Annotated in this window: 58 protein-coding genes (2 of these 58 only partly in view); 31 read left to right on the top strand and 27 right to left on the bottom strand. The window is 52.1% G+C overall.

The features are described 5' to 3' along the window. The 7 genes from EE896_RS07920 to EE896_RS07890 form a co-directional block, all read right to left on the bottom strand. Positions 1-1,007: the 5' portion of a beta-glucoside-specific PTS transporter subunit IIABC gene (locus EE896_RS07920; protein ID WP_008925384.1), read on the bottom strand. The gene continues 907 nt to the left of window position 1, outside the view; 1,007 of the gene's 1,914 nt are visible here — the first part of the coding sequence; it begins with the start codon at positions 1,005-1,007; its stop codon lies off the left edge, out of view. 245 nt (positions 1,008-1,252) lie between these two features. After that, positions 1,253-2,041: a phosphate starvation-inducible protein PhoH gene (gene phoH, locus EE896_RS07915; protein WP_003852284.1), complete on the bottom strand. Its 789-nt coding sequence runs from the start codon at positions 2,039-2,041 to the stop codon at positions 1,253-1,255. 572 nt (positions 2,042-2,613) lie between these two features. Beyond that, positions 2,614-3,891, bottom strand: a complete 1,278-nt coding sequence (gene efeB / locus EE896_RS07910) for an iron uptake transporter deferrochelatase/peroxidase subunit (protein WP_140915497.1) — start codon at positions 3,889-3,891, stop codon at positions 2,614-2,616. A 2-nt stretch (positions 3,892-3,893) separates the two neighbouring features. Beyond that, a complete protein-coding gene (efeO, locus tag EE896_RS07905; RefSeq protein WP_003852286.1) occupies positions 3,894-5,009 on the bottom strand; it encodes an iron uptake system protein EfeO in 1,116 nt (371 codons plus the stop codon). Between the two features lie 55 nt (positions 5,010-5,064). Then, positions 5,065-5,889 carry an iron uptake transporter permease EfeU gene (efeU, locus tag EE896_RS07900; RefSeq protein WP_039660010.1) on the bottom strand — a complete coding sequence of 275 codons (825 nt, stop codon included), beginning with the start codon at positions 5,887-5,889 and terminating at the stop codon, positions 5,065-5,067. 190 nt (positions 5,890-6,079) lie between these two features. Next, positions 6,080-7,564 carry a sodium/proline symporter PutP gene (putP, locus tag EE896_RS07895; RefSeq protein ID WP_033762713.1) on the bottom strand — a complete coding sequence of 495 codons (1,485 nt, stop codon included), beginning with the start codon at positions 7,562-7,564 and terminating at the stop codon, positions 6,080-6,082. A gap of 15 nt (positions 7,565-7,579) precedes the next feature. Continuing rightward, positions 7,580-7,897, bottom strand: coding sequence for a hypothetical protein (locus tag EE896_RS07890; RefSeq protein WP_128755129.1), 318 nt, complete (start codon positions 7,895-7,897; stop codon positions 7,580-7,582). Between the two features lie 116 nt (positions 7,898-8,013). On the opposite strand from EE896_RS07890, the gene putA reads away from it, so the two are divergent. Further along, on the top strand, positions 8,014-11,961 hold the full coding sequence (gene putA / locus EE896_RS07885; protein WP_140915498.1) for a trifunctional transcriptional regulator/proline dehydrogenase/L-glutamate gamma-semialdehyde dehydrogenase: 3,948 nt from the start codon (positions 8,014-8,016) through the stop codon (positions 11,959-11,961). Positions 11,962-13,737: 1,776 nt separating this feature from the next. On the opposite strand, the gene EE896_RS07880 is transcribed toward putA, so the two are convergent. From EE896_RS07880 to EE896_RS07840, 9 genes are all read right to left on the bottom strand, one after another. Beyond that, a complete protein-coding gene (locus tag EE896_RS07880; RefSeq protein WP_008926847.1) occupies positions 13,738-14,814 on the bottom strand; it encodes an acyltransferase family protein in 1,077 nt (358 codons plus the stop codon). Positions 14,815-15,276: 462 nt separating this feature from the next. Continuing rightward, positions 15,277-16,029 (bottom strand): L-cystine ABC transporter ATP-binding protein TcyN, encoded by a 753-nt coding sequence (gene tcyN, locus EE896_RS07875; protein ID WP_003854542.1) that lies wholly within the window; start codon positions 16,027-16,029, stop codon positions 15,277-15,279. Next, positions 16,026-16,694 (bottom strand): cystine ABC transporter permease, encoded by a 669-nt coding sequence (tcyL, locus tag EE896_RS07870; RefSeq protein WP_003854540.1) that lies wholly within the window; start codon positions 16,692-16,694, stop codon positions 16,026-16,028. The genes tcyN and tcyL overlap by 4 nt, the downstream gene beginning before the upstream one ends. Continuing rightward, complete coding sequence (gene tcyJ, locus EE896_RS07865) at positions 16,694-17,494, bottom strand: cystine ABC transporter substrate-binding protein (RefSeq protein ID WP_033743520.1); 801 nt, start codon at positions 17,492-17,494, stop codon at positions 16,694-16,696. Before tcyJ ends, tcyL begins: the two co-directional genes overlap by 1 nt. Before the next feature lie 113 nt (positions 17,495-17,607). After that, positions 17,608-18,594: a D-cysteine desulfhydrase gene (locus EE896_RS07860; protein ID WP_039660002.1), complete on the bottom strand. Its 987-nt coding sequence runs from the start codon at positions 18,592-18,594 to the stop codon at positions 17,608-17,610. 217 nt (positions 18,595-18,811) lie between these two features. After that, complete coding sequence (gene fliZ, locus EE896_RS07855; protein ID WP_008926851.1) at positions 18,812-19,315, bottom strand: flagella biosynthesis regulatory protein FliZ; 504 nt, start codon at positions 19,313-19,315, stop codon at positions 18,812-18,814. A gap of 50 nt (positions 19,316-19,365) precedes the next feature. Continuing rightward, a complete protein-coding gene (locus EE896_RS07850) occupies positions 19,366-20,088 on the bottom strand; it encodes an RNA polymerase sigma factor FliA (protein ID WP_003854529.1) in 723 nt (240 codons plus the stop codon). A gap of 144 nt (positions 20,089-20,232) precedes the next feature. Further along, a complete protein-coding gene (locus tag EE896_RS07845) occupies positions 20,233-21,201 on the bottom strand; it encodes an HNH endonuclease signature motif containing protein (protein WP_140033307.1) in 969 nt (322 codons plus the stop codon). 255 nt (positions 21,202-21,456) lie between these two features. Then, positions 21,457-22,785, bottom strand: a complete 1,329-nt coding sequence (locus EE896_RS07840; RefSeq protein WP_140915403.1) for a FliC/FljB family flagellin — start codon at positions 22,783-22,785, stop codon at positions 21,457-21,459. 336 nt (positions 22,786-23,121) lie between these two features. Between EE896_RS07840 and fliD the strand changes: the two genes are divergently transcribed. The 4 genes from fliD to amyA all read left to right on the top strand — a co-directional run bounded on the left by fliD (position 23,122) and on the right by amyA (position 26,904). Next, positions 23,122-24,540 carry a flagellar filament capping protein FliD gene (gene fliD, locus EE896_RS07835; RefSeq protein ID WP_140915404.1) on the top strand — a complete coding sequence of 473 codons (1,419 nt, stop codon included), beginning with the start codon at positions 23,122-23,124 and terminating at the stop codon, positions 24,538-24,540. A gap of 8 nt (positions 24,541-24,548) precedes the next feature. Then, on the top strand, positions 24,549-24,956 hold the full coding sequence (fliS, locus tag EE896_RS07830) for a flagellar export chaperone FliS (RefSeq protein ID WP_039659990.1): 408 nt from the start codon (positions 24,549-24,551) through the stop codon (positions 24,954-24,956). Continuing rightward, positions 24,956-25,321, top strand: a complete 366-nt coding sequence (fliT, locus tag EE896_RS07825) for a flagella biosynthesis regulatory protein FliT (protein ID WP_039659989.1) — start codon at positions 24,956-24,958, stop codon at positions 25,319-25,321. Before fliS ends, fliT begins: the two co-directional genes overlap by 1 nt. A gap of 101 nt (positions 25,322-25,422) precedes the next feature. Next, the gene (gene amyA, locus EE896_RS07820) at positions 25,423-26,904 is read left to right on the top strand and encodes an alpha-amylase (protein ID WP_039659987.1); all 1,482 of its coding nucleotides are present in this window, start codon (positions 25,423-25,425) and stop codon (positions 26,902-26,904) included. 104 nt (positions 26,905-27,008) lie between these two features. On the opposite strand, the gene yedD is transcribed toward amyA, so the two are convergent. After that, complete coding sequence (yedD, locus tag EE896_RS07815) at positions 27,009-27,482, bottom strand: lipoprotein YedD (protein ID WP_140915405.1); 474 nt, start codon at positions 27,480-27,482, stop codon at positions 27,009-27,011. Positions 27,483-27,735: 253 nt separating this feature from the next. On the opposite strand from yedD, the gene EE896_RS07810 reads away from it, so the two are divergent. Then, positions 27,736-28,059 carry a DUF6388 family protein gene (locus EE896_RS07810; RefSeq protein WP_140915406.1) on the top strand — a complete coding sequence of 108 codons (324 nt, stop codon included), beginning with the start codon at positions 27,736-27,738 and terminating at the stop codon, positions 28,057-28,059. Between the two features lie 195 nt (positions 28,060-28,254). Here the strand turns inward: EE896_RS07810 and iraP are convergent, their stop codons facing one another. Next, the gene (gene iraP / locus EE896_RS07805; protein WP_003854510.1) at positions 28,255-28,554 is read right to left on the bottom strand and encodes an anti-adapter protein IraP; all 300 of its coding nucleotides are present in this window, start codon (positions 28,552-28,554) and stop codon (positions 28,255-28,257) included. 175 nt (positions 28,555-28,729) lie between these two features. On the opposite strand from iraP, the gene EE896_RS07800 reads away from it, so the two are divergent. Further along, a complete protein-coding gene (locus EE896_RS07800) occupies positions 28,730-28,969 on the top strand; it encodes a DinI-like family protein (protein ID WP_003854508.1) in 240 nt (79 codons plus the stop codon). Positions 28,970-29,007: 38 nt separating this feature from the next. Here the strand turns inward: EE896_RS07800 and EE896_RS07795 are convergent, their stop codons facing one another. The 3 genes from EE896_RS07795 to EE896_RS07785 all read right to left on the bottom strand — a co-directional run bounded on the left by EE896_RS07795 (position 29,008) and on the right by EE896_RS07785 (position 30,137). Next, on the bottom strand, positions 29,008-29,274 hold the full coding sequence (locus EE896_RS07795; protein WP_003854505.1) for a hypothetical protein: 267 nt from the start codon (positions 29,272-29,274) through the stop codon (positions 29,008-29,010). Between the two features lie 151 nt (positions 29,275-29,425). Beyond that, positions 29,426-29,767 (bottom strand): hypothetical protein, encoded by a 342-nt coding sequence (locus EE896_RS07790; RefSeq protein WP_033763175.1) that lies wholly within the window; start codon positions 29,765-29,767, stop codon positions 29,426-29,428. Next, positions 29,754-30,137: a hypothetical protein gene (locus tag EE896_RS07785; RefSeq protein ID WP_008926860.1), complete on the bottom strand. Its 384-nt coding sequence runs from the start codon at positions 30,135-30,137 to the stop codon at positions 29,754-29,756. The genes EE896_RS07790 and EE896_RS07785 overlap by 14 nt, the downstream gene beginning before the upstream one ends. Before the next feature lie 136 nt (positions 30,138-30,273). On the opposite strand from EE896_RS07785, the gene EE896_RS07780 reads away from it, so the two are divergent. Then, positions 30,274-30,906, top strand: coding sequence for a helix-turn-helix domain-containing protein (locus tag EE896_RS07780; RefSeq protein WP_140915407.1), 633 nt, complete (start codon positions 30,274-30,276; stop codon positions 30,904-30,906). 64 nt (positions 30,907-30,970) lie between these two features. Here the strand turns inward: EE896_RS07780 and EE896_RS07775 are convergent, their stop codons facing one another. Further along, positions 30,971-31,219 carry a hypothetical protein gene (locus EE896_RS07775; RefSeq protein WP_003854495.1) on the bottom strand — a complete coding sequence of 83 codons (249 nt, stop codon included), beginning with the start codon at positions 31,217-31,219 and terminating at the stop codon, positions 30,971-30,973. 317 nt (positions 31,220-31,536) lie between these two features. Between EE896_RS07775 and EE896_RS07770 the strand changes: the two genes are divergently transcribed. Continuing rightward, on the top strand, positions 31,537-31,737 hold the full coding sequence (locus EE896_RS07770; protein ID WP_003854493.1) for a hypothetical protein: 201 nt from the start codon (positions 31,537-31,539) through the stop codon (positions 31,735-31,737). Positions 31,738-31,775: 38 nt separating this feature from the next. Here the strand turns inward: EE896_RS07770 and EE896_RS07765 are convergent, their stop codons facing one another. After that, positions 31,776-32,663: a glycosyltransferase family 17 protein gene (locus tag EE896_RS07765; protein WP_140915408.1), complete on the bottom strand. Its 888-nt coding sequence runs from the start codon at positions 32,661-32,663 to the stop codon at positions 31,776-31,778. A gap of 345 nt (positions 32,664-33,008) precedes the next feature. Here EE896_RS07765 and EE896_RS22565 point away from each other — a divergent pair, with 345 nt between their 5' ends. Further along, positions 33,009-33,161 (top strand): hypothetical protein, encoded by a 153-nt coding sequence (locus EE896_RS22565; protein WP_238329305.1) that lies wholly within the window; start codon positions 33,009-33,011, stop codon positions 33,159-33,161. Between the two features lie 182 nt (positions 33,162-33,343). Here the strand turns inward: EE896_RS22565 and EE896_RS07750 are convergent, their stop codons facing one another. Beyond that, on the bottom strand, positions 33,344-33,685 hold the full coding sequence (locus EE896_RS07750) for a hypothetical protein (protein ID WP_140033299.1): 342 nt from the start codon (positions 33,683-33,685) through the stop codon (positions 33,344-33,346). A gap of 732 nt (positions 33,686-34,417) precedes the next feature. On the opposite strand from EE896_RS07750, the gene EE896_RS07745 reads away from it, so the two are divergent. The 3 genes from EE896_RS07745 to EE896_RS07735 all read left to right on the top strand — a co-directional run bounded on the left by EE896_RS07745 (position 34,418) and on the right by EE896_RS07735 (position 39,257). Beyond that, positions 34,418-35,848 (top strand): DUF2142 domain-containing protein, encoded by a 1,431-nt coding sequence (locus EE896_RS07745; protein WP_140033298.1) that lies wholly within the window; start codon positions 34,418-34,420, stop codon positions 35,846-35,848. Positions 35,849-37,163: 1,315 nt separating this feature from the next. Further along, the gene (locus tag EE896_RS07740) at positions 37,164-38,597 is read left to right on the top strand and encodes a hypothetical protein (RefSeq protein WP_153574558.1); all 1,434 of its coding nucleotides are present in this window, start codon (positions 37,164-37,166) and stop codon (positions 38,595-38,597) included. Positions 38,598-38,666: 69 nt separating this feature from the next. After that, a complete protein-coding gene (locus EE896_RS07735; protein WP_238343233.1) occupies positions 38,667-39,257 on the top strand; it encodes a site-specific integrase in 591 nt (196 codons plus the stop codon). 31 nt (positions 39,258-39,288) lie between these two features. Here EE896_RS07735 and fliE read toward each other — a convergent pair whose 3' ends face one another. Continuing rightward, positions 39,289-39,600: a flagellar hook-basal body complex protein FliE gene (gene fliE, locus EE896_RS07730; RefSeq protein ID WP_003854485.1), complete on the bottom strand. Its 312-nt coding sequence runs from the start codon at positions 39,598-39,600 to the stop codon at positions 39,289-39,291. Positions 39,601-39,831: 231 nt separating this feature from the next. Between fliE and fliF the strand changes: the two genes are divergently transcribed. The 15 genes from fliF (at position 39,832) to EE896_RS07655 (ending at position 53,683) form a co-directional block, all read left to right on the top strand. Next, the gene (gene fliF / locus EE896_RS07725) at positions 39,832-41,553 is read left to right on the top strand and encodes a flagellar basal-body MS-ring/collar protein FliF (protein ID WP_003854484.1); all 1,722 of its coding nucleotides are present in this window, start codon (positions 39,832-39,834) and stop codon (positions 41,551-41,553) included. Then, positions 41,550-42,542, top strand: a complete 993-nt coding sequence (gene fliG / locus EE896_RS07720; RefSeq protein WP_003854483.1) for a flagellar motor switch protein FliG — start codon at positions 41,550-41,552, stop codon at positions 42,540-42,542. The genes fliF and fliG overlap by 4 nt, the downstream gene beginning before the upstream one ends. After that, entirely contained in the window at positions 42,535-43,233 is a 699-nt protein-coding gene (fliH, locus tag EE896_RS07715; RefSeq protein ID WP_003854482.1) for a flagellar assembly protein FliH, read from the top strand. The genes fliG and fliH overlap by 8 nt, the downstream gene beginning before the upstream one ends. Beyond that, positions 43,233-44,594 carry a flagellar protein export ATPase FliI gene (gene fliI, locus EE896_RS07710; protein ID WP_003854480.1) on the top strand — a complete coding sequence of 454 codons (1,362 nt, stop codon included), beginning with the start codon at positions 43,233-43,235 and terminating at the stop codon, positions 44,592-44,594. Before fliH ends, fliI begins: the two co-directional genes overlap by 1 nt. Positions 44,595-44,622: 28 nt before the next feature. Then, entirely contained in the window at positions 44,623-45,066 is a 444-nt protein-coding gene (gene fliJ, locus EE896_RS07705; protein WP_003854478.1) for a flagellar export protein FliJ, read from the top strand. Next, the gene (locus EE896_RS07700) at positions 45,063-46,328 is read left to right on the top strand and encodes a flagellar hook-length control protein FliK (RefSeq protein WP_140915491.1); all 1,266 of its coding nucleotides are present in this window, start codon (positions 45,063-45,065) and stop codon (positions 46,326-46,328) included. Before fliJ ends, EE896_RS07700 begins: the two co-directional genes overlap by 4 nt. Before the next feature lie 128 nt (positions 46,329-46,456). Beyond that, positions 46,457-46,942: a flagellar basal body-associated protein FliL gene (fliL, locus tag EE896_RS07695; RefSeq protein WP_003854474.1), complete on the top strand. Its 486-nt coding sequence runs from the start codon at positions 46,457-46,459 to the stop codon at positions 46,940-46,942. Between the two features lie 4 nt (positions 46,943-46,946). Then, entirely contained in the window at positions 46,947-47,954 is a 1,008-nt protein-coding gene (fliM, locus tag EE896_RS07690) for a flagellar motor switch protein FliM (RefSeq protein WP_003854473.1), read from the top strand. Then, positions 47,947-48,354 carry a flagellar motor switch protein FliN gene (fliN, locus tag EE896_RS07685; protein WP_003854471.1) on the top strand — a complete coding sequence of 136 codons (408 nt, stop codon included), beginning with the start codon at positions 47,947-47,949 and terminating at the stop codon, positions 48,352-48,354. The genes fliM and fliN overlap by 8 nt, the downstream gene beginning before the upstream one ends. Before the next feature lie 10 nt (positions 48,355-48,364). Next, a complete protein-coding gene (gene fliO / locus EE896_RS07680) occupies positions 48,365-48,763 on the top strand; it encodes a flagellar biosynthetic protein FliO (RefSeq protein WP_140915492.1) in 399 nt (132 codons plus the stop codon). Continuing rightward, positions 48,763-49,494: a flagellar type III secretion system pore protein FliP gene (fliP, locus tag EE896_RS07675; RefSeq protein WP_140915496.1), complete on the top strand. Its 732-nt coding sequence runs from the start codon at positions 48,763-48,765 to the stop codon at positions 49,492-49,494. The genes fliO and fliP overlap by 1 nt, the downstream gene beginning before the upstream one ends. A gap of 26 nt (positions 49,495-49,520) precedes the next feature. Continuing rightward, positions 49,521-49,790 carry a flagellar biosynthesis protein FliQ gene (gene fliQ, locus EE896_RS07670; RefSeq protein ID WP_003854466.1) on the top strand — a complete coding sequence of 90 codons (270 nt, stop codon included), beginning with the start codon at positions 49,521-49,523 and terminating at the stop codon, positions 49,788-49,790. Next, complete coding sequence (gene fliR / locus EE896_RS07665; RefSeq protein ID WP_003854464.1) at positions 49,790-50,575, top strand: flagellar biosynthetic protein FliR; 786 nt, start codon at positions 49,790-49,792, stop codon at positions 50,573-50,575. The genes fliQ and fliR overlap by 1 nt, the downstream gene beginning before the upstream one ends. A 624-nt stretch (positions 50,576-51,199) precedes the next feature. Then, the gene (gene rcsA, locus EE896_RS07660; RefSeq protein WP_008926881.1) at positions 51,200-51,835 is read left to right on the top strand and encodes a transcriptional regulator RcsA; all 636 of its coding nucleotides are present in this window, start codon (positions 51,200-51,202) and stop codon (positions 51,833-51,835) included. A 141-nt stretch (positions 51,836-51,976) separates the two neighbouring features. After that, positions 51,977-53,683, top strand: coding sequence for a methyl-accepting chemotaxis protein (locus EE896_RS07655; protein WP_003854460.1), 1,707 nt, complete (start codon positions 51,977-51,979; stop codon positions 53,681-53,683). Positions 53,684-53,790: 107 nt separating this feature from the next. Here the strand turns inward: EE896_RS07655 and dsrB are convergent, their stop codons facing one another. Together dsrB and EE896_RS07645 are read right to left on the bottom strand one after the other, a co-directional pair. Further along, the gene (gene dsrB / locus EE896_RS07650) at positions 53,791-53,985 is read right to left on the bottom strand and encodes a protein DsrB (protein WP_003854458.1); all 195 of its coding nucleotides are present in this window, start codon (positions 53,983-53,985) and stop codon (positions 53,791-53,793) included. Between the two features lie 62 nt (positions 53,986-54,047). Further along, on the bottom strand, positions 54,048-54,206 hold the full coding sequence (locus EE896_RS07645; RefSeq protein ID WP_003854456.1) for a YqaE/Pmp3 family membrane protein: 159 nt from the start codon (positions 54,204-54,206) through the stop codon (positions 54,048-54,050). Between the two features lie 316 nt (positions 54,207-54,522). Between EE896_RS07645 and EE896_RS07640 the strand changes: the two genes are divergently transcribed. From EE896_RS07640 to EE896_RS07630, 3 genes are all read left to right on the top strand, one after another. Then, a complete protein-coding gene (locus tag EE896_RS07640; protein WP_003854453.1) occupies positions 54,523-54,741 on the top strand; it encodes a DUF2525 domain-containing protein in 219 nt (72 codons plus the stop codon). Positions 54,742-55,108: 367 nt separating this feature from the next. Continuing rightward, a complete protein-coding gene (locus EE896_RS07635) occupies positions 55,109-55,900 on the top strand; it encodes a mannosyl-3-phosphoglycerate phosphatase-related protein (RefSeq protein WP_140915493.1) in 792 nt (263 codons plus the stop codon). Positions 55,901-55,930: 30 nt separating this feature from the next. Continuing rightward, positions 55,931-56,636, top strand: the 5' portion of a protein-coding gene (locus tag EE896_RS07630; RefSeq protein WP_003854447.1) for a glycosyltransferase family protein. It continues 515 nt past the right edge of the window; the window shows 706 of its 1,221 coding nt (coding positions 1-706); it begins with the start codon at positions 55,931-55,933; its stop codon lies beyond the right edge, outside the window.

Below are 56,636 nucleotides of genomic sequence, written 5' to 3'. Positions count from 1 at the left end.
TGACCGATAACCGCGATAGTCTGATAAGCCTGGAAGGAGTCATGACCCTGCGTATCGAAGTTCGCCATAATGACGGGCGTAATACCCCAATGAACGCCAAAAATAACGATTATCTGCCAGATGCCTCCAATTACCGCGGCGGCCAGCATGGGCGCAGCATGGAACAATGCGTTATAGCCATTTGCTACCGCCAAAGCCGCCCATGTGGTAATCGGACCAATAACGATCAGAGTCAGCGGCACAATCACCACAAAGCAGATTAATGGGGTAAAAAGCGGACTGATGACCTCTGGTAACCACCTGACTACACGATGTTCAAGCCAGGAGAGTGCCCAAACCAGAAACAAGGGAGGTAAAACTGAAGAGGTATAAACTGTTTCAGAAAGCGGGAAGAAAAGGAAATTGATGCTTTCTCCCCCGGCAATGCGCGCTGCCAGCGAAGTCCAGTCCGGACTAATTAACGCACAACAACACAGGACAGCAATAAACGGGTTACATTTAAAATGCCGTGCGGCCGTAATCGCGATAAATACGGGCAAAAAAGCAAACGGCGTCCAGGACATGAAGTTGAGTACAGCAAATGTACCGGTTGTTTTAATATCAACATTAATCAAACCCAGAACAATCAGCAGTCCCTGAAGGATACCTGCCGCTGCAAGAATATAAACAATAGGCGCAAATACCGCCGACATCGTGGCAATGACCGCATCCAGTTTGCGTGTTTTTCCCAGCTGTTTCGGTGTTCCTGTCTCTTTAACCAGGCCGGACATTGCATTAAACACATCGGCGACATGGGTACCGATCACAACCTGAAACTGCCCGCCACTCTCAACTACGGCAATGACACCTGACAGACGTTGCACGTTACGCTTCGCCTCAGCGGGCGTTTTAACAAGCACCAGCCTTAAACGCGTGGCGCAGCGGGTAAAACTTTGGATATTCTCTTGCCCACCAACTTCATGAAGAATATCGCTTGCTAACTTATTGTAATCCCTGATGCCTGTCATATTTTTTCCCTTTCATTGTCACTGACTACACCGTCTGAAAAAGTGAAAATATTTGCATGGCAATCTGGAAACCTGCCATGCAACCGGTTTCACGGTATCCTGCGAGATATTTCATGCAACCGGTTTCATGGGAAAATGAGAGTGAAATCACTTATTAGATGAGAATGAATTCTGTTGAGGGATTGCCTGAAAAGAAAACCCGGCCGAAGCCGGGTTTGGGCGCTACACTTCTACTCAATCAAACGCTAGCTATACGCGTGCAGGGTGCGCTGACACAGCGCAGAACGCACACAATCCTCTTTGCCAAAGCGCACAATGCCAACCATCTCGTCCTCTTCAAAACGCGCCAGCGCGTCCGCGAGACCGGAAGGCACCCCAGCGGGCAAGTCGCACTGGGTAATATCGCCGTTAACAATGACTGTGACGTTTTCGCCCAGTCGGGTCAGGAACATTTTCATCTGCGCGGCGGTCACGTTCTGCGCCTCATCCAGAATCACCACAGCATTTTCAAAAGTGCGGCCTCGCATGTAGGCGAAAGGCGCAATCTCTACCTTGGCAATTTCCGGACGCAGACAATATTGCATAAATGATGCGCCAAGACGTTTAACCAGAATGTCATAAACCGGGCGGAAATAAGGGGCGAATTTCTCAGAAATATCACCGGGCAGGAAACCCAGATCCTCATCTGCCTGTAGTACCGGGCGCGTAACGATAATCCTGTCGATATCCTTATTAATCAGGGCCTCAGCTGCTTTCGCAGCACTGATCCAGGTTTTACCGCATCCGGCTTCACCGGTTGCGAAGATCAGCTGTTTCGTTCCTATGGCATTAAGATAGTGCGCCTGAGCTTCATTACGGGCCTCAATCGGTAACCGGTCACGCGTATCACGCGCCATGCCAATTGCATCCAGTCCGCTCATATGCACCAGCGAAGTGACCGACTCTTCTTCGCGCTGACGATGACTGCGAGAGTCACTGCGAAGCACTCTTCTTGCTTCACGACGCGCTTTGATCACTGCTTTCTGTCTTCCCATAGTGGCACCTTTCAGTTGGTTTCATTTCCCGCGCGAGGTCGTTGACCCGTTGCGATTACGTGAACGCTTTAGAGGTTTCAGTTGGCTTCCTTTAGAGCCATGACAGGACAGGATAATGGGTATGCAGCAACACACTGACGTGGCTGAACACCGGATAAAACAGGATGCGATAAGACAAAAGAAATGGTTGAAGGAAGGGAGAAATAACGAGGCAGAATTGCCCTCGCGGTCAGGCGCAATTTATTTAGTGACAGTGACTTTCCATTAAAGACTCGACCCATTCGCGAACTCCAGTGTGATACATCAACACATACGATTACGCCTGTTTAATAAATTGCACCATTTTGTTGGGCCTTTGCAACAGTAATTTTACCTGCTGGCAAAGGAATTGCTAATCGCGGGTAAGTATTTCTTTTAAGGCAAAATGTAAAATCTCTACATTTCAGTCAATTACCATATTTTATAAACACCCGGCACCCGGTAAATCTCAGTAAAAACTTAGCCAATAATACCTGAAAGTGGTAAACCGCGGGCGGCATGAGACAGGCCCGCCCGCGTTGTTCAAAAATTAATCAAGTCTCCAGTAGCGACTGTCCTAAATAATGGCTGGCGTCGGCAACTCCGGGTAAAGCGAAAAAGTAACCACCGCCAAAAGGACGGATATATTCTTCCAGCGCTTCACCGTTGAGACGCTGCTGCACCGTGAGAAAACCACGCTCCAGATCGTGCTGGTAGCAGACGAACAATAATCCCATCTCAAGCTGCCCGGATGCAGAGATACCCGCAGAGTAGCTGTAGCCACGTCGCAGCATCAGGCTACTGGCGGTCTCAGGTGTGCGGGGGTTCGCAAGACGAATGTGCGCATCCAGTGCAATGACCTCACCATCCGGATCACGCGCGTAATCCGGCACGTCATGTTCATGCTGCATGCCCAGTGGCGCGCCGCTCAGCTTCTCGCGACCAAAGATAGTCTGCTGCTCACCCAGTGGGGTGCGGTCCCACATTTCAACGTGAAAGCGAATAAGTCGTACTGCCTGATAGCTGCCATTGCGCGCCCAGACAGGCTCATCCTGATCGGCGGTCACCCACAGCAACTGGTTCATAAGAGCAGGATTGTGCGTATCCGGGTTGGCGGTGCCATCTTTAAAACCCAGCAGATTGATCGGCGTCTCCTGCCCCTGACTGCGTGCCGCGTGGTCCGAGATAAAACCTTCGCGTCGCCAGCGTACACCCAGCAGGTCAGGCGTATGCTTGATGATGTCACGCAGAGCATGAATCACCGTATCCTGCGTGTTAGTACAAATCTGCAGCAGCAGATCGCCATGACACTGACTGGCATCAAGCGAATCATTGGGGAAGCGCGTCATCGGCTGCAATTTTTTCGGCTTGTGAGGCGCTAAACCGAAGCGTTCATCAAACAGCGAATGGCCGACCGACACAGTAATTGTCAGATTATCAGGCGCGATAGTCGCCCCAAGAATGCCGGAATCCATTGGCGGCAGTTGCGGATTAGTCACCGCAGGTGCCGGCCCTCCCGTGGTGAGAAAGGCGATACGCTGGGTCAGTAGCTGGAACAGACGCTTCAGCTCCGCTTTATCACTACTGAGCAGATCAAATGCCACCAGCATCATCGATGCCTGCTGGGGCGTCGTGATGCCCGCCTGATGTGGACCGTAAAACGGCTGCCTCTGCTGTCGCGCCTGCGGCGTTACCGTACCCGGCGAAAAGCTGTCCGCAGCAGCGGCGTGGAACGGACAACCGCCGCCGATCGCCGCCGCGCCGCCCAGCAGACCCAAACCTTTCAGTAAACGACGACGCGCAGGCTGCGCGTCATCTTCCTTACGACTCATGATTAATCCAGACCCAAAGTGCCACGAAGTAACGAAAGATCTTCCGCCAGCGCGGTGATCGGTCCTTTCAGCGCGTTACGGTCGGCGCTGGTCAGTTTCTCATAGGATTCAAAACCGGTTTTGGTGCGGTACTTGCTCAGGATTGCATCGACTTTTTTGAAGTTAGCGTCAACCTTAGCCTGCAACTGCGGGTTCGCTTTGCTCACCATCGGGCGTAGCAGCTCAACAATTTTCTGCGCGCCATCAATGTTGGCCTGGAAGTCCCACAGGTCGGTACGACTGTAGCGATCTTCCTCACCGGAGATTTTGCTGGAGGCCACTTCTTCAATCAGACCGGCCGCGCCGCCAACCACTTTAGCTGGCGGGAAGGCCAGTTCGCTGATGCGCACCTGCAAATCTTTCACATCTTTATTCAGCTTATCCGCGTAGTCCGCCATGCCTTTGGTGCTGTTATCCGCAAACAGGGCTTTTTCCAGACGGTGGAAACCGGTGAACTTAGGATCGGCTGCCTTCTTCTCGTAGTCATCTTCACGGGCATCAATGCTGCCGTCGAGATCGGAGAAAAGCTCAGCAATCGGCTCAATGCGCTCATAATACTGACGGGTCGGCGCAAACAGCGTTTTGGCTTTTTCCACATCACCCGCTTTAACAGCGTCAGTAAACGCCTGGGTGTTACTGACCAGCTGATTCACCTGATCCGTCACATACGCTTTATAGGCGGTGATCGGGCCTTCTAACTGCATACGCGCGGACGTGGTGCTTTTCGCCGTGCCCTCGCCCGCCTCAACAATCAGCTTGCCTTTAGGATTGCTCAGCAGACCACAGGTCATCTCATATTCGCCTGCTTCCAGATTGGCGGTCAGCTTCTGACTGAAGCCTGGCGCGATGTTCTCACGCTCTTCAACCACCAGCACGCCCTTTAGGATTTCCCACTCCAGCGCTTTCTGGCTGTTGTTTTTGATCAGGAACTGAGTCTTGCCGGCCTTGACCGTTAAGCTCATCGGCTCACACTGCTTGTCGTTGACACTAACGGTGACCTGAGGAACCGCTGCCGCAGCCGAAGCGGAGATCGCCAGCAGAGGAAGCAGCAGTGCCTTGCGGCGGAAACGCATTGTCATCTCGATATTCCCTGTTAAGTTGCCGGCGCGGCGGGCGCGCCTGTTAAATGTCTGATTACACCGTGGCCGACGCAGCAGGACGCGCAGGCATAAAGAACAAAATTAGCGCCGGGATCAGGTAGACGAAGTAAACGGTCACTTCACTCACGCTTGGGGCCTCCTGATATCCCAGAATCCCTTCCAGCAAAGTGCCGAACAGCGAATGGGTCGATAAAGTATTACTGAGGTCGAACGCCACATCCTGAAAGCGATTCCAGAGGCCTGCTTCGTGGAACGCACGAATTGCCCCCGCCGCCAGGCCCGCCGCAACAAATAAAATGAACACGCTGGTCCAGCGGAAAAAGTGCGCCATATTCAGGCGGATACCGCCCCAGTAGAGCAGCATGCCCAGCACCACCGCCGTTGCCAGCCCCAGCACCGCGCCAATCGGCGGCGCATAACCGACATCCTGAGTAAAGGCGGCCAGCAGGAAGAAGACAGACTCCAGCCCTTCACGTGCCACGGCCAGAAATACCATCAGCACCAGCGCCAGACCGCCACGGCCGGAGCGGTGCAGCGCCTGATCGACCGCCTGCTCAAGCTCGACCCGGATATTGCGTGCCACTTTGCGCATCCAGAACACCATTGAGGTGAGGATGACGACCGCAATCAGCGCCACAATACCTTCAAACAGCTCCTGCTCTTTTTGCGGGAATTCACCGGTGGTGGCATTGATGAACAGACCCAGGCCCAGACAGAGTGCAGCGGCGATAAACACGCCCGCCCACATCGCCGGGAACCATTGGGTGCGCTGGGTGCGTTTGAGGTAGCTGGCTATCAGGCTGACTATCAGCGCGGCTTCAAGCCCTTCACGCAGCATGATGAGAAAAGGAACAAACATCGCCAACCTCTTGAATGTTAAGCAGCGTCAATAAATAGTAAAATCAGGTAAAGTGTAAACGATACCGATTATCATTATCGCTGCGAAAAAAACAAGTTACTGGTGGAGATAATTTCATCTTTGGGTGATTTATCTTTGTAACAAAAAGGCCCGCCCCTTCCGGGACAGGCCTTGAGGATTAACGCTTCGCTTATTTGGTCTGGAACTCTGCTTCTGCAGCGACAAAGCGCTGTTGCGCTTCTGCTGAAGGTTCACGTCCCATCAGGCTGAAGACCACGATCGCGATGCTGGCAAAGATGAAGCCTGGGATGATTTCATACAGTCCCAGCCAGCCATACTGTTTCCACACCAGCACGGTCAGCGCACCGATAATCATGCCCGCCAGCGCACCGTTGCGGTTCATGCGCTTCCAGCAGACGCCAAACAGCACGACCGGACCAAACGCAGCACCGAAGCCCGCCCAGGCGTAGCTCACCAGGCCCAGCACGCGGTTTTCCGGATTAGACGCCAGGGCAATGGCAATCAGTGCCACCAGCAGCACCATCAGACGCCCTACCCACACCAGCTCTTTCTGGCTGGCATTTTTACGCAGAAAACCTTTGTAGAGATCTTCAGTCAGGGCACTGGAGCAGACCAGCAGCTGACAGCTCAGCGTTGACATCACGGCGGCCAGAATCGCTGACAGCAGAATTCCCGCAATCCATGGGTTGAACAGAATACGCGCCAGCTCAATAAAGACGCGCTCAGCATTATCATTAACGCCCGTTGCCAGCGTCGGGTTGTTCTGGAAGTAGGCGATACCAAAGAAGCCCACCGCCACAGCGCCCGCCAGACAGAGCACCATCCACGTCATACCGATGCGACGTGCGGTACGGATTGAGCGATGTGAATCTGCCGCCATAAAACGCGCCAGGATATGCGGCTGCCCGAAGTAACCCAGACCCCAGCCAAGCAGCGAGATGACCGCCACGAAGTTCAGCCCCTTGAGCATGTCGAGATTTTCCAGGCTTTTCGCTTCAATCACTGCCATGGAATCAGACCAGCCGCCGACCGCGATAATCACAAACACCGGCGTCAGGATGAGCGCAAAAATCATCAGGCTCGCCTGAACGGTATCGGTCCAGCTTACCGCCAGGAACCCACCCACCAGCGTATAGAGGATAGTCGCCGCTGCACCCGCCCACAGGGCAGTTTCATAGCTCATACCAAAGGTGCTTTCAAACAGACGCGCACCGGCCACCACGCCCGAGGCGCAATAGATAGTAAAGAACACCAGGATCACAAGAGCAGAAATGACACGCAGGATTTTACTGTGGTCTTCAAAGCGGCTGGTGAAGAAGTCCGGCAACGTCAGCGCGTTGTCATGATGCTCGGTCTGGACCCGCAGGCGACCCGCCACGATTTTCCAGTTCAGCCAGGCACCGATGGTCAGGCCAATTGCAATCCAGCTTTCAGAGATACCGGAGATGAAAATGGCACCGGGTAATCCCATCAGCAGCCAGCCGCTCATATCGGAGGCACCGGCAGAGAGTGCCGTGACCACGCTACCCAGGCTGCGGCCACCGAGGATGTAATCATCGAAGTTTTTGGTTGAGCGCCAGGCTATAAAACCAATCAACACCATCCCAAGAATATAAATCACAAAGGTCACCAGCATTGGTGTACTTACACTCATCTGTCTCTCCACTTATTATTTGATATCCCAGAGAAATCGCCAGCTACCCGCCAGCCGGAACGGGGCAAAGCGGGCCGATTTTTTCGTCAGGGCGTCAGTCATTTCCCAGCGGCGCGGTATCCTGCCGGAAAGGCGTGGCGCGCACAATGGATTTAACACAGGCGTTACAGTGATTTCACTAACCGTTTGTGAAAACGTGCTGATAGGTTGCACTCGCTCACAGTTATCCGGTTGCACCACGGAATTACCCGCCATAAAACCGCTTTTTATCAGGCTTGCCAACCTGGCGAGGATCTTGCAGCAATATCCATGCCGCTTTGAGAAATTTAACAATCGGCTTCATTTAAAGGGTGTTAACTGGCTCACATTTAACACGGTTGCACAAAGTTGCAACTTAAGTGATAGTGCAGCCAACGCCGTACCGAACCACTACAAGGAGCTCTGGAGTCATGGCTACAACCACCATGGGTGTAAAACTGGATGACGCAACACGTGAGCGCATCAAACTGGCTGCACAGCGGATTGATCGCACGCCACACTGGCTGATTAAACAGGCGATCTTTAACTACCTGGGCCAGCTTGAAAGCGGCGCCGCCGTGCCGGAGATCCCGCTTTCTGCCCTGGCGGTCGCGGAGTCCGATGACACCCAGCCAGAGGAGTCGCACCAGCCGTTCCTTGACTTCGCAGAGCAGATTTTACCTCAGTCAGTGACCCGTTCAGCGGTGACCGCCGCCTGGCGTCGTCCGGAGACTGATGCAGTACCCATGATGCTGGAGCAGGCCCGCTTGCCGGCAGCGCTGGCAGAGAAAACCCATCAGCTGGCTTATCAGCTCGCCGACAAGCTGCGGCACCAGAAAGGGGCAACCGGACGCGCTGGCATGGTGCAAAGTCTGCTGCAGGAGTTCTCTCTCTCCTCACATGAAGGCGTAGCGCTGATGTGCCTGGCTGAAGCGCTGCTGCGTATTCCTGACAAGCCCACGCGCGATGCGCTGATTCGCGACAAAATCAGCAATGGCAACTGGCAGTCACATCTGGGACGCAGCTCCTCAATGTTTGTCAATGCAGCGACCTGGGGCCTGCTGTTTACCGGCCGCCTGGTTTCGACCCACAATGAGTCGAACCTCTCCAGCTCGCTTAACCGCATTATTGGTAAGGGTGGCGAGCCACTGATCCGCAAAGGCGTGGATATGGCGATGCGTCTGATGGGTGAGCAGTTCGTTACCGGTGAAACCATTGCCGAAGCGCTGGCTAACGCCCGCAAGCTGGAAGAGAAAGGTTTCCGCTACTCTTACGATATGCTGGGCGAAGCGGCACTTACTGCAGGCGATGCCAAAGCCTATCTGCTCTCTTATCAGCAGGCGATCCATGCCATTGGTAAAGCGTCGAATGGACGTGGCATTTATGAAGGACCCGGCATCTCCATCAAGCTCTCCGCACTGCATCCCCGCTACAGCCGCGCGCAGTATGAGCGTGTGATGGAAGAGCTCTACCCTATTCTGAAATCACTGACGCTGCTGGCCCGCTCTTATGACATCGGCATCAATATCGACGCAGAAGAAGCCGATCGGCTGGAACTGTCACTCGATATGCTGGAAAAACTCTGTTTCGAGCCAGAGCTGGAAGGCTGGAACGGCATCGGGTTTGTGATTCAGGCCTACATGAAACGCTGTCCGTTTGTCATTGATGAGCTGATTGATCTGGCACAGCGCAGCCGCCGTCGCCTGATGATCCGTCTTGTGAAAGGCGCGTACTGGGACAGCGAAATCAAGCGCGCCCAGATGGAAGGCCTGGAGGGCTACCCGGTTTATACCCGCAAGGTTTACACCGATATCTCTTACCTGGCCTGTGCCCGCAAACTGCTGGCGGTGCCAAGCCTGATCTATCCGCAGTTCGCGACGCACAACGCGCACACTCTGGCGGCAATTTATCAACTGGCGGGCAATAACTACTATCCGGGCCAGTATGAGTTCCAGTGCCTGCACGGCATGGGCGAACCACTGTATGAGCAGGTGGTCGGCAAAGTGGCGGACGGCAAGCTTAATCGTCCCTGCCGTATCTATGCGCCGGTGGGCACCCATGAAACCCTGCTGGCCTATCTGGTTCGTCGCCTGTTAGAAAACGGGGCCAACACCTCCTTTGTTAACCGTATTGCTGATACCTCGCTGCCGATCGATGAGCTGGTAGCCGATCCGGTGACTGCCGTCGAGAAACTGGGTGCCAGCGAAGGCGCCATTGGCCTGCCGCATCCGAAGATCCCTCTGCCGCGCGAACTGTATGGCGATAACCGCGTTAACTCTTCGGGTCTGGATATGGCCAACGAACATCGTCTTGCCTCACTGTCCAGCGCCCTGCTGAGCAGCGCCGCACAGCCCTGTCTGGCCGAGCCGATTATAGAGGGTGAAGCGGGTGCAGGCGAGCTGCGCGATATCCTTAACCCGGCCGCACCGGGCGACCGTGTCGGTCAGGTTCGCGAAGCTACTGAGCAGGAGGTCTCTGTGGCACTGGATGCCGCCGTGAACAGCGGACCGATCTGGTTTGCCACGCCGCCGCAGGAGCGTGCTGCGATCCTGGAACGCGCTGCACAGCAGATGGAAGGCCAGATGCAACAGCTGATTGGTATCCTGGTGCGTGAAGCGGGCAAGACTTATAACAACGCTATCGCGGAAGTCCGTGAAGCCGTTGATTTCCTCTATTACTACGCCGGTATGGTGCGGGACGATTTCGACAACGAAACGCACCGTCCACTTGGCCCGGTGGTCTGTATCAGTCCGTGGAACTTCCCGCTGGCGATTTTCACGGGTCAGGTTGCGGCTGCACTGGCAGCTGGCAATAGCGTGCTGGCAAAACCGGCTGAGCAAACCCCACTGATTGCCGCGCAGGCGGTTCAGATCCTGCTGGATGCGGGTGTGCCGCCAGGCGTGCTGCAACTGCTGCCAGGCCAGGGCGAAACGGTCGGTGCACAGCTGACCGGAGACGATCGGATTCGCGGCGTGATGTTTACCGGCTCGACTGCCGTTGCAACCCTGCTGCAGCGCAATCTTGCCGGTCGCCTTGATCAACATGGTCGTCCGGTGCCGCTCATTGCGGAAACCGGCGGGATGAATGCGATGATCGTCGACTCTTCCGCGCTGACTGAGCAGGTGGTGATCGATATCGTCGCCTCGGCCTTCGACAGTGCCGGACAGCGCTGCTCTGCCCTGCGTCTGCTCTGTATTCAGGAAGATGTCGCCGACCATACGCTGAAGATGCTGCGTGGCGCGATGGCGGAGTGCCGCATGGGCAACCCGGAACGCTTCTCAACCGATATCGGCCCGGTGATTGATGCCGAAGCCAAAGCCAATATCGACCGTCATATTCAGGCGATGCGTAACAAGGGCTTCACGGTGTATCAGGCGGTGCAGGATAACCCGCAGGACAGCAAAGAGTGGAATAGCGGCACCTTTGTGAAACCGACGCTGATTGAGCTGAATCAGGTTAGCGATCTGGATAAAGAGATTTTTGGGCCGGTACTGCACGTCGTGCGCTTTACCCGCAACAACCTGCCGCAGCTGGTTAATCAGATCAACGCCTCCGGCTATGGCCTGACGCTGGGCGTGCATACGCGCATCGACGAAACCATCGCGCAGGTGACGGCGAACGCCCGGGTCGGCAACCTTTACGTTAACCGCAACATGGTCGGCGCCGTGGTCGGCGTTCAGCCGTTTGGTGGTGAAGGCTTATCCGGAACCGGTCCGAAAGCGGGTGGCCCACTCTATCTTTATCGCTTGCTGGCCCATCGCCCGGATAGCGCACTGCGTCTGACCTTTGATCGTCAGGATGCCGAGCGCCCGGCCGACAGCACGCTCCGTCACTCTTTACTGGCACCGCATCAGGCACTCAGCAACTGGGCTAAAGATAAGCCTGAGCTGGCTGAACTCTGCCAGCACTATGGCGAGCTGGCCCAGGCGGGCGTGGTCCGCCTGTTGCCTGGCCCGACCGGCGAACGTAACACTTTCTCGCTGTTGCCGCGTGACCAGGTGCTCTGTCTGGCTGACAACGAGCAGGATGCGTTAGTCCAGCTGGCTGCGGTCACCAGCGTGGGCAGTAAAGCGCTGTGGGCAGATGATGAGCTGCATCGCACCCTGCGGGCGGCACTGCCTGACGCCGTGAAAGCGCGTATCACGCTGGCGCGTGACCCATTAGCCCCGGAGTTTGATGCGGTGATCTATCACGGCGATGCCGATCAGCTGCGCACCCTGTGCGAACAAATTGCGGCGCGTGACGGCGCGATTGTGTCGGTGCAGGGCTTCGCCCGCGGCGAGACCAATCTGCTGCTGGAACGTCTGTTAATTGAGCGTTCACTGAGTGTGAATACTGCCGCGGCGGGCGGTAATGCGAGTCTGATGACGATTGGGTAGCGCTGAAGCTTAAGGGGGGGTTCGCTGCGCGAAGGGGCTTGCAGCGGAGCTGAGGCTGTTAATGTTCGCTGCGCGAACGGGCTATCAGAGAGTTTCGTTCGCCTGGTGGGCTGGCATGTACCTGGTGTTCGCTGCGCGAACGGGCGCTGAGAAGGTTTCGTTCGCCTGGTGGGCTGGCATGTACCTGGTGTTCGCTGCGCGAACCGACGCTGAGAAGGTTTCGTTCGCCTGGTGGGCTGGCATGTACCTGGCGTTCGCTGCGCGAACGGGCGCTGAGAAGGTTTCGTTCGCCTGGTGGGCTGGCTTGTACCTGGTGTTCGCTGCGCGAACGGGCGCTGAGAAGGTTTCGTTCGCCTGGTGGGCTGGCATGTACCTGGTGTTCGCTGCGCGAACGGGCGCTGAGAAGGTTTCGTTCGCCTGGCGGGTTGGGGAGTTTCAGTTACGCCTCTGCAGGCGACCAACAAGGGGCGCCAGTCGCCGCGCCCCCTTGACCCCGGGCTCCGGCCTGCTTCACCGCCGCTTCACGGTCCCTTCGCTTCTTCCGGATTTCTCACGGACCGGCGGGACGCGCCCTCCCTGGCGCGAACCCGCCTCTTCGCGGCATCCCTGCCGCTCGTCCTGAAATCCCTCATCCGCTCAGCGGCTCTGACGGCCTCCCTCCCCGCTTTTAACTCTTCTTTTTGTGTTGGGTACGTCATCGCTGTAAGTCTGAAGGATTATCTGTGGCTCTCTGCCTGGCAGGAAGAATGGCCTTCTACCCTCGCTGATATCTCTTATTTTTGTGTCGGGTATTTCATCGGTGTAAGTCTGAAGGATTATCTGCGGCTCTCTGCCGGGCGGGAATAATGGCCTTCTACCCTCGCTGATATCTCTTATTTTTGTGTCGGGTATTTCATCGGTGTAAGTCTGAAGGATTATCTATGTCTCTCTGCCTGGCAGGAAGAATGGCTTTTCACACTATCCTCTGCTGTCTCTTCTTTTTAATGCTGGTGCATTGCCGCTGATAGTTTTCAAAATTAGCTTTGGTTTGCAAACCACCAGACAACGCTATGTCCGATAAAAACCAGGATATTAAAGGCGGGGTTGGGAGAGGCATCCGAAGCGCTGAGGAACAACCGGAGGCAAGGATGAGCCGACAGGACGTCGGCGAAAGGACGGAACGCGCCACGGATGGCGCGTCCGGACGGTCCGCGGGCCGCAGGGCGTGACGAAGGTACCCCGCAACGCGGGGCGCGCAGGCTGCCGGACGCCGGGATTGTTAAGGGGCGGGCGTACGCCCCTTAACGCGTCCGCCTGCACGGACAAACTGAAACTCCCCACCGCCTGGCGGGCGTAACCCGCTCAGTGTCAGCCCGCTGCAAAGCGAAACCCGCCATGCCCTTCCCCCGCTTTCAGCGGCCTGAACCTCCCCCACCTGGCAAAAACCCCACCGGCAGGGGTTTACCAGAGGCATCCGAAGCGCTGAGGAATAACCGGAGGCAAGGAGGAGCCGACAGGACGTCGGCGAAAGGACGGAACGCGCCACGGATGGCGCGTCCGTACGGTCCGCAGGCCGAAGGGCGTGACGAAGGCACCCCGCAACGCGGGGCGCGAAGGCTGCCGGACGCCGGGATTGTTAAGGGGCGGGCGTTCGCCCCTTAACGCGTCCGCCTGCACGGGCAACCTGAAACTCCCCACCGCCTGGCGGGCGTAACCCGCTCAGTGTCAGCCCGCTGCAAAGCGTACCCTGCCCGCTTCCAGGTGGAAGCTCCCGCACACCTTGCCGCAAACCGACTCTTATCCCCTCCCATGCGCCCGCTTAACCAGTGTCGGAAATACAAACAGCGACTGCCCCACGCCGCGGTTGGTCAGCGACCAGATTGCCACCGAGCAGAGCGAACACAGACCGACTATCGCCACCGGATAGAAGCAAGCCCAGAGAAACGAAAACCACGCCTGCTCAAACAGATGATGACGCTGCGCGAACAGAATCGCAGACATACCAAAGAACTCGATGAAGATACGATGGATAACGTAAATCTGCAGTGTATTGCGGCCAACCCAGTTGAGATAGCGCATGCTGAAATGCTGATTCAGCCAGCGGCACGCGGCAATACTGAACAACACAGCCAGTACGCACAGGAACAGACTCTTATCCAGACCGAAAATCACATGAATCCCCGCGACCGCTGCCAGTAGCGCCCAGGGCATCAGATTCTCGCGCCGCCACTCACTCAGGCGCAGCATGGTCTGACTCCAGAACGCACCTAACAGGAAGAACAGGAAATATTGGGCCAGACTCTGGGGACCCCAGAACGGAATCACTTTTTCCACCGCGAGGTAATTCAGCAGGATCGCCACCAATACCAGGGCCAGCTTATATTGACGAAAAACTTTGGCACAGAGGAAATAGAGCCCCAGCCCATACAAATACCATGACGTACTCATGGCCATAAAGGTCAGTTTCAGGAACTCGAATAGTGAACCCGCATAGGCGGCATTGAGATTCTGGGAAATGCGCTGGCCGGTAATTTCAGTAGAGATGCCTATGATGGACCACCACTGAATAAAGCCCCATAGAATATAGAGATAAAAGAGATTGGTAATACGACTGGTAAACACTTGTTTCCAGGGCCGGTTAATAATGCCATTCGTCGCCAGCAATCCTGAAACAAAGAAAAAGGCAGGCATACGCAGCGGCGACAATACCGTATTAAACTGTATCCATATTTCGGCAGGAATCCATCCGGCAGTGAGATATTTCATGGTTCCTTCAAAGCCGGGTAAAACCGTGTGGTACAGGACCACCAGCAATATGCAGGCGCCCTTAAGGGTATCTACCCATAATATCTGGTCTGACTTAGTCTGGCTCATTCAATGACTCCTGCTGTGTAGGTCAGAATGCTGGAATGTAAAAGCGAGGAAAGCAGTTTTGCTTTTATGGTTATCCAGCGATTATTCGCCATTGAGCCGAAGTTGAATGTAGCGAAACTCTTAAAAGCCGTGGAGTGGCCCTGCTGCTACAGTTATTTACCTGACCGAACGTTTCCTTACACTTATTAATTGATGAAGCGATACGCTTATTACCGCCACCTCACTCAAAGAAAACGATAATATTCCCTGATGATCGCTAAAATACAAATAAGAGAAAGTGGCATCAGTAAAAGCCATTTAATATCCGATGAAAAGAAAAGATTTGTCAGATGTGCCAAAAGGTTTAACGGCTAAATAAATAGTTATGATATTGCGCCGCACACTCAGGAAAAAGCAGTCCATTGCTGCGTTAAAACAGGCGTACGGGAGGGATAAAACTGCCTTCCGGAGAAGGCAGTGGAATTACTGATTAAGGAATTTATCGAGGAACTGACGGGTTCGCGGCTGCTGAGGGTTACTGAACAACGCTTTCGCGTCGCCCTGCTCGACAATACGTCCCTGGTCCATAAAAATGGCGCGGTCCGCAACGTCGCGGGCAAAACTCATCTCATGCGTGACGATAACCATGGTACGTTTCTCCTCGGCCAGGGCACGAATGGTGCTGAGCACTTCGCCTACCAGCTCCGGGTCCAGCGCAGAGGTCGGCTCGTCGAACAGAATGACTTCCGGCCGCATCGCCAGTGCACGCGCAATTGCCACGCGCTGCTGCTGTCCTCCTGACAGACGGCGCGGATAGCTCTCCTCCTTACCATTCAGCCCGACCTTCTCCAGCAGAGTGCGGGCACGGGCTATTGCATCCGCTTTCGGCTCGCCTTTAACAATGACCGGCCCTTCAATAATGTTCTCCATCACCGAACGGTGCGGAAACAGATTGAAGTTCTGGAAGACAAAGCCGACCTGCTGACGCAAACGACGCACCTGCTCTTTCTGCTTGCTCTGCGCCAGCGCGGCATCGACAGTAATCTCCCCGACGCGGATGGTGCCGCTATCCGGCACTTCCAGCAGATTAATACTGCGCAGCAGCGTGGTTTTACCTGAGCCGCTGGGGCCGATAATCGCCACCACTTCACCAGCGGCAACATCAAGGTCGATGTCGTGGAGCACCGTCTGGCCGTTAAACGATTTCACCAGCTTTCTGACTTCAATGGCGCTCATTTCGACTCCGAATCCTGACGATTAACATGCTGTTCCAGCCGGTTCTGCAACGCAGACAACACCGTTGCCATCACCCAGTAGATTAGCGAGGCCGCCAGATACATGGTGAAGACTTCCAGCGTGCGTGAGGTGATCAACTGCGCCTGACGGAACAGTTCCGGCACCTGAATGGTCGCTGCCAGCGAGGTATCTTTCACCAGACTGATAAAGCTGTTGCCCAGCGGTGGCAACGCGGTGCGCGCTGCCTGCGGCAGAATGACCCGGCGCAGCGTTTGCCAGCGCGTCATGCCGATACTGGCCGCCGCTTCCCACTGACCGCGTTCAATCGATGAAATCGCGCCGCGCAGTGACTCTGAGGCGTAAGCGGCGGTATTCAGGGAAAGACCAATCATCGCAGAGGGGATCGGATCCAGTTCAATGCCAAACTGCGGCAGGCCGTAATAGATCATAAAAAGCTGGGCGATTAACGGCGTGCCACGGAAAATCGAGACATAGATCCGCGCCAGCCAGCGAACCGGCCAGAAGCGTGACAGACGCATCAGCGCCAGAATAAAGCCCAGCAGCAGACCAAAGAACATCCCGCCGATGCTGAGCTGCAGCGTAAACAGCGCGCCCTTTAATAAAAAAGGTGCTGAATCCAGCACCAGTTGAAGACTTTCCTGCATTATTTCGTCACATCCGCGCCAAACCATTTCTGAGACAGCTTGCTCAGCGAGCCATCTTTCTGCATATCAGCAATAGCCTGGTTGACCGCTTTCAGCAGATCGTCGTTACCTTTACGCATCGCCACGCCCGATTCCTGACGGGAGAACGCATCGCCCGCGACGGCCATGGTGTCACCGGTTTTCTTCACCAGATCCAGCGCGGCCAGACGGTCAACCAGAATCGCATTCAGACGGCCAGAACGCAGATCCTGATATTTGGTCGGGTCATCATCATAGGTACGGATGTCCACGCCCTTCACATTCTCGCGCAGCCACTGCTCGTAGTTAGTGCCCAGACCCACGCCCACTTTCTTACCGGCCAGATCAGCCGGTTTGGTGATGGTGCTGGCGTTGGCTTTCATGGTCAGTGCCTGAATACCGGAGACTGTGTATGGCGTAGAGAAGTCATACTTCTTCTTGCGCTCATCAGAGATAGTGACCTGATTGATCACCACATCTATGCGCTTCGCGTCGAGTGACGCCAGCATGCCATCCCACTTGGTGGGTTTAAGGCTCGCTTTGACGCCCATGTGCTGCGCCAGCTGTTCCGCGAATTCCACTTCAAAGCCAGTCAGCTTGCCCTTTTCATCCTGAAAGCTGAATGGCGGATAAGTGCCTTCCAGTCCCACCAGCAGCGTGCCGCGCTCTTTAATTTTGTTCAGCAGGTTTTCCGCTGCAAAGGTTTTAACGTTGACGCCTGCAATCAGCGCCACAGCCATAACGCCCATCACCATCTGACGACCTGCACGAGAAAAGGACATATTCACCCCATTATTGACAGTATTGTGTGTGTGTTCTTATAAGGGCAGCACCGCGTATCGCTGCCTGTTCAAAATGATAACGCACGGAGTATAAACTGTTTTATTCGCTTGTCTCAGACTGAAGGATGATAAGCAAATAACGCCGGTGCCCCGCCCGTATGAATAAACAGCAACGGACCTTCACGGCGGAAACGATTCTGGCTGATGCCATCCAGCAGTCCGGCCATCGCCTTGCCGGTATAAACCGGATCCAGCAGTATCCCTTCCAGCTGCGCCAGCAGTTTTACTGCCGCCATGCCTTCATCATTCGGCTCGCCGTAGCGTGGCGCAAAATAGTCATCCCACAGGGTGATCGGTGCCTTAACCTGTACTTCCAGCTTCTCTGCCAGCGACTGACGCAGCCGCTCAACCAGCGGCAGCTGCGCGTCAACCTGACGTGAAACGGTGACGCCCACCAGCTCGGTTTCCGGCAGCAGATGCTCCAGTCCTACCGCCAGTCCGGCATGGGTGCCAGCACTACCGGAAGCAACGATCACGGCGGCGAAATCAACCACGCCTTCGCTCTGATGCGCGATCTCCTGTGCACACTCCACATAGCCTAGTGCACCCAGCGCATTTGAGCCGCCGACCGGCACGATGTAAGGACGAAAGCCCTGCGCTTCCAGCCGGGTTGCCTCTTCAGCCAGCTGTTCGGTGGGATTGTGCAGCGCATCCACCATGATCACTTCAGCATCCATCAGATCCAGTAACAGACGGTTGCCGTTGCTCAGGTAGTTTTCAGCGTGTGTACCGATCGGGTTTTCCAGCAGCGCTACGCACTTCAGGCCAAGCCGGGCAGCGACTGCCGCCGTCTGACGCACATGGTTGGACTGAATAGCGCCCGCAGTCAGTAACACATCGGCACCTTCACGCAGGGCATCGGCCGCCAGAAATTCCAGCTTGCGCAGCTTGTTGCCACCCATCGCGACAGGCGTGAAGTCATCGCGTTTGATGAAAATATCGCGCCCCAGATAATCAGAAAGCCGTGGCAGATGTTCTAACGGCGTCGGTGCGCCCAGCAGTTCAAGACGAGGAAATTGGTGTAACAAATGCAAAGACAATGCGGCCTCCGTTTGGGCACGGGAATTATCCTTACAGTGTTGCAGAAGATGCGAAAAGGATCACCCTGATTCAGGTGTCAGCAGATGCGGTGTGACGGAAGTGCAGGGAAAAAACCAGGAGGAAGAAGCGCCGTGCTCCCCCGCCCCTTTTTCCCGACTGGCGGGAAAAGAGGATTGTGCCACAGGCACGCGGGGGAACAATCGGTGCAGATCAGGCTTACGCCTGCTGCCAGCCTAAGAACTGATCGTACTTGCGCAGCGCAATGCGGTAATTGTTATTACCGGCATCGGGCAAATCGCTTTCCAGACACTGATGCCAGCTATTTCCTTTAAGCTTTTCGGCCGGGAAATTTTTGGCTTTCAGCATCTCATCCAGTCGACGGAGACGCACCACATACTCACGAATCGTGCTCGGGCTCATCTCTGTCTGTTCAAACAGATACTGTTTAAACGCCATAATGTCGAAGTAATTAGGATGGGTATTGCAAAAAATATCACTACAAAAACGACAAAGCGCGGTCAGCTCGGGCTGAAGTTTCAGCCACAGCTGTTCATCAATCATCTGGTCCATCCGAGCGATGGCCTCTTTATTGATGATCTGGCCACGAAAAACGAGCGCCATTCGATCTAATACCTTGCCACAGTGTGAACAATTGCTCTGGCTGTGTTTATAGTCTTTAAGATAACGACTTAACGGTCTGGCTTTGGTCTTGGCTCCCATTACTGAGTCCCCGGTTTCTTATAATTTTGAATCGCCAGGAACTGATACTGCTAGCGCGCTCCCGCAAGTCGGGCCCGCAGGCGTTTAATCGCCTGACTGTGCAGCTGGCTGACACGGGATTCACCCACATCAAGCACCGCACCAATCTCTTTCAGGTTCAGTTCTTCCTGGTAGTACAGTGTCAGCACCATCTTTTCACGATCGGGTAACGCTTCGATCGCTTCAATGACGCGCTCACGCAGACTCCCTTCAAGCAACTGGTGAAGTGGATTGGCTTCTTCATGGCCTTCCGTCACCAGCTCCGCGCTGTCGCCGTGCTCTTCCCGATACTCGTCGTAGGAGAAAAGTTGACTGTTGTTGGTGTCCAGCAGGATCTGCCGGTACTCCTCCATTGAAACGTTCAGCTGCTGCGCGACTTCCTGCTCGGAAGCAGAACGTCCCAGCGACTGTTCAACTCTGTGCATTGCGCCAGCCACCTCACGTGCGTTACGACGCACGCTGCGTGGTGCCCAGTCCCGACTGCGAAGCTCATCGAGCATTGCGCCACGAATACGCTGCACGGCGTAGGTGGTAAAGGCTGTACCCTGAAGCGCGTCGTAGCGCTCTACGGCATTTAACAGCCCTATCCCACCTGCCTGCAGCAAGTCGTCAAGCTCAACACTTGCCGGCAGGCGAACCTGCAGACGCAACGCTTCATGACGCACCAGCGGCACGTAGCGCTGCCAGAGCGAATGCTTGTCCATCACGCCTTCGGCGGTATAGAAATCGTTCACGTTGACTACCCTGCGTTAATGAAGTTATCGGCATGATTATGCAATTCTGTAGCGTTTTCGATTGACTGAATAGGCGGGGTAAAACGAGGCTATTTCATTTTTGTTAAGTCAGGGTGCAGATCGTTCTGCACCCATCAATAGAAATTAACGACGGGCGCGAAGCCGTTGCCGCGTGGCGGGTGGTACGGCAGCCCACAGGCTACAGACGCGACCATCCAGCTCCTGATACCAGGGCGCGATATGCTGCCGCGCCTCCTCGCCAGGGTGCACCTGAATCTCTCCCGACTCACCATTTATGCTAATCAGTCGGTTAATAAATAATCGCTGTAAATCGCTGCGTAAAAACAGGCCATTGTCGATGCTGTTATCTGCCAGAACGCCGTCATCGCCTTCCTGGGTATCGATATGGCAGGCTTCCACCCACGGCCAGTTATGCCGGTCGGTCAGTTCGGTCCCGGTCATTACACAGGCACCGTAGCGCGCTTTGACACCGGCGCTGAATTCCGCCTGACTGGCACGCTGCAGCACCCGCGCTTTAACTCGACGTCCGACTTCAGTACCCGGCATGACCGCCGCAGGAACTTTGTGCTGCGGCGTGCTCAGCACCACGATGAACTGAATGCGCTGCGACTGCGGAAAACAGGGATCGGCCTGGGGACTGAAGAGCTGCCAGTAAGCGTCATCATCATCCTGATGCATCAGCACCAGTTTATAGCCGCGACTGTTCAGCAGGTTTTGTGCCGTGGCGGATTGCGGATCGATCATCGCGAAAACCTGACTGCTGCCCATCACTTTCCACAGGTTTTCGCGCTTCTCGTTGTCGCTGCGACGGAAGTAGAGGAAAGAGAGATTCTGCTTCAGATAGTGCTCAAAACGACGCAGGTAATTTTTTCGCTCGTTGTCATGGGAGATGAACAGCAGGTCCTCCAGCGGACTGTTACTCTCCTCCTGTGCAAACACCGCACGAATTTTTAGCGTGCGCAGGCCCGTTGAGGGACTGAGTAACGCGCGGGCTGTCAGCTCTTTCTCATCAGGGTATTGCAAAGCATAACGCCGGGCGATCTCGTCGAAGGTCAGCCGCTCGCCCGGTAACAGGTCGTAATTGAAGCGCATAGACACTCCACAAAGTGAAAATCAAAATTGATGTTGTTCTGTAGAGAGTTATCGGCAGGCGTGGGGGGAACTGTAACGGGGTTGGGCGGTTTTAAGGGAGAGAGGCTAAGCAGACAATTCAGATCGCGGGGAAAGTGGCCCCGGATAACCGCCGTTTAGCTATCAATTCTGGCATTCACCGGAACAGTGCCGCCATAGCTTAATAAAACAAAAAAACCCCGCCGAAGCAGGGTTTTATATCGGACTTTAGAGCGATTAGCCCTGCAGCAGAGACAGAACCTGCTGTGGAACCTGGTTCGCTTTGCCCAGCACGGAGTTACCAGCCTGCTGCACGATCTGCGCTTTAGACATGTTGGAAACTTCAGTTGCGTAGTCAGCATCCTGAATACGAGACTGTGCTGCAGACAGGTTAGTCGTGGTGTTGTTCAGGTTAGTTACAGCTGAGTTCAGACGGTTCTGCACCGCACCCAGACTTGAACGGAAGCTATCAACAGATGCAATAGCTTTGTCCAGCAGTGCCAGTGGATCAGCGCTTGAGGCACCAGCGAACTGAGCAGATGCTGTGATAGTACCAGCAGCATTTGAACTTAACTGGATACCAGCAGTACCTGTAGTGGTAGTTGGGGCAGCCGAGTTTTTGGAGTTAACCAGTACGTCTGAACCGGTGGTACCCGCTTGGTAGTTTTTGCCCTGAATAGTAACAAAGCCCACAGCAGTACCATCAGCTTTTGCACCCACTTTGATCAACTGACCTGATTGGGTAGCGCCGTCTGTGCCAATGCCATTTGCAGCGTCGCCGTATTTCACATCAGTAGTATTAAGTTCAACTTTACCAGCATCACCAGCGGTTACACTTCCATCACCTACGGAAACTGAATATGAGTCATTACCTGATTGAACAACGTATTCGTTTTGGCCTGTAATCTGATGTAATGAAAGTGTACTTGCATCAACATTCAGTGTTTTAGCAACATCTGACAGGTTAACAGCAGTTTGAACACCAGAAGTAGAGTCGGCTACAGATGTGATAGATGCACCAACACTCAAAGCATTTTTGGACACAGAGAAACCGCTAAGACCCAGAGTTGAAGAATCGATTTTCTTCAGGTCGATGTCGATAGTCTGACCATCGTTAGCGCCGACCTGGATAGACATTTTGCCGTCTTTTGCCAGGACGTTCACGCCGTTGAACTGAGTCTGACCCGATACGCGGTCGATTTCGCTCAGACGTGATTTGATTTCATCCTGGATTGAAGACAGGTCAGAATCAGAGTTGGTGCCGTTCTGAGACTGTACAGTCAGCTCACGAACACGCTGTAAGTTGTTGTTGATTTCTGACAGCGCGCCTTCAGTAGTCTGCGCAGCAGAGATACCGTCGTTGGCGTTACGGGCAGCCTGAGTCAGGCCCTTGATGTTAGAGGTAAAACGGTTGGCAATTGCCTGACCAGCAGCGTCATCTTTCGCGCTGTTGATACGTAAACCAGAAGACAGACGCTCCATTGAAGTAGACAGAGCTGACTGGTTCTTGTTGATGTTGTTCTGAGTGATCAGCGAGAGGCTGTTGGTATTAATGACTTGGGCCATGATGAATTTTCCTGTTAATCAAGTCTTTCGGTTAAGGTGTGGGCTTCAACCCGCCGGCTTCAGCGCCGTCAAAGTTGTTATCGTCTGCCGTTTAACAACCTTTAGAATTTTTTTAGTACCAGGCGAATTTTTCTGCTTCAACCTGTCACGTTTTAAGTTATCGCCACCCGTCCGAACTTCTTTAGACTTAATTCATTAATTTTCTAGCCGCTGAATTACCCTTCTCTATAGTGCTTATTTACCTCATTACCCTAAGGCAAATACCCTTAAACTTTCCTTATTCAAGGCCGATAACCCAGGTATCAATTTCTCTGTCGACCTTATAAAGGAATTAACATGGCTAGTATAAGCAACCTTGGTGTGGGCTCCGGCCTGCCACTCAGTACCATGCTTGACAGTTTGACCACCGCTGAAAAATCTGCACTTACACCCATTTCGAACCAGCAGTCGGCTTATACGGCCAAACTCAGTGCCTATGCCTCCCTGAAAAGCTCACTGACGACATTCCAGACCGCGAACACTAAGCTGAACAGTGCCGATCTGTTTACCGCCACCACCGCGAGCAGCAGCTCAACAGCGTTCAGCGCGACCACCTCTGGTAGCACAGTTGCCGGTAAATATTCAATCAACGTCACACAGCTGGCGCAGGCGCAGGTCCTTACCTCTGCGGTGCAGAGCAGTAACACTGCCGCACTGGGCGACAGCTCGGTAGCCAGCCGCAGCATCGCGATTACCTTAAAAGATGGCACCAGCAAAAGCATAACGCTCTCCAGCGATCAGACCTCGCTGACTGGCATGCGTGATGCGATTAATGGTGCGAATGCAGGCATCACCGCCAGCATCATAAAGGTGTCAGACGGCAGCTTCCGTCTCTCTATGAGCGCCAATAAAACCGGTAGCGATAATGCGGTAGCAAAGATTGCGGTCACCGGCGACAGCACGCTGCAGGGGATTGTGGGTTTTGACGCATCCGCCAGTAGCAATGTGATGACAGAAAGCGTTAAAGCACAGAATGCCGAGCTCACAGTCAACAACGTTGCGATTGAGAACAGTAGCAACCAGATCAGTGATGCACTGGAAGGCATTACCTTAAATCTGACCGCGACGACGGTTGGCGATCAGTCACTGACGATTACCAAAGATACCTCAAAAGCGTCCAGCGCAATCAGCGGCTGGGTAAGTGCTTATAATACGTTACTGGATCAGTTCAATACCCTGACCAAATACACCAAGGTTGATACCAATACGGACTCCCAGGACGCCAGTAATGGTGCCCTGCTCGGTGACAGCACATTGCGCACGATTGAAACGCAGCTGAAAAGCATGCTGACCAACGCGCAAAGCTCCTCTTCCTACAAATCGCTGGGTCAGATTGGCATCACCACCGATCCTCAGACCGGTTCATTGGTCATTGATACGACGAAGGTCAGTGCAGCGCTGGATAAAGATGCCGCTGGTGTGAAAGAGATGATCGTGGGTGACGGTAAAACCACCGGTATTACCACCAAAATCGCAACCAACATCACGGGCTGGTTATCGACCAAGGGGATTGTTCAGGCGGCCACCGATGGCGTCAGCAAGACACTGAATACCTTAACTGCGCTCTATAACACCACCAGCGATCGTATTGATGCGGATATCGCACGCTATAAAACACAGTTTACTCAGCTTGATCTGGCCATCAGTAAACTCAACTCGACCAGTACGTATCTGACGCAGCAGTTCGATACGTCAAGTTCCTCAAGTAAATCCTAGGAGTGACCATGTACAGCGCTACAGGCACCAAAGCCTATGCAAAAATTGGCGTAGAAAGCGCCGTCATGAGCGCCACCCAGCAGCAGCTGGTGGGTATGCTGTTCGACGGCGCACTGAGCGCGTTAATCCGCGCCCGCTTGTTTATGCAGGATGGCAATATTGAAGGCAAAGGCAGTTCTATCTCCAAAGCCATCAATATCATTGAAGCAGGCCTGAAAGAGGGCCTGCTTGAAAACAGTGGTGATGAACTGGCAGACAATCTGCTGGATCTTTACAACTACATGACCCGTCGCCTGCTGCATGCCAACCTGCACAATGATGTTGCAGCGGTCGAGGAGGTCGAAGGCCTGCTGCGCAATATTGCGGACGCGTGGAAAGAAGTAGTTCAATCTCACCTGATTCAGGACGCCGTTTAATGACCACTGCACCGCATCTGATTACCGTTTACCAACAGTTACTCGATCTCAGCCAGGGAATGCTGCGTCATGCAGTACAGGGCGAATGGGATGAATTGATCAGCAGGGAGATGGAGTATGTCAGTGCGGTGCAGAACTTAGCCCAATCGACAGAAGCTGTGTCGCCTTCATCGCAGACGCAGGAGCAGTTACGCCCGGTGCTGCGTCGTATACTGGATAACGAAAGCGAAGTAAAACGTCTGCTGCAGGCGCGGATGGATGAGCTGGCCTCGCTGGTAGGTCAGAACACCCGTCAGAAATCGGTCATGTCTGCCTACAGTAGTCAGGGCGGCCTAGTTATGGTGCCGCGCGAAACGCTCTCCTGATCCCCTTCTCTGCTACGCCGCCAGATTTATTTCTCTGCGCGGCGTCTCTTTTCTGCCGCTTACTCCATACTTGATTCTCATCATCCCCTGGAGTGTGGTACATGCAAAACCCAACGTTATTACAGTTTTTCCATTGGTATTACCCGGATGGCAGCAAACTGTGGCCTGAGGTCGCCGATCGTGCAGCCTGGCTCAGCGAAATTGGAATCAGTATGGTGTGGTTACCGCCCTGCTACAAAGGGGGTTCAGGCGGCTATTCAGTCGGTTACGACAGTTACGATTTGTTCGACCTGGGGGAATTTGATCAAAAAGGCGGTGTTGCCACCAAATATGGCGACAAAACGCAATTACTGGCGGCAGCAGAAGCCCTGCGCAGCCACAACGTTGGGGTACTGCTGGATGTGGTGCTGAACCACAAAATGGGCGCTGATGAGAAAGAGGCGATCAGTGTTAACCGCGTCAACCCGGATAACCGTGATGAAATCTACGAAGAGGTTGTCGAGTGCGAAGCCTGGACGAAATTCACCTTTCCGGCCCGTGCCGGGGAATATTCTAAGTTTGTCTGGGATCACAAGTGCTTTAGCGGCGTAGACCACATTGAGAATCCGGACGAAAACGGCGTGTTTAAAATCATCAATGACTATACCGCCGAAGGCTGGAACGATCAGGTCGATAACGAACTGGGTAACTTCGACTATCTGATGGGTGCCAACATCGATTTCCGTAACAATGCGGTCCGGGAAGAGCTGAAATACTGGGCGCGCTGGGTGATGGAACAGGTGCCCTGCACCGGCTTTCGTCTGGATGCGGTAAAACATATTCCGGCCTGGTTCTACAAAGAGTGGATCGAGCATATTCAGGAGGTGGCTGAAGAGCCGATGTTTATCGTCGCGGAATACTGGTCATTTGAAACCGAGAAACTGCAGGAGTATGTGCATCAGGTGGAAGGTAAAACCATGCTGTTTGATGCCCCACTGCATATGAACTTCCATCAGGCTTCCACCGCGGGCAGCGCCTATGACATGAGCCAGATTTTTGCTAATTCGCTGGTCGTGGCTGATCCCTGGCATGCCGTGACGATCGTCGCCAACCACGACACCCAGCCGCTGCAGTCTCTGGAAGCGCCGGTTGAAGCCTGGTTTAAGCCACTGGCTTATGCGCTGATCCTGCTGCGTGAACAAGGTGTGCCCACCATTTTTTATCCTGATCTGTTCGGGGCAACCTACGAAGATGAAGGCGGCGACGGTGAAACGCACAAAATAGAGATGCCGGTGATCCCTGAACTGGAAGGGTTAATCCGGGCGCGTCAGCAATATGGCTGGGGCGTACAGACCGACTATTTTGATCATCCTAACTGCGTGGCATTCAGCCGCAGCGGCACCGAAACGCAGCCAGGCTGTGTGGTGATCATGTCAAATGGCGATGCAGGTGAGAAAAGCGTGCCGATGGGTGAAGGTTTTGCCGGTAAGGTCTGGCGGGATTATCTGGGTAACCGTGAAGAGACGATTACCGCCGACGAGCATGGCACAGCAGTCTTTGCCTGTAACGGTGGCAGCGTCAGCGTCTGGGTCATCGCAGAATAAGTTAGCAGCAAAATAAGGGATGCAGTAAAAACGAAAACCGCCCCGGCAGACAAGTGCGTGAACGGCACTCTGCCTGTTGGGGCGGTTTTGCTATGGATCGACTGTTATGACTTCGCGTTATTCTCGGTAATCGCCGTGCGCAACAGTTGCGGTTCGATGTTCTGAATCACGGCGGCTTTTGGCTGCTTTGCGACTTCTTCCAGTGCCTGCTGACACTCTACTGTCGGACGCGCCACTTTGCGCAGAGTCATCCTGTCGTAGCTCAGCTCGCCATTATCGACCACCAGCGGCATCACCCGCATTTTACGTGTTACATTCACATAATCGCCATTTAATCGGGTCAGTTTGCCCGGCTTCGCGATCACCCGCATCCACTGACGGCAATCCAGCATGCTGCCATCGGCATTAATGATCAGACTGGCTATCGCCTTGTCGCTGATCAGGCTGCTCTGTGGGCCGACGGTTTGCCAGGTCCCCTGCAGATCAGCAGGTGCCGGTGTCTGCACCGCATTTTCATAATCGTTGATTTGCGCACAACCACTCAATGCCAGCGCGGCAATCAGCATCCACTTTTTCATATTAAATCCCTAAGATCACGTCAATGGCGGCTACGTTATAATTTTTCCACCGCGTTACGCAAGATATCTGGATGTTAAGACGCCACACAGACGATGATTGCGGCAGAACGAAACCCGTAGTGAGGTCTGCATAAAGCATTTTAACCGGAAAATTGCTGGCGAAGCAGGTTCATCTCTTATCTTTGCCACGCCTGACAAGCAGGAGACAACCCGCTACACTGACGCGCTGCAACAGACTTTCAGGAATATGAATATGAAAACGCCAGAAGCTTACTATGCCCAGGCTCGCGAGATGTTTTTTACCGCGCATCCAGACTTTCAATCCGCACTTGACGAATTAACTGAAAGCGATGCCCGCGCCGCCAACCTGTCATTGAGCCAGCTGCGCGAATGGCATGCCGAACGTATCTATGCGGCCTTTTTGCGCCAGAAGAATCTGGATGGAATGATCTTCTCCATTCAGCTCGCTGAGCCAGATAAAGCGGTGGCGGCTGAAGCGATCAAGACTTATCTCAAATCTCACGCTGAATCATTGGGTATGAGCTGGGAAGAATTTTGCATTAAAAACGAATTGTAATACGCGCTGCAGAGAAGAGGCCTGCAAAGCACAACGCCTGCCAGCATAAAGTAGCGGAATAATGTATACCCGGTTAAAAGAGTAGTGACTTCTCTGCGGGATTCAGGTCGTCACTTTTCCTGAACGACCCCTGCGCCTGCACTGCCTCTGAAGATGTTGATGGATATCCATCTCCAGAGGCGAATTTTTCCTGCCCTACTCTCTCTCTTCCGTTGCTTTACCCTTCACTTCGACATAACTTGCCACAGCCAGCAGACGATTAATGTGCGTCAGCAGCAGATCAACATCCGATTGCAGAAACCCGGTCGACGATTGTGAAGCCGTAATGATGGCATCCTGCACCGTTTCTGAAATGGTCAGCGAGTTGTCCTGTTTCGCCTGCACCAGCAGCGCTGCAACCAGCAGGGACTGCGCTTCAAGCTGCGCCGTCAACTCTTTTGCATCGACATCCATCTTTGCCAGTTTTAGCAGAATATCTATTACCAGTTGTCGCATCGCGGACCTCCTGAAAAGTAAGCCGTCATTATGTCGTGATGCGTGCGCATTTTTCCAGTTGAAGATCGTGTTTAACGCGACATAAAAATTTACGCGAAATCACGCGTCACGCCTTGCTACTGTTTTTATTTACAGTATTATATGTCAGCGATTTTGCCCTGAATGGATTGCCATCATGTTTGTTGAGTTGATTTATGACAAGCGCAACGTTGCCGGTTTACCGGGTGCCCGCGAGATGATTCGTGAGGAGCTGGAAAAGCGGGTGCATCGGGTGTTTCCTGACATTGAAGTTAAGGTCAAGCCGATGGAACGTAACGCGATTGATACTGATTTGAGTAAGAACGATAAAGCGACGGTTGCGCGGATTGTTGAAGAGATGTTCGACGAAGCGGAGATGTGGCTGGTGGCCGATTAATCCTTTACCGGCCACCGCATCAGTTAGCGGGAGATGACTTAGCTCTCCTGCTCGCTGTGATTAATTTCAATCTCAATGTCCTGAATGGCGGCATCCAAATCTTCCAACAGCTTGCCCTGCTTATTCAGCAATGCATCGATTCGGTCGGCGTTCGTCTTATCTTTGTATTCACCGGCGTCAAACGCTAACCAATGGCTGGACAGCGTTTCGGTGTTGGTCTGCGCATAGTGGCGCATCTCTTTTAGCTGAGACGTCACATCACGCAGATAGTCAGTTTTGGTCTTGGTTTCTGTTGAATCGCTCATGCTAAATTTCCTTCTGGTCAGTTATCCAAAGTGGTTAGGCTTAGCGGTTCATCGACCGGCCAATCATCGGGCCTGCATTCAGGTACAAAATGTTGCCCCGAGATTTAAAACTAGTCGATAATAGCGAAGCCGCACTAAGAATAATCGGAAGTTACGGTGTCTGGCCCGGTTTTGCGGACGTCTGGTTGTCTTCAGAAACGACCTCTTTCACTCTACTCAGTGTTTTATCAGCGGTACGATCCGGTATCACATCAAGCTTATGTTGTAATGCTGTGACCTTATCCGTCAGCACCTCGACCCTTTCATCACGTCGTGCCGCTATTGCCCGGTAATCCGCCCTAATCTCCTCGACTCGTTTGTTTGCGGTATTACTGACATAAAGAAAAATAATCGTCATCAGGATGCAAATCATCGAACAACTGAGAAGAATGCAGCCGAGGATAACTTTACGCCTGTATGATATTGGAGCCCTGGTATTATCAATCATTGCCATTGCTGCGATCCTCCAGAGTTGAGATAAGCCGATCAACTTCATTACGAAATTTGTCGTTTTGATCGGTTTCGGTCATTGCTAGCAAAATCCCTACCGCATTCTTGATTAACCGAAGATCGGTTTCGAGTGTCGAGATTCGCCGCAAATTCCTGTCGTGCCGTTCGCGTAATTCATCGTTTTCCTCCCGTATCAGCAGGTTGCTCTCTTTCAGCAACACCACCTGCTCTTTGTAGCTGGTAATAATTTCGCCGCCCGCTCGGTTACTGGTTACGATTGACGCGATACCCGCCAATAACGGTTTCCAGAACAGTGCTGCTGCGCCTCCACCCAGAACTAACGCTCCCATACTGGTAATCAGACTACTTTCCATGCCATACCCCTTTTTCCGGTTAGGTCGCTGGAACATATTGCGTGCTGAAAAGCCACGTCCTCCGCTTGAAATTTAAGTTTACTTAAATACCATGCTTAAGTATACTTAAATCACTTTCAACCAATATGTCAAGCTTATGAAAAACGAAACGCTGGGTGACCGAATCCGCCTCCGACGGAAATCAATGCAATTAACGCAGAAGCAATTGGCACAACAGGTAAAAGTGTCCCATGTAGCGATTTCGCAATGGGAAAAAGAGGAGACGCTTCCGCGCGGTGAGAATCTGCTACGGCTCGCCGAAGCGCTGGGTTGTGCCCCGGCTTTTCTGATAGATGGGGATGGCCCTGTTTTCAGCGAAAGTGCTTATGGCGGTCTTCACCAGATTCCGCTGCTTAATCAGCGTGATGTGACACGATGGCTGACGGATGACAGTTCAGTCCGACACGAATTGCTGATGCACAACGATATGGCGCTTTCACAACAGAGCTTTGCCTTTCGTGTAGAAGAACAGGCAATGATGCCCGCGATTATGCGGGATGATGTGGTGATCATCGATCCGCAAGTTTCACCCCAGCCTGGCGATAGCGTGCTGGCATTACAGCAGCAGATTGCTCTGATCCGTACCTGGCGGCAACGTAGTAGTGAAGGTGGCGTTACGCAGTTTGAGCTGGCCCCCATTAACATCAACTTTCCTGAATTGCATTCCAGTCGGGAGAACCTGAAGCTAATTGGTACGGTGGTGGAACTGCGCCGCTACCGGCAGTCATAAAAAAACCCGCCAATGCGGGTTAATTTTTTATCGTACAACAGTGCACAGCGTCCGGGTCTGGTAACTACAGGGCGTCGGTGAGTTGATCCACGACCACATTGCCCTGCAGATCGGTCTGCATAATGCGGTAGTTCACTGGCCATGAGCGGCGGGTACTGAGTTTATCGAACAGTGTGACACCGCCTTTTTTAACGCCCTGACGGTTAACGATAATCCACTCGGTCACCTCTTCCTGACCACGATTTCTCAGGCTTAGCGAGCCTTGTTCAATTAACTGATCTTCTGCTTCAATCTTTAAATGGTCTCGTAACATATTTTCTATCTCCTGGTAACGGAGGCCACTATATGCTTTTCATTAATCATTTCAATCGAATTTATTTATCGATGTTTTTATCGACCTGGAATGTGACCTGTCGCAAGCGATATGGCAAGTTTGTCCATTTCTGCATCAGGAATTTCCCGTTAGCATTGAGCTGCTGTACACCAAAACATCGAAAGATAACATGTTCAGTATGAGAGAAACTCCGATTAGCCCGCTTCTGGCGGGCTTTTTTTTGCCTTTAATTCCATGCTAATGCGGGATCTCAGGGCTGGTCTAGACTTAAACGACTGGGACAACAGGAGTGAATTATGTTTAAGCACAATACGAATGAAGAACGTAAGAAAGAAGGTGATGTCAGCAAAGGCCTGCCCGAAGCAGCACCTAACGCGGGTAATGCGTATGAGGAAGATGATCATCCCGCCACCGATGCACCAAAAGACCATGGTGAAGTGCCGCGGAAAAATGATGACAGTCAGGATGATAAAAAAGATCCCTACAAAGCAACCTGAAGGGCGAGAGGCGCGCCCGGTGGGCGCGCTGGTCAGCATCAGGATTTAATAAAATCTGTCAGCTGATGCTGATGTGTAATCAGCCACTCAGGAAAATGTTCAGCGGTAATCGGCATTATTTCCATCCTTCTTGGGCGATTCCAGATATCAATGTTGTTCTCAACGCAGCGCCGGATATGATCCGGGTTATTGAATTCAGGACAGTTATGTTCGGTATGTGAAATCGACGCCATTTTTTCACTTATGCGTTCATCGCTCATCACCCATGAAAAATGCCATCCTCCATCCTTAATGACTTTCGTTCGCCAGCCGAGCCATTTCCAGCGCCACCAGCTGTCGCGTATGGGTGTTCCACGGCGCTTAACGTTGCGCAGTAATTCCGGTTGTCCCATGAAAAAGGTTCGTAATGTTTTAAACGTCACCATTTTTGCCAGTGTGGCACAACGCGGTGTACCGTCATTGTTCAATACACGTACATTATATTTAAAATTGAAATATTGCTGGTGCAATGTTGTACAGAGGTGACGCTGGCTAAAGGCTTTAATCGCTTCAGGTCGGGGAATTTCATCGACGTCTGACACAATAATAATATCATCATCCTGCGCGCCAGCCAGACCTTGCATAATCTGATTCCGTGCAGTGGATTCATTCTCCCAGGGATCGGTCTCGCCCGCCTTAACCAGAGAGCTATTCGACTGAAAGGCGTGCTGATAAAATACTGGCGCAATATCGTTGACGACATAAATAATTTTATCGCGAAAACGGTCGAATTTCTCAATGTCAAAATTAAGCTTGCATCGGCGTTTACCCGTAAAGGTATAAAGCGATTCAACTATGACAAACCGGTCAACAACATGCTCAAGCGTGTTCAGACGCATTTCAAGCAAAACATCTTCATCGTAGTATAAAAAACAGTCATAAATCATAGTCATCAGAGGCACTTAAGTAGAAAATTTTCATCAGGACAATGGTGTTAATGGCACTTAACAAACGTCTGCATACCTTTTTATAAGGCTGATTTATATGCGTCTGATAGATGCGGTATTTAACTGCGTTAAACTTTCCGTGTTTATTGTAAGCTGGCTAACAATGTAACAGTGGATTAAAATATTGTTGCAGCTAAAAGATATTCGATGCTTTATTTATCCGTCGGATGTTACATTTACTCAGCGGCGCTAGCAATATTAAGCGCAAATTTTTGATTGAAAATCAGCGGGACAAGTGAGTTCCCGATGTTATTTGTCGACAAAATAATGCTTATGATTTAACAGATGAAGAAGATCATTATTGCGCTGAGCCTGCCCCTGCTGGCGGTCATGGATAGTGAACGGGTTGGGCTGCGCCTTTATATAAAACCGCTTATTTTGACGGTCTTGCCTTACCGGAATGGCACAAGACCGGAGATTCAATCTGGAGCAGGATGATCCGCTGCTTACTGGTTAAAAGCGGTTTAACATGGTGCAGGATAATGAAACAGTAGCCTGGGTTGAAAGGGCAAAGTTAAGTCATCATCAAATCAGTGCGACGTTTTACTATGATTCAAAAGCACCGGCTATCACTACTTCAGGGTTGCGATAATCACGGGCATTTGCAGTAATAACTCAACTTACTTAGCTGGCTCGCAATCATAGTCACCCCGAATGCGGATCTGACTCTGACTGGAGCGGACGATTTCTGCCCTTAACAACCCTTTGCCATCGCGGTTCGTCTGCTCCATATCCACCATTCCCGTCGCTTTGCTATTTTTGACCCGGATTTTCACCGTTGCGTTGCTGTAGTCACCCTTCTCTCTGGCAAACGTCACTTTCTGGGTTTTTGCCCGTTCACCATTCACTGAGAACCAGCCTTTGCTGTCAGATTTGATGTAGAAAGGCCCGCATTGGGTAGCAGCTAAAGCTGTGGCTGAAAAGCTGGTTATCAATGTAGTGAGAATGAGTTTTTTTAGCATCAGATTGAATTCCGGGTGATAGGTGATCGTGCACAAAACCGTCGTTTATTTGAGAAACAGTCTCCCGTTCCAAGTTCTGGATACGGTATATTATAGCTACCGGAGGCTTGACTATCGTTGTCACATTGTCGATAACTTTGAACTACGAACTACGAACTACGAACCACGAACCACGAACCACGAACCACGAACCACGAACCACGAACCAGTTAAGGTTGACGCAGAGTGCTTGAACATAAAAGCTTTGTCTGATGTTCGCATCGCGAATTAATTCACTCTGAATTTTTGAAAACCATGATTAGCCACACTAACCAGCTATGAACGGCACCGTCAACGATTTTTGATGGCCAGTCAACATCGGTGCAATCACATTCATCAGTCCAATGACCTCATACTGTTATCAGCCATTATATGCAGTTGAACCAGACTATTGGGCTACCAAGAACGCGGCTCACAAGTCAATCCATCCGCATTGGATTCCATAAGATACACTTATGGCTTTTGTTAGACCGCGCTCTTCACTACAATATGCGCTAGCTTTTTAATGGGTACGGCCCTGATGCACTCTGTTTTAGAACGCAAGCGACCACTTTCACCAAGAGTGTGGCAATACTGGCAATAACTGCCATTAGAGTCAGTCCGGTAAGAAGTATGCCTTATGTCTCTCTGCCACCATGAGGATTTGCGAAATATGAAAAAAATGAATGGACTATCAATCGTTAGGTATAGTAAATGACTGAAAAAATGGAAGCCTATGAAAAAAAAGGGATAATAGCCTATTTGACTATTATCTTTGTAATTGGACTTTTCTTTGTTTTTAAAAACACCCCTTTAACGGGTCTGGATGAACGGTTTCATTTTTTTAGAGCCTATCAAATTTCTCAGGGTGAAATGCTTCCTAAAGAAATTGGCAACGAGAAAGGTGCATGGGGCGGATGTGTGAGCGACAAGGCATTACAGTATGTCTGGCCTTTCTTCGTGACACAGGATCAAAACAAGCCTGCAAGCAAGGCTGATGCAGCTAAAAGGGCGAAGGAGATTGATGCGTCCATCAATAATCATAATACCTGTTTCAACTTTGCCCCGTCAGCAACTTATTCACCTATTTTATATTTACCATCAGCAATTGGTATCGCAGTAACAAGATTAGCGGGAATGGGTATAGATAACCAGATGTATGCGGGTCGTCTTTTAAACTTATTTGTCTACATAGGCATGGTTTATCTGACTGTTGCGCTTATACCAGTTATGCGCTTTGCCACATTGTTTATTTTGACATTCCCTACGCTCATCAATCTTGCTTCATCATATAGTCCAGATCCTGTTACTAACCTGGTCACTGCTTTGTTTATTGCCTGTTGTTTGCGCATGGCTATATTAAAAGAAAGATTAATCTGGCAGACATTTGTTCTAGCGGGTCTGGTTGGCTTGCTTAAAATGACCAACATCGCCTATCTTCCTTTTCTGATGCTTATTCCGGCTGCTCTATTTAACAGTAAAATAAAATGGCTTTCTTTCGTAGCCGGCTCGATGATATTTGGGTGCCTGATAGCGGCTGCATGGAACATGCATTATTCATGGGTTCCCAGCCAGTTCTGGCATAGTGGTGGGGATGCTAAAGCAGCAATGGAGATGTTAATATCACAGCCGCATGCTGCTGTTGCATTCATACTGAAAAGCATCTGGATTCAGACACCTGACATGTTTAACCGCATGTTTGCTACCTTCGGCGGAGGCCCACAAGCCTTTACCTGGACAATTGGCGGTCCTTTCTGCCGTGGAGCTATGATCTTCATAATTATCTCAACTGTAATGAGCCTGCCTAAAAAGCAGCTCGATTTTGGTTGGTTACGGCTCTCATACCTCCCTGCTATGAGTCTGGGAAGTATCGTTTTGATATTTGCCGCTTTATGGATTGGTTTTTCACCTTTAAATATTGGTATTGTGGCCGGCGTTCAAGGGCGATATTTCATTATAAGCCTGCTAACATTTATGCTCTTCATTGTCCTGGCACTCGCTTCCAGCGAAAGAGTAATGAATTCCAGCCTGGCTCATTGCTTACGTGACAGGAAAATCCTGGCAATAACTGCGGTCTGTTATCTGGCATTGATCAGTTACGTAAGTTATCTAAGTGTTATAAAATATCTCCCTTTATATCTTTAGGTTTTACAGCACCCAGCCCGCTAACGCGGGCTTTTTAATTTTCCCAAAAACATCTCGATTTATAATACAATGATTTTATTTGAGAACACCAATATATATTAACTTCATGAATGATAATCCATATCTTACAAATGCTGTAAGCAAAACTGGTCTGTTTTCTAAGCATATAAGGGCATACAAAATCGCTATCCTTTATCAGCAGCAAAATGGGTGATATTGCTCCCCATAAGTATTCTACTAATGTAACATTATCATAAAACTCAATCGCCTCAGACATCTAATCGTTTAGACTTACATATTCATCATTCTGCTTTGAGAATGTCATTTTAATGTGCGTAGAGGCATATTTTCACAGATCCAAACTACAATTCACAAACTGACGTGATGAAAATTTCGAGATGTGTTGAGATATTTTGCTATAAGCGTGCTGTCTCTATACAACTGGCTTTCACGGTTCACGCACAGACACTACCATGTGTCGTCACTTTCTCCAGCACGATCAACCCCGCCCATGCTCTCTTTGACTAACGTCTCGCTGTCAAATGTAATAATCCCTAAGTTGAATATTTCCCACTGCGGGTGAATGCCTAAATTGTAAGCAACAACTTAGCCATTGTTAGCCGCCAGGGAGCGGACTAGTAGTACAAATGATTGCGGTGTCTCAACCAGCATCATTTTGGCTGGATGAGGCATTAGAATGCTGTTCAGTGTGAGTCATTGCTCAACATAGTCAATAACTGGTAACGGGAATCTCCTGTCAGATCATCCCTTCATAGTGAACTGCTGATACGTCTACGCTTCCCCTGCTTGCGGTGATAAGTTACGGAACATCATTGTATTGGTTTTATCTACTTCTTAGGCTCACTCAGGCGTAGATACCAGTTTATACGCTCCTGATCTATTACAAACGGCAATACGTTCTTCATCTGGTTTGTTCATGATGACGCATAGAAACACTTCCTCGATTCAATAATCGTATGGCTAAAATTCTCCTCTTTTGAAAACTGTATGGATAAACAGAAATCAATCGGTAGTAGCAAATTAGGTGAACAGTTCACAGACTTCTAAAGTGGTTAAGTGGCAAGGGATTTCAATCATGCGTGGTCGGGGGAGTGACTAATCTTAAGTGACCTACCCCATAGCCTGTTAAAACAGGCGCTGTTCATTCATTGCGCGACCGTCGGGAATTTTTGTAGGTGTCCATATATATCTAATGATAAGATTAAATTAATTTAAATTTTGAACTAATGGAATGTGAAATCATGGCTGAAATTAAACATAGAGGCTTTTTTTTGGACTAATAATCGTACTTTCCATGCTTATCATTTCGTCAGCTATAAAATACAGGGATGTTAGCAATAATGAGGGAATTGAAAATATCGAAGAATCCTATCACTCATTACTTATCGCAAAGTCGTTAAATGAAGGAATTATAACTGAACACCACCTTTTGCCTGTGGTCACTCAGGGTGGACAGGTAAATAAAAATATACCGTGGGGCGCAGCCGTCCGTGACAGTTCAGGTTCATACATATATACAAGTTTTCCTTCACTTGGTTTTCTGGCTCCAGCCGCTTTTATAAAAACTTTTGGCTTAAATTACACACTAATGAGTCTTTTATCCTTAAATTTGATAATTTTGACATCATCTGTTTTGATATTTTTCTTCGCCTTATTGATGATATTCAAACCACAAAATAATATTCAAATCCTTTTGATAGCATTATCGTGCTCTCCATTTGTTTTATCAAGAGAGTCTTTGGCCTCTACGGGTTTACTATACTGGCATCAATCGCTTAGCCAACTATTCATTGCTGCATTCATTTTTTCAACCTGCAAAACCATTAAAACCAAAAAAAATGTATGGACTGTATTATCCGGTCTTTCCATATATTTACTGTGTATGACTGAGTGGACTGGTTACGTTATTGGCTGTTTATCAGCAATCTATTTTTTGGTAAATCGACAAAGAAGAAATATCAATTTAGCTTTTAGCTTACTATTATCAGTGTTGACTTCGGCTGTAACATTTGCTTTTCAGCTTTATATAACCCTTGATTTAGGTGAGTTTTTTACAGCTTCCATTTCGCGCTTCTTAGTTCGGAGTGGTGGCGATGCAGATTTTAAAGCATTGTTTTTAGGATACCATCAGTCATACGGACTATTTTTGTTTGCTATACCTGTGTTCCCTATTTTAAATCTCTCCAAAAAAGTAGAGTACAATTACCTATCCAGCCTGATAATTATTCTCATGGCCTTTTCTTTAGTTGAAAAGATAATCCTTGCACAACATGCAACGAGTTATACTTTTGATCGCTTAAAGCTTTCATTCATGATTTCAATAATGATGTGTCAGATCTTTTTGGTCACAAAAGGAAAATACGTTCTAGCACCAGTAATATTTGTTATCTGTTCTTGCCTTGTATCATTTGTAACATATAGAGCTGACACTGGTCAGTTTCGAAACTGGAAGGATATACAAAAAGCAAACATCGTCATAGCTAACAAAGTGACTGGTGTAAAAGATTATGAGTGTGTATCGATTTACAATAGCACCCGAGTCAGGGCTTATCTTAATTTCATCATGGGACGGTCTATATGGGAACGATTACCTTCAGATATTGAAAAAAATGCGAATGACAAATGCCCGCTCATTGTAATAAACGGAGACATACCATTCGAAGATCTTCAGAGAATAACTTCTATAGAAATTTATAACAATGGAAGCTTAGAGAAACAAATAAATTAATCGACAATATGGAGAGATACGAGTTGGGAATGAACTCTTGTACAGTGGCACAGAAAATGCTTGTGATTAGTGGCACGCTGGATATGCGCGCTGGCGTGGGAGGATGTTGATCTTGAAGCCAAAAAGCTGACAGTCAGCCGTAACCTGACACCGCAGGGTTTATTCACTCCACCTAAGACGGAAGCCGGAAACCGTGTCATATGCCTGATGGATGCAGCTGTCGATATTCTGCGCGATCAAAGGGAACTGACCCGAATGTATCCTCAGACCTCATTCACCTTTCATACCAGGGAGTATGGCGAGCGAATTGAGGAACAGAAGACATTCGTGTTCAATCCCAGCGTTAACGCAGTCAACGGCAGGTCGGGAGCCTATTACTCAACAGAGTCTCTCGGGCAGATATGGACCGGCGCACTAAGGCGTGCAGGCCTGCGGCACCGGAAAGCCTATCAGTCACGTCATACGTTTGCGTGCTGGGAGCTTTCAGCAGGCGCAAACCCGAACTACGTTGCATCGCAAATGGGTCACTCCGATGCGCAGATGGTGTACCGGGTTTATGGCGCCTGGATGTCAGAACACAATACCGACCAGCTATCACTCATCAACGCAAAAATGAGCGATCTTGTGCTACATACGTGCTCCACTAAAGTGACAGTATGATAAACCTTAACAGCTTCAGACAGTTACCCGCCTAAACCTGCATATTCATAATTTCGCTGTACGCCGACACCAGTTTGTTCCTGACCTGAATCCCCATCTGCATTGAGATTGATGATTTCTGCAGATCGACCATCACATCATTCAATGCGATGCCGGGTTTCCCCATTTCAAAATCCTGCGCCTGGGTGCGTGCGGTAGTCTGCGTCTCGCTGATCTTATCCAGCGCCGCTTTCATGGTCGCGCCGAAATCGATCTGATTGGGTGCTTCACTGCTGCGATTACTGGCCTGCAGTGAGGTCGCCTGTAGCTGCTGCAGTACGCCGTCAATTGCCTGAATGGACATGAACGATACCTTTTAAAGAGGGTGACATTTTTGATGTGAGCAAAAGTTAGCACGTTGTCAATGAGACAAAGCCGCTAAATAACATCAAAAACCCTACCTTATCCAGCCATCGAATTTTGCTTATCACCTAATAATGCCTGGCATTGAAGTGGAAATTTTATCTACGCAGGTCAGGGAGTCTGTTTTGCCATCTCAACTTACCCGGTCAATTACGTCAGGCAGGAAACGGTCATGAATGCGAGTACAGCCGCCACAACAGAACAAGAAAAGAAAGGCTTCGGTGACCTGTTAGCTCGCCTGCGCGCAAATCCGCGTATTCCTTTAGTCATCGCCGCGGCTGCTGTCATAGCAATCGTGATCGCGATGGTGCTCTGGGCGAAACAGCCATCTTATAGCGTCCTTTATAATAACCTCACTGATGAGGATGGCGGTGCCATCGTCACGCAGCTGACGCAGATGAACATTCCCTATCGCTTCGCCGAAAACGGCGGCGCATTAATGGTGCCTGAAGCGAATGTGCATGAGCTGCGTCTGCGTCTGGCTCAGCAGGGTCTGCCGAAAGGCGGCTCGGTAGGCTTCGAGCTGCTGGATAAAGAGAAGTTCGGTATCAGCCAGTTCAGCGAGCAGGTTAACTACCAGCGCGCGCTGGAAGGCGAACTGGCACGCACCATCGAATCGCTGGGCCCGGTCAAAAGTGCCCGTGTTCATCTGGCGATGCCTAAACCAACCTTATTTGTGCGTGAGCAGAAAGCGCCCTCCGCCTCTGTCACCTTAACGCTGCAACCTGGCCGTGCGCTGGACGAAGGTCAGATTCAGGCCATTGCCCACATGGTCTCAAGCAGCGTCGCCGGTTTACCGCCGGGCAACGTGACGGTGGTCGATCAGACCGGACGCCTGCTGACTCGTTCTGATTCTGCTGGTCGCGATCTGAATGACGCGCAGCTGAAATACTCCTCTGAAGTTGAAGCGCGTTACCAGCAACGTATTGAAGCAATCCTGAATCCGATTCTTGGCCAGGGCAATGTGCATGCGCAGGTTACCGCGCAGATTAACTTCGACACCGCCGAGCAGACTGACGAGAAATATCAGCCTAACGCTAATCCGTCGAACTCAGCGATTCGTTCGCGTCAGACCAGCACCAGCGATCAATCAGGCAGCCCTTATCCGGGCGGCGTGCCGGGCGCACTTTCTAACCAGCCGGCGCCAGCCAACACCGCGCAGGTTACACCTAACAACGCAGCCAATGGTCAGGCCGCGAATGGTCAGAACAACGCGGCGAATAACGCCAGCCAGACCACCAGCACTGCACCGGCCAGCTCAGGCCCGACGAATTCACGTCGTGATGACACGGTTAACTACGAGCTGGATCGCTCCATTCGTCATACCAAAGTCAACGTCGGCGACGTACAGCGCCTGTCGGTTGCGGTGGTGGTGAACTTCCGTGCAGATGATAAAGGCAAAGCCGTTGCGCTGAATGAACAACAACTGAAGCAGATTGAAGACCTGACACGCGAAGCGATGGGCTACTCCCAGAGCCGTGGGGACAGCATTAACGTGGTGAACTCGCAGTTTAACACCACTGAACCTGTGACCACTGATTTGCCATTCTGGCAACAGCAGTCCTTCTTTGATCAGCTGATGGATGCCGGTAAGTGGCTGCTGGTTGCTCTGGTCGCCTTCGTCCTCTACCGCAAGATGGTTCGTCCGCATCTGGTTCGCAAGCAGGCCGCAGAGAAAGCCGCTGCTGAAGCCGTTGCCGCCCGTGCCGCTACTGATCAGCCGCAGGAAGAAGCCTTTAATGTGCAGCTCAGCAAAGATGAGCTGGATCAGGAACGTAAGTCAAACAACCGCATGAGCGCAGAAGTGATGAGTCAACGCATCCGCGACATGTCAGAAAACGATCCGCGCGTCGTCGCGCTGGTAATTCGCGAATGGATGAGTAAAGAGCTATGAGTCTGACCGGAACCGAAAAAAGCGCCATCCTCATGATGACCATTGGTGAAGAGCGTGCTGCGGAAGTTTTCAAACACCTGAATCAGCGCGAGGTGCAGCATCTTAGTGGTGCGATGGCCAATATGCGTCAGGTGTCGCACAAACAGCTGACAGAGGTGCTGCGTGAGTTCGAAGCAGATGCTGAGCAGTTCGCGGCACTGAGCCTTAACTCTAACGAATACCTGCGTTCAGTGCTGACACGTGCACTGGGCGAAGAGCGTGCCTCCAGCCTGCTGGAGGACATTCTCGAAACGCGCGAAACCACCAGCGGTATGGAAACGCTCAACTTTATGGAACCGCAGGCCGCCGCCGACCTTATTCGCGACGAGCATCCACAGATTATCGCGACCATCCTGGTGCACCTCAAGCGTGCCCAGGCAGCGGATATCGTGGCGCTGTTCGACGAACGTCTGCGTCACGATGTGATGCTGCGTATCGCGACATTCGGTGGTGTGCAGCCAGCCGCGCTGGCCGAACTGACCGAAGTACTGAACGGCCTGCTGGATGGCACCAACCTCAAGCGCGCGAAGATGGGCGGCGTGAGAACGGCAGCCGAGATCATCAACCTGATGAAAACGCAGCAGGAAGAGGCCGTTATCGAAGCGGTACGCGACTTCGATGGCGAACTCGCACAGAAAATTATCGACGAGATGTTCCTGTTCGAAAACCTGGTGGCCGTGGACGACCGCAGCATCCAGCGTCTGTTGCAGGAAGTGGAGTCCGAGCAGCTGCTGGTTGCACTGAAAGGTGCCGAACAGCCACTGCGCGAGAAATTCCTCAAAAACATGTCAGCCCGTGCGGCCGATATCCTGCGCGACGATCTGGCCAACCGTGGTCCGGTTCGGATGTCGGCAGTGGAAAACGAACAGAAAGCAATCCTGCTGGTGGTTCGCCGCCTGGCCGAATCTGGCGAGATGGTGATTGGTGGTGGCGAGGAAACGTATGTCTGATGCATTTTCTGCCCGCCCCTGGCAGCTGTGGCAGCCCAATGATTTAGGCCGTTTTGATGAGCCTGAACCGGAGCTGCAGCCAGAAATCTACGACGCTGAAGATGGCGATGGCGTTGATGAGCAGCAACAGCAGCTTGAACGTCTGCAGCAGCAGATGCGGAAAGAGGCACAGAGTCAGGGTTACAACGAAGGTTATCAGCAGGGTGTGACCGAAGGACAGAAAGCGGGCTATGACGCCGGTTTTCAGCAGGGTCTGGCCGATGCCCAGCAGCAGCAGGCGCCACTTCAGGCGCGGATGCAGCAACTGGTAACGGAGTTCCAGAACACGCTGGAATCCCTGGACAGCGTCATCGCTGCCCGTCTGATGCAGCTGGCGCTGGAAGCGGCTCGCTCGGTGATTGGTCAGGCGACCACGGTAGATGGCACCGCCCTGCTGCGCCAGATTCAGGGTTTACTGCAGCAGGAACCGATGTTCAGCGGCAAACCGCAGCTGCGTGTTCACCCGGATGATTTACAACGTATTGAGCAGACCCTGGGTCCGACGCTGGATCTGCATGGCTGGCGTCTGATCGCTGACAGCACCCTGCATCCTGGCGGCTGCAAACTCAGCGCAGAAGATGGCGACCTGGATGCCAGCGTCGCGACGCGCTGGCAGGAACTTTGCCGTCTTGCTGCACCTGGAGAAATTTAATGACCACCCGTCTGAATCGCTGGCTTGGCTCGCTCGACGCCTTTGAGAAACGGATCGCCCAGGTGCAGCCGGTGCGCCGTTATGGCCGCCTGACCCGCGCCACCGGCCTGGTGCTCGAAGCGACCGGCTTACAGCTGCCACTGGGTGCGACCTGTGTGATCGAACGCAACGATGGCAAAACCATCAGTGAAATCGAAAGCGAAGTGGTGGGATTCAACGGGCAGAAACTGCTGATGATGCCACTGGAAGAAGTGGACGGCATTTTACCGGGTGCGCGTGTCTATGCGCGCCAGAACGGTGAGAACCCGCAGGCAGGCAAACAGATGATGCTGGGCCCGGAACTGCTCGGCCGCGTACTTGATGGCAGCGGTCGACCGCTGGATGGCCTGCCGTCGCCGGATACCGGCTATCGCGCACCGCTGAACACCCCGCCGTTTAACCCGCTGCAGCGTACGCCGATTACCGACGTGCTGGATACCGGCGTGCGGGCGATTAACGCCCTGCTGACGGTCGGTCGCGGGCAGCGTATGGGCCTGTTCGCCGGTTCGGGCGTGGGTAAAAGCGTCCTGCTCGGCATGATGGCGCGCTATACCAAAGCCGACGTGATCGTGGTCGGTCTGATTGGCGAACGTGGCCGTGAAGTAAAAGATTTTATCGAGAACATTCTCGGTGCTGAAGGCCGTGCGCGTTCAGTGGTTATTGCCGCGCCGGCCGACGTGTCACCGCTGCTGCGTATGCAGGGTGCCGCTTACGCCACCCGCATCGCGGAAGATTTTCGCGACCGTGGCAAGCATGTGTTGCTGATTATGGATTCCCTGACCCGCTACGCCATGGCGCAGCGTGAGATCGCCCTGGCAATCGGTGAACCGCCCGCAACCAAAGGCTATCCGCCTTCCGTGTTCGCCAAACTGCCTGCGCTGGTTGAGCGTGCCGGTAACGGCATCGACGGCGGCGGCTCGATCACTGCCTTTTATACCGTACTGACCGAAGGCGACGATCAGCAGGACCCGATTGCGGACTCCGCGCGCGCCATTCTCGACGGCCACATCGTGCTGTCACGCCGGCTGGGCGAAGCGGGTCACTATCCGGCCATCGATATCGAAGCCTCGATCAGCCGTGCGATGACGCATCTGATCGATGAGAACCACTATGCACAGGTGCGCCAGTTTAAGCAGTTGCTTTCCAGCTTCCAGCGAAACCGCGATCTGGTCAGCGTCGGCGCCTATGCCGCCGGCAGCGATCCGATGCTGGATAAAGCGATCACGCTCTATCCGCAGATGGAAGCTTTCCTGCAACAGGGCATCTTTGAGCGCAGCGATTATGACGACGCCAGCCTGCATCTGCATGCGCTGTTTGGCTAGTCACACGAATTAACACGAGGTAACGGCAATGAAAACTGCAAATGCCATCGATACGCTGCGCGACCTCGCGGAGCAGGATCTCGAACGTGCCGCCATCTACTTAGGCGATATGCGTCGAGGCCAGCACGCCGCTAACGAGCAGCTGACGATGCTGCTCGACTATCAGGATGAGTATCGCAACAAGCTCAACGACGATATGTCATCCGGTATCGCCAGCACCCGCTGGACCAACTATCACCAGTTTATTCAGACGCTGGAAAAAGCGATTGAGCAGCACCGCAACCAGCTCAATAACTGGAATCAGCGGCTGGAACAGGCGCTGATCAACTGGCGCGACAAACAGCAGCGGCTGAACGCTTATCAGACGCTGATAACGCGTGCAGCAGAAAATGCATTACGACAGGAAAACCGTCTCGATCAGAAACGGATGGACGAATTTGCCCAACGGGCCGCATCGAGGAGAGGCGAATGATTACGCTGCCACATATTGCCACGAAAGCGTCGGTTAAAACCGACGCGGAACCATCAGTTTCAACCGATCTTGCAGCGGGTGAAGACGCGCTGCCTAAGGACTTTCTGACTGCGCTGGGAAACCAGCTGCTCGGCCTGGCGAAACAGCATGGGAAAGTGGCGCAATCCGCTGACGCTAAAGCAGAAAAGACTGATGACGCCCGCCCGAAGGCCCCCCTGAATGCACTGATGGCGGCGCTGGATAATCCTGCTGCGCTGACCGCCCTGTTTAAACCGGAAAATATTAAAGCTGGGTCAAAATCAGCCGATGATAAAGACAAGCCGGACGTGGCACCCTTAAGCGCCACTGACATGCAAAATGTGCAGGCGTTGTTCGCCATGTTACCCGGTGCGGTGACACCGACAGCGACACCGTCGACCCCGGTCAGCAGTGAGGCGGGCGAGCTGATTGCCCAGACCGACACCGGCCGGAAAAGTCAGACGTCGCTGACTCAACTGCTGAGCAGCGCACAGCCGGGCCACGAAGCAGGTGACGATGAGAAGGCTGAAGTCAGAAGCGACGCACAGAGCAAACCTGCCGTCACGACTGCCGCCAGCCAGAGCAACACCGCTGCGCAGAGTGCAACAGGCAATGGCCTGACGCTTGATAGCAGTTTCCAGCAGGCACTGAGCAATATGGTTAAGCAGGATGATCAAGCGATCAAAGCCAGCACCAGCGATAGCACGATCAACGCAATGCCCGTTGCCACCGCCAGCAACCTGCCCGCCGCGGTGACCGCCTCCGCGACCATCAGCACCCCGTCGACGCCAACGCTGAATTCACAGCTGGGCAGCGACGAATGGCAACAGGCGCTGAGTCAGCAGATTGTGATGTTCACGCGTAACGGCCAGCAGAACGCGGAGTTGCGTTTACATCCGGCAGACCTTGGCGCTATCCAGATCAGCCTGAAACTGGATAACGACCAGGCACAAATTAATCTGGTTTCCGGCCATAGCCACGTCAGAGCGGCACTGGAAGCCGCAATACCGCAGTTGCGCAGTGCGCTGGCAGAAAGCGGTATTAACCTGGGCGAGAGTCAGGTGAGCAGTGACAGTTCCGCGCAGGGCCAGCAATTCCAGCAACAACAGGAGGCGCGCCGCGATGGACAGCACGGCCGCTTCTCCCTCACCCAGGACAGTGACACCGACATTACGCCGATTGCCGTTCCCGCCGCCCTTCAGGCTCGTGTTAGCGGCAACAGCGCCGTCGATACTTTCGCCTGACAGCGGCAAACGCTGAAGGTAAGCGTAAAACCCGCGTCTTATCTACCCATTGGTTTGACTTAAGACGCGGATAATCTGTCCCGTGAGCCGAGAGGCTTGCCCATAATTCACAGGAAGTAACTGCAACCATGTCTGATAACGCGAAAGCAAAAGGCCGCAAACGTAAACTCTTAATACCAGTGTTGCTCATTGTAACGCTGGCCGCTTGCAGCGCGGCAGGGTATGCAGTCTGGCGAATGATGAATAAACATGAGGGCGATAAGCCTGAGGTGGCGAAAGTTGAACCGCCTCCCGCTCCGGTCTTTTTTGCACTTGATACATTTACGGTTAACCTGGTCAATCCCGACAACGATCCCGACCGCGTGCTTTACGTAGGCTTTACCCTGCGTCTGGCCGATGAGGATACCCGGCGTCGGTTGAATGACTATCTGCCTGAGGTGCGCAGCCGTTTGCTGCTGCTGCTCTCGCGTCAAAGCGCTGCGACGCTGGCGACAGAGCAAGGAAAGCAGGCGCTTGTTGAACAAATCAAACAGGCGCTGACACCCCCGCTGGTAAAAGGTCAACCTCCGCAGGCTGTAAGCGACGTGCTGTTTACTGCCTTCATTTTGAGGTGAATCAATGGGCGATAGCATTCTTTCCCAGGCTGAAATTGACGCCCTTTTAAACGGCGACAGTGGCAGCGCGGAAGAAGAAAAGAAACAAAACGGACCGGAAGGCGATATTCGTCCTTACGATCCGAATACCCAGCGCCGCGTGGTGCGCGAGCGTTTGCAGGCGCTGGAGATTATTAACGAGCGTTTTGCCCGTAGTTTCCGTATGGCGCTGTTTAACCTGCTGCGCCGTAGCCCGGATATCAGCGTCGGGGCGATCAAGATTCAGCCGTATCATGAGTTTGCCCGCAATCTGCCGGTGCCAACCAACCTGAACCTGATCCACCTGAAACCGTTGCGTGGTACAGCGCTGGTGGTGTTCTCACCAAGCCTGGTGTTTATCGCTGTCGACAACCTGTTTGGTGGCGACGGACGTTTTCCGACGAAAGTTGAAGGCCGTGAGTTTACCCATACCGAGCAGCGCGTTATTCGCCGCATGCTGAAGCTGGCGCTGGATGGTTACAGCGACGCATGGAAAGCCATTTATCCACTGGACGTTGAGTATGTACGTTCAGAGATGCAGGTAAAGTTCACCAACATCACCACTTCACCGAACGATATCGTGGTTAACACACCGTTCCAGGTGGAGATTGGTAACCTGGTGGGTGAGTTTAATATCTGCATCCCGTTTTCAATGATTGAACCGCTGCGCGAGCTGCTGGTGAACCCACCGCTCGAAAACTCTCGTCAGGAAGATAACCACTGGCGCGACAACCTGGTCAAACAGGTGCAGCACTCTGAGCTGGAATTGATTGCGCACTTTGCCGAAACCTCACTGCGTCTGTCACGGATTTTGCAGCTGAAACCCGGTGACGTGCTGCCGATTGAGAAGCCGGAACGCATTATCGCCCATGTCGATAGCGTCCCGGTCTTAACCAGCCAATATGGCACGATGAATGGTCAGTACGCGCTCCGTGTCGAACACCTGATTAACCCGATTTTGAATTCGCTGAACGAGGAACAGCCCCATGACTGACAGTAATAAACCGTCTGACGATATCTCTGCGGACGATCTGTGGGCTGAAGCGATGAATGAGCAGGTCGGCAGCAGCAGTGCGCCGCAGACCGACGACGTCTTCAAATCATTCGACAGCGGCAACGTCGCTGGATCGCTGCAGGATATCGATCTGATTATGGATATCCCGGTGAAACTCACCGTGGAACTGGGTCGCACCAAAATGACCATTAAAGAGCTGCTGCGTTTAACGCAGGGTTCGGTGGTCTCGCTGGATGGCCTGGCAGGTGAACCGCTTGATATTCTGATCAACGGCTACCTGATCGCTCAGGGTGAAGTTGTCGTGGTGAACGACAAATATGGCGTGCGCATCACTGACATCATCACCCCATCTGAACGTATGCGTCGTCTGAGTCGCTAAGAGTCACATTATGAATAGCCAGAATCAAACGCTGCAACCGGCTGCACCGCACGCTCAGGCGATCTCAACCGGCTCTATGCTGGCTCAGGTCAGCAGCGTATTAGCCGTAATTATCTTATTGATTCTGGCCTGCGCCTGGCTGGCACGCCGTGTCGGCTTCGCGCCGAAAAAGGTCAGCAGCCAGGAGCTTAAACTCACCGCCAGCGTATCGGTGGGCCAGCGTGAGCGGGTGGTGATTATCGATACCGCCGATGCCCGTCTGGTGCTGGGCGTCACCGCACAGCAGGTTACCCATCTGCACACGCTGCCGCCGGGTGAACCGGTCACTGTGACGCCGGTGAACAGTGCGCCACAGGATTTTCGTCAGCTGTTACAGAACCTGGTTAAACGTCCCGGAAAACCACAATGATGCGTCGACTGCTTCCTTTACTGCCACTGCTGTTACTGGCACCGGTTGCCCATGCCCAGCTGCCGGGCCTGGTGAGCCACTCACTGCAGAACGGCGGTCAGAGCTGGTCCCTGCCGGTTCAGACGCTGGTTTTTATCACTGCACTGACCTTTATTCCGGCCGTGCTGCTGATGATGACCAGTTTCACCCGCATCATCATCGTGTTTGGCTTACTGCGTAACGCCCTTGGCACGCCCTCGGCGCCGCCTAACCAGGTGCTGCTTGGACTGTCGCTGTTTCTAACCTTCTTTATTATGGCGCCGACGTTCGACAAAATTTATCAGGACGCTTATCTGCCATTCAGTCAGGACAAGATCAGCATGGATGTGGCGATCGATAAAGGCGCCCAGCCACTGCGCGAATTTATGCTGCGTCAGACCCGCGAAGCCGATTTAGCGCTGTTTGCCCGTCTGGCGAATACCGCCCCAATTGCCGGCCCTGAAGCGGTGCCGATGCGCATTCTGTTGCCCGCCTATGTCACCAGCGAGTTGAAGACGGCGTTCCAGATTGGCTTTACCGTGTTTATCCCGTTCCTGATCATCGATCTTGTGGTTGCCAGTGTGCTGATGGCGCTGGGAATGATGATGGTCCCGCCAGCGTCTATCGCGCTGCCGTTTAAACTGATGCTGTTTGTTCTGGTCGATGGCTGGCAACTGCTGGTCGGTTCACTGGCGCAAAGCTTCTACTCCTGATCCCCCTTTTCTTACCGGAGCAACATATGACACCTGAATCAGTAATGGTAATGGGACAGGAAGCGATGCGCGTCGCCCTGATGCTGGCCGCCCCGCTGCTGCTGGCAGCCCTGGTCAGTGGCCTGCTGATCAGCCTGATCCAGGCGGCGACGCAGGTCAACGAACAGACCTTATCCTTTATTCCTAAGATTCTGGCCGTTGCCACCACCGGTATCATTGCCGGTCCGTGGATGCTGAATCTGCTGCTGGATTATATCCGCACCGTCTTTACTAACCTGCCATACATCATCGGCTGATGATTACTCTCGATAGCAGCCAGCTGGTTCATTGGGTCAGCCAGTTCTTCTGGCCTCTGGTGCGCATCATGGCATTATTCGCCACTGCTCCCATCCTCAATGAACGATCTATCAGCAAGCGTGTCAAAATCGGTCTGGCGGTGATGATCACCTGGCTGGTCATGCCGCTGTTACCGGCTGTTAATGTGACGCTGTTTTCACCTCCCGGCTTTCTGCTGCTGATTCAGCAGATGCTGATAGGTATTGCCCTCGGCTTCACCATGCAGTTCGCGTTTGCGGCTGTGCGCCTTGCCGGTGAAGTGATTGGTTTGCAGATGGGCATCTCGTTCGCCACCTTTTTCGATCCCGGCAGCCGCCTGAACATGCCAGTGCTGGCCCGTTTTCTCGACATGCTGGCGATGCTGCTGTTCCTGACCTTTAACGGGCATCTGTGGCTGATTTCGCTGCTGGTGGACAGTTTTCATACGCTGCCGATTGGCGGTGAGCCGGTAAATGCCAACGCGTTCATGGCACTGGTGAAGTCGGGCGGATTAATTTTCCTTAACGGCATGATGTTAGCGCTGCCCTTAATCGTTTTGTTACTCATGGTAAATCTGGTACTGGGTTTGTTAAATCGTGTTTCACCACAGTTATCAATCTTCGCAATTGGCTTCCCTATTACCTTATCAGTTGGAATTTTAACCATCAGCTTGCTGATGCCCCTGCTAGCCCCGTTCTGTGAACGTTTATTCGGTGAAATTTTTGATTTACTCGCCCTGTTCCTGACAGAACTATCCCGTCCCTGAACATTAAGTTTCTAACTACCTTTGCAAAATGACACTTAAGTATCACAAAACCATCCATGCATCTTCAGAACCATGTTTTCCAGAATGCAACTAAGGAAATTCTGATAAACGTGCGCAGAGTCTGAAAATAATTCTTATTAAACCGGGCTTCGCGTATTTTAGTTGGGTGGTTCACAGAAGCGGTCAGACTGTGAATGTGCAGGCTAAATCGGCAAATCACTGTATTTACAAGAAAAAATTCTTTAAGTGATTTTTCTTGTTAAAAAAGTGTTTTTCCGGCATTGTCAACGCACGTTGAGACTTCACACTTTCGTAAAACAAATGTTTTTGAGAATTGTCCTATCAGAAAACGCTTTGTTTTCTAGGATAGTGATACAGCTCTCAAAAATGCGTTTTACTGCTTCCGACACTTCACTGGCACTCCCCCGCCATGGTCGGAGAGTGTGTGACGTCATGGCGGCACAAAATTTTTGCAGAACGGGTCAGGGATGAAGACTTTTACGGGCGGTTGCCTGTTGCCAAACTGCACGAGCAGAATAAAAAGTATCTAAGAAATCTCTCTCGTACCGCAACGCGTATTCATCGTTGATTTAAACGGATAACAAATTGGTGAGGGTCGCTATTATGCCAACTATTATTATGGATTCCTGCAACTACACACGCCTGGGATTATCAGACTATATGTCTTTAAAAGGAGTTAAGAAGAAAAATATCTCTTCTGTCTCCGATATTGAGCAACTACAGCAGAAATGTGAGCAATTAAATCCTGGTGTCGTCTTTATTAATGAAGATTGTTTCATTCATGAGTCAGATTCCAGTGAACGTATTCGCAGTATTATTACGCAGCATCCGGACACACTGTTCTTTATATTCATGGCGATTAGCAATATCCATTTTGAGGAATATCTCTACGTTCGTAAGAACCTGATTATTACATCAAAATCGATGAAGACATCGACCCTGGACTCCTTACTCGGCACCTATTTGCAGAAGAAGCTTAACCAGTCTGCACGCATCTCTTCTGGCATGGATGTTCATCCATTAACGTTGAGCCAGACTGAGTCAAACATGCTGAAGATGTGGATGTCAGGTCATGATACCATTCAGATCTCAGATAAAATGCAAATTAAGGCCAAAACGGTATCGTCACACAAAGGTAATATTAAACGCAAAATCAAAACCCATAATAAGCAGGTTATTTATCATGTGGTGCGTTTGACCGATAATGTGACCTCGGGTATTTACGTTAATATTCGCTGATCGTAAATCCTGAAGAACCGGCCGGTATGGCCGGTTTTTTTTTGCACTAAATTGCGATCCATGTCTCATTCTTACTGCTAACCTTTTTCGCTCTTTTGCCGATGTTATGCCTTATAACAACAGCCTCAAGAGAGCAAGGATATGAACACTGCATTAGATAATGATGGACAGAAAAGCGCTGGCATCTGGCAGAATCTCCGCCTGGTGCCGCTGTTTAGCCTGATCTTCGGCGGCATTTTGCTGCTGTTCGCACTCTGCATTGGTGTCGCCAGTTACTTTCTGATTTTAAGCAACCACTCACTTGATGATGCCACGGACGAAATTCAGGTTCGTATGGGCCTTTCTAACAGTTCAAACCACCTGCGTACTGCGCGACTGACCATTATTCAGGCGGGTGCCGCCGCGCGTATCGGTGAAATGGACGATTTTCGTGCCAATATCGCCGCCGCTGAAAAACGTATTCAACAGGCAAAGCAGGGGTTCGCGGTCTATATGGCGCGTGTAGTGAAGACGCCAGCAGACGTTGAACTGGACGCCACACTGCAGACCCGCTTCAACAATTACATCAATAAAGGCCTGATACCGATGATCGATTCCGGTAAACAGGGCAGTTTTGAGGGCATTATCGCTCAGGAGACGGACGTTACCCGCAAGCTGGATGACGAGTACAACGCGGTATTACTCAAAGCGATCAAGATTCGTACTGACCGCGCCAATGCCATTACCGCTGAAGCGGATCAGCAATCGCGCATCGGCTTTATCTCAATGGCTGTGGCGTTCAGTGCCGCACTGGTGCTGGTGCTGCTGACCTTTGTGTTCCTGCGCCGCGTGGTCATTAGCCCCCTGCGTCAGTCTGTGCTGCGTATCGAGCGTATTGCGCAGGGCGATCTGACCTCCGCCCCCCTGCCCTTTGGTCGCAGTGAGATTGGTACACTGATCCACAATCTGCAGCTGATGCAGCAGTCGCTGGTGACCACCGTGGGTACGGTGCGTGAAGGCGCAGTGGCCATTTATCAGGGTTCCAGCGAAATATCAGCCGGTAACACCGATCTCTCATCCCGTACCGAGCAGCAGGCAGCGGCACTGGAGCAGACCGCAGCCAGCATGGAACAACTTACCGCCACAGTGAAACAGAACGCCGAGAATGCGCATCACGCCAGTCAGCTCGCCGCAGATGCCTCAGGCAAAGCGCGCAGCGGAGGCGATCTGGTCAATAATGTCGTGAAAACCATGACCAATATTTCCGGCAGCTCGAAGAAAATCGCTGAGATCACCAATGTCATTAATAGCATTGCGTTCCAGACCAATATTCTGGCGCTGAACGCGGCGGTTGAAGCGGCACGGGCCGGTGAACAGGGACGTGGTTTTGCGGTGGTAGCGAGCGAAGTGCGAAATCTGGCCCAGCGCAGTGCGCAGGCTGCTAAAGAGATAGAATCTTTAATAGCGGAGTCGGTTACGCTGATCAATGACGGTTCGCATCAGGTCGGCGCGGCCGGGAACACGATGGGTGAAATTGTAGAAGCAGTCCGTCGCGTCACCGACATTATGTCAGAGATTGCCGCAGCGTCGGATGAACAGAGCCGTGGCATTCAGCAGGTGAGCCAGGCGGTTACCGAGATGGATAACGTTACCCAGCAGAACGCCTCTCTGGTGGAAGAAGCTTCAGCCGCAGCAGCCTCGCTTGAAGATCAGGCCGGTAAATTAACACAGGCGGTAGCCGCATTCCGCCTGCACGACTCCCCCGCTACCGCAGGTGTGGCTCCACGCGCCGCTGCACCACTCAAAACACCGGCACTGGCAGCACGTCCTGCGCTCGCCACCGGTACTGATAACTGGGAAACCTTCTAAACTCTTCGCCAGTCATCCCGGGCGGGCGACGACTGCCGGGGGATTAACAACAGCAAAAAGCCGCGTTTCCGTATACCGGAACGCGGCTTTTTTATTGCGCGTCAGGTTCAGGCATCCTGGCAAGGCTCTACAAAAATGCCATCCGGCTGGTTTGTTTCATTAAAAAACCAGATACCCAATGGGTAATCTTCCAGCGCCACTAAAAACATAGTGCCTTCATTGAATGGCTCCATAGCCAGAATGTTGCCTGTGCGACGTGGGCCGCCATCGGTTTTAACGCTGACGCGGTCATTTACCTTCATTTCGGTTCTCCAGATAATATCCTGAATACAGTCTAAACGAAGAACCGTGCCAATGCAGCGCGTTACCGGCGGGCAATAACCCAGACGGCGTGAATGATGCCCGGGATATAACCACAGATCGTCAGCAGGATGTTCAGCCAGAATGCGCCGCCAAAACCAACCTGCATAAACACGCCCAGTGGTGGCAACAATATCGCGATAATAATTCGTAAAATGTCCATGACCATTCCTTTAGGTATTGATAAAAATCAGCTTTATTATCAACTATAGCTGAATATGCTCTGTCAGGACATAAAGTCAGGTAAATCTGAGTAAGGATAAAGTTTTGCAGTATCTTAACGTTTTACCGCAAGATTTCTTACGCGCCTCGCCTATACACTTCCCTGACTGCACCACCCCAATAGGTACAGCCAACATGCAAGTAACAAGGATTTTGCCCGCGCAGCGCGGGCTTTTTTTTGCCTGAAATTTGCCCACGCCCGCCTTTCTGCATCAGGTTCTATACTCAATATTCTGTTTGCTCTCAGGAGTCAGAAAATGAAAGACGAAATGCAGCACAGCGAGGGTCAGCCGTCAGATTTACAGGTTGATATCGAGGGTTTACTAACGGCTATTCAGGCCAGAACGTCTGGAGAGATTCGGGAGTATATGGATCAGGACCAGCAGCCACGGCTGGAAGTTGAAGGCCGGGTTTTTCACTCCTACACCGAACTGGCAGAGGCGTTTGAGATCGACATTTCGAATTATCGCGCCTGAGAATTTGATGGCTGAAATCGATTTCAAAAAAATACCCGGCGGGAAGGCCGGGTAAAAAACTCATTCGTTACACCAGGGAATTCTTAACACCTCTGCAGATTACCCTATCCCTGGATTGAAACAAGCATCAGATATGCACATTTTTGCAACATGTCAGACAGATATGGAAAAATGTTACCGGAAACACCGCGCCAGCTGGTCATTGCGCCCCGCACACTTCATGCATCCCTCGGATTATTGCGACCTGGTTTTAAGAATTATCCTGGATTTCGGGCCAATGACGCAGGAAAAAAAGTGTGAGCCATATTCAACTATAATATTGAAAAATCGCCGCTTTAGCCGCGAACGTGATGAAAGGAGCCTGTTAATGCCCGATCTCCACCAGCCGTTAATGGTTATTACCGATCTGGATGGTTCACTACTGGACCATCATACCTATCGCTGGGATGCGGCCACCGAGTGGCTCAACACGCTGAAACACCATGCGGTTCCGCTGGTGATCTGTTCCAGCAAAACAGCGGCCGAAATTATTCCGCTGCAAAAAAGGCTCGGCATCAGCGGTTCGCCGTTTATTGCTGAGAATGGCGCAGTGATACAGACACAGGATCAACAGCGGATTCGCCTGCCTGATAACACGCTGACTTATGACAACCTCTGTCTGCGCCTGGCTGCTTTAAAAAAAGATTTTCGCTTTACCGGTTTTCATGACTTCTCTGATCCGCAAGTTGCCTCAATGACTGGATTAAGCGAAGCGGAATCAGCGCTGTCCCGTCAGCGCGACGCTTCTGAAGTCATTGTCTGGCGCGACAGTGACGAAGCCTTTGACCGTTTTCATGACGCACTTCGCGCTGAAGGTCTTGCGCTGACCCAGGGCGGACGTTTCTGGCATGTGCTGCCCGCCGGGAGCGGCAAAGGCGAAGCGCTGCGCTGGCTGCTGGATCACTTCCCCGGAGAGACACGCACCACAATCGGTCTGGGCGACGGGCCTAATGATGCGCCGATGCTGGATGCGGTTGATTTTGCCGTGGTGATTAAAGGCTACAGTAAAACGCCGGTGACACTCAGCCGGACCGACCCTGCTCAGGTTTATCACACGGCTCATCATGGCCCTGAAGGCTGGCGTGAAGGGCTGGATTATTTTCTGACTCAATCTCAATAAGCTGCCCACGGGCATTAAAAGGATGATGCGATGAGTGACTTTTACCAGAATGGCGTAATCACTAACTTCCACAACCTTACCCACCGCAGTGTGGAGTCGCTGGAAAAAGAGATGGTACGCTTTGCCCGCAAACGCAAAATGGGGCTGATCCTGCCATCGCTATTTTCCGAACTTGAAGGCCCGGCGCTGACAAAAATCGTTGATGAACTGGCTAAAGTGCCTTATCTGGATGAAATCGTGATTGGTCTGGACCGCGCTGACCGCGACCAGTTCCTGTTTGCCCGGGAATTCTTCTCCCGTCTGCCGCAACGGCATCGCATTCTGTGGAACGATGGCCCACGCCTCAAGGCGATCGATGCGGAGCTGGATAAAGAGGGTCTGTCACCCACCAATCCGGGTAAAGGCCGCAATGTCTGGTTTTGTACCGGTTATACCCTGGCGTCGGACCGCACCAGCTGTGTGGCATTGCATGACTGCGATATTGTCACCTATGAGCGCGGCATGCTGGCCCGTCTGCTTTACCCGCTGGCAAACCCGGCATTTCAGTATGAATTCTGTAAAGGGTTCTATGCGCGGGTTGCGGATGGCAAGCTTAATGGCCGCGTAGGCCGTCTTCTGGTCGGGCCGCTGCTGCGCTCGCTGCAAAAAGTCTATGGCCATTCCGAATATCTGGATTATCTGTCGAGCTTCCGCTATCCGCTCTCCGGCGAGTTCGCTATGCGAACCCATGTGCTGA

It is taken from the genome of Pantoea eucalypti (assembly GCF_009646115.1).
GTDB lineage: Bacteria > Pseudomonadota > Gammaproteobacteria > Enterobacterales > Enterobacteriaceae > Pantoea > Pantoea eucalypti.
Note: the sequence above shows the minus strand (reverse complement) of the source record. Positions and strands in the feature narration are given on the sequence as shown.

What these genes read in the sequence shown, in the direction of transcription:
- phoH (WP_003852284.1), bottom strand. Translation starts at nt 2,041, where the DNA reads ATGGGAAGACAGAAAGCAGTGATCAAAGCGCGTCGTGAAGCAAGAAGA.
- efeB (WP_140915497.1), bottom strand. Translation starts at nt 3,891, where the DNA reads ATGAGTCGTAAGGAAGATGACGCGCAGCCTGCGCGTCGTCGTTTACTG.
- efeO (WP_003852286.1), bottom strand. Translation starts at nt 5,009, where the DNA reads ATGACAATGCGTTTCCGCCGCAAGGCACTGCTGCTTCCTCTGCTGGCG.
- efeU (WP_039660010.1), bottom strand. Translation starts at nt 5,889, where the DNA reads ATGTTTGTTCCTTTTCTCATCATGCTGCGTGAAGGGCTTGAAGCCGCG.
- putP (WP_033762713.1), bottom strand. Translation starts at nt 7,564, where the DNA reads ATGAGTGTAAGTACACCAATGCTGGTGACCTTTGTGATTTATATTCTT.
- putA (WP_140915498.1), top strand. Translation starts at nt 8,014, where the DNA reads ATGGCTACAACCACCATGGGTGTAAAACTGGATGACGCAACACGTGAG.
- EE896_RS07880 (WP_008926847.1), bottom strand. Translation starts at nt 14,814, where the DNA reads ATGAGCCAGACTAAGTCAGACCAGATATTATGGGTAGATACCCTTAAG.
- tcyN (WP_003854542.1), bottom strand. Translation starts at nt 16,029, where the DNA reads ATGAGCGCCATTGAAGTCAGAAAGCTGGTGAAATCGTTTAACGGCCAG.
- tcyL (WP_003854540.1), bottom strand. Translation starts at nt 16,694, where the DNA reads ATGCAGGAAAGTCTTCAACTGGTGCTGGATTCAGCACCTTTTTTATTA.
- tcyJ (WP_033743520.1), bottom strand. Translation starts at nt 17,494, where the DNA reads ATGTCCTTTTCTCGTGCAGGTCGTCAGATGGTGATGGGCGTTATGGCT.
- fliZ (WP_008926851.1), bottom strand. Translation starts at nt 19,315, where the DNA reads ATGGGAGCCAAGACCAAAGCCAGACCGTTAAGTCGTTATCTTAAAGAC.
- EE896_RS07845 (WP_140033307.1), bottom strand. Translation starts at nt 21,201, where the DNA reads ATGCGCTTCAATTACGACCTGTTACCGGGCGAGCGGCTGACCTTCGAC.
- EE896_RS07840 (WP_140915403.1), bottom strand. Translation starts at nt 22,785, where the DNA reads ATGGCCCAAGTCATTAATACCAACAGCCTCTCGCTGATCACTCAGAAC.
- fliD (WP_140915404.1), top strand. Translation starts at nt 23,122, where the DNA reads ATGGCTAGTATAAGCAACCTTGGTGTGGGCTCCGGCCTGCCACTCAGT.
- fliS (WP_039659990.1), top strand. Translation starts at nt 24,549, where the DNA reads ATGTACAGCGCTACAGGCACCAAAGCCTATGCAAAAATTGGCGTAGAA.
- fliT (WP_039659989.1), top strand. Translation starts at nt 24,956, where the DNA reads ATGACCACTGCACCGCATCTGATTACCGTTTACCAACAGTTACTCGAT.
- amyA (WP_039659987.1), top strand. Translation starts at nt 25,423, where the DNA reads ATGCAAAACCCAACGTTATTACAGTTTTTCCATTGGTATTACCCGGAT.
- yedD (WP_140915405.1), bottom strand. Translation starts at nt 27,482, where the DNA reads ATGAAAAAGTGGATGCTGATTGCCGCGCTGGCATTGAGTGGTTGTGCG.
- EE896_RS07810 (WP_140915406.1), top strand. Translation starts at nt 27,736, where the DNA reads ATGAAAACGCCAGAAGCTTACTATGCCCAGGCTCGCGAGATGTTTTTT.
- iraP (WP_003854510.1), bottom strand. Translation starts at nt 28,554, where the DNA reads ATGCGACAACTGGTAATAGATATTCTGCTAAAACTGGCAAAGATGGAT.
- EE896_RS07800 (WP_003854508.1), top strand. Translation starts at nt 28,730, where the DNA reads ATGTTTGTTGAGTTGATTTATGACAAGCGCAACGTTGCCGGTTTACCG.
- EE896_RS07795 (WP_003854505.1), bottom strand. Translation starts at nt 29,274, where the DNA reads ATGAGCGATTCAACAGAAACCAAGACCAAAACTGACTATCTGCGTGAT.
- EE896_RS07790 (WP_033763175.1), bottom strand. Translation starts at nt 29,767, where the DNA reads ATGGCAATGATTGATAATACCAGGGCTCCAATATCATACAGGCGTAAA.
- EE896_RS07785 (WP_008926860.1), bottom strand. Translation starts at nt 30,137, where the DNA reads ATGGAAAGTAGTCTGATTACCAGTATGGGAGCGTTAGTTCTGGGTGGA.
- EE896_RS07780 (WP_140915407.1), top strand. Translation starts at nt 30,274, where the DNA reads ATGAAAAACGAAACGCTGGGTGACCGAATCCGCCTCCGACGGAAATCA.
- EE896_RS07775 (WP_003854495.1), bottom strand. Translation starts at nt 31,219, where the DNA reads ATGTTACGAGACCATTTAAAGATTGAAGCAGAAGATCAGTTAATTGAA.
- EE896_RS07770 (WP_003854493.1), top strand. Translation starts at nt 31,537, where the DNA reads ATGTTTAAGCACAATACGAATGAAGAACGTAAGAAAGAAGGTGATGTC.
- EE896_RS07765 (WP_140915408.1), bottom strand. Translation starts at nt 32,663, where the DNA reads ATGATTTATGACTGTTTTTTATACTACGATGAAGATGTTTTGCTTGAA.
- EE896_RS22565 (WP_238329305.1), top strand. Translation starts at nt 33,009, where the DNA reads ATGAAGAAGATCATTATTGCGCTGAGCCTGCCCCTGCTGGCGGTCATG.
- EE896_RS07750 (WP_140033299.1), bottom strand. Translation starts at nt 33,685, where the DNA reads ATGCTAAAAAAACTCATTCTCACTACATTGATAACCAGCTTTTCAGCC.
- EE896_RS07745 (WP_140033298.1), top strand. Translation starts at nt 34,418, where the DNA reads ATGACTGAAAAAATGGAAGCCTATGAAAAAAAAGGGATAATAGCCTAT.
- EE896_RS07740 (WP_153574558.1), top strand. Translation starts at nt 37,164, where the DNA reads ATGCTTATCATTTCGTCAGCTATAAAATACAGGGATGTTAGCAATAAT.
- fliE (WP_003854485.1), bottom strand. Translation starts at nt 39,600, where the DNA reads ATGTCCATTCAGGCAATTGACGGCGTACTGCAGCAGCTACAGGCGACC.
- fliF (WP_003854484.1), top strand. Translation starts at nt 39,832, where the DNA reads ATGAATGCGAGTACAGCCGCCACAACAGAACAAGAAAAGAAAGGCTTC.
- fliG (WP_003854483.1), top strand. Translation starts at nt 41,550, where the DNA reads ATGAGTCTGACCGGAACCGAAAAAAGCGCCATCCTCATGATGACCATT.
- fliH (WP_003854482.1), top strand. Translation starts at nt 42,535, where the DNA reads ATGTCTGATGCATTTTCTGCCCGCCCCTGGCAGCTGTGGCAGCCCAAT.
- fliI (WP_003854480.1), top strand. Translation starts at nt 43,233, where the DNA reads ATGACCACCCGTCTGAATCGCTGGCTTGGCTCGCTCGACGCCTTTGAG.
- fliJ (WP_003854478.1), top strand. Translation starts at nt 44,623, where the DNA reads ATGAAAACTGCAAATGCCATCGATACGCTGCGCGACCTCGCGGAGCAG.
- EE896_RS07700 (WP_140915491.1), top strand. Translation starts at nt 45,063, where the DNA reads ATGATTACGCTGCCACATATTGCCACGAAAGCGTCGGTTAAAACCGAC.
- fliL (WP_003854474.1), top strand. Translation starts at nt 46,457, where the DNA reads ATGTCTGATAACGCGAAAGCAAAAGGCCGCAAACGTAAACTCTTAATA.
- fliM (WP_003854473.1), top strand. Translation starts at nt 46,947, where the DNA reads ATGGGCGATAGCATTCTTTCCCAGGCTGAAATTGACGCCCTTTTAAAC.
- fliN (WP_003854471.1), top strand. Translation starts at nt 47,947, where the DNA reads ATGACTGACAGTAATAAACCGTCTGACGATATCTCTGCGGACGATCTG.
- fliO (WP_140915492.1), top strand. Translation starts at nt 48,365, where the DNA reads ATGAATAGCCAGAATCAAACGCTGCAACCGGCTGCACCGCACGCTCAG.
- fliP (WP_140915496.1), top strand. Translation starts at nt 48,763, where the DNA reads ATGCGTCGACTGCTTCCTTTACTGCCACTGCTGTTACTGGCACCGGTT.
- fliQ (WP_003854466.1), top strand. Translation starts at nt 49,521, where the DNA reads ATGACACCTGAATCAGTAATGGTAATGGGACAGGAAGCGATGCGCGTC.
- fliR (WP_003854464.1), top strand. Translation starts at nt 49,790, where the DNA reads ATGATTACTCTCGATAGCAGCCAGCTGGTTCATTGGGTCAGCCAGTTC.
- rcsA (WP_008926881.1), top strand. Translation starts at nt 51,200, where the DNA reads ATGCCAACTATTATTATGGATTCCTGCAACTACACACGCCTGGGATTA.
- EE896_RS07655 (WP_003854460.1), top strand. Translation starts at nt 51,977, where the DNA reads ATGAACACTGCATTAGATAATGATGGACAGAAAAGCGCTGGCATCTGG.
- dsrB (WP_003854458.1), bottom strand. Translation starts at nt 53,985, where the DNA reads ATGAAGGTAAATGACCGCGTCAGCGTTAAAACCGATGGCGGCCCACGT.
- EE896_RS07645 (WP_003854456.1), bottom strand. Translation starts at nt 54,206, where the DNA reads ATGGACATTTTACGAATTATTATCGCGATATTGTTGCCACCACTGGGC.
- EE896_RS07640 (WP_003854453.1), top strand. Translation starts at nt 54,523, where the DNA reads ATGAAAGACGAAATGCAGCACAGCGAGGGTCAGCCGTCAGATTTACAG.
- EE896_RS07635 (WP_140915493.1), top strand. Translation starts at nt 55,109, where the DNA reads ATGCCCGATCTCCACCAGCCGTTAATGGTTATTACCGATCTGGATGGT.